This is a genomic window from Kitasatospora sp. NPDC057936 (assembly GCF_042887525.1).
Classification (GTDB): Bacteria; Actinomycetota; Actinomycetes; order Streptomycetales; family Streptomycetaceae; genus Kitasatospora.
In genome coordinates this window covers 1-55847 of sequence record NZ_JBHVPD010000071.1, presented here as the reverse complement: position 1 = coordinate 55847, position 55847 = coordinate 1, and the positions used below count along the sequence as shown (strand labels likewise).

The following is a 55847-nucleotide window of genomic DNA, read 5'->3' as shown; positions in this document are numbered from 1 at the left end:
CGTCGGCGGCGCCGAGCTGGCGCTGCTTGGTGTCGATCACGGCGGACATCGCCAGGTCGATCTTCTTGGTCTGGACGGCCGGGATCAGCTGCTCGAACGGCAGGTCGGTGAACTCCACGCGCAGGCCGAGGTAGTCGCCGACGGCGGTGGCGATCTCCGGGTCGAGGCCGGCCGGCTTGCCGTCGGTGTCCCGGAAGTCGACGGGCGGGTAGTGGAGGTAGGAGCCGATCCGCAGGACGCCGGCGGCCTTGACCGCCTTCGGGAGGCTCGCGCGCAGGTCGGCCTGGGCGCCGGGATCGGCGGTGCCGCTGCCGCAGCCGGTCAGCAGGAGGCCGCCGGTGCCGAGGACGGCGGCGGCGCGCAGCGGGAGGGCGTGGACGGAGGGGCCCTGGGCAGGGCCGGGGGTGCGGTGCATCGCGATGCGTCTTCTTCGCAGGAGGGGTGCGGGCAGGGAGACGCCGCGCCGGAGTGCCTGCCGGGGTACGCAGTGCGGACCTCGTCGCCGTGTGCCCGGTTCGTCGGGCCGCCCTGGGGTGCGGGGGCGGCCGCTCGGCGGAGGTCCGCCGTCGGGGGCGGTCGGGAGCCATCCTCGCACTTCACGCCGGGGACGCGTGCGGCGGGCCGCATCGCGGGACGGACACGGCTTCACCACAACCCGGTGATCCGATCGTTGCGACGGACTAGTCGGAAGTTCGTGTCGATATCGGACAAGTGACGCAAACGCTCCTTGCGTCCGGATTCCGGGTGAGGGAGCTTTTGCGCACCTACCGTCGTACATTTTCGGCCAGCTGGCCGAAACACGCCGTGGGCTCCCTCCCCACCGTGCAGGCTCGTCCCGGCCTGCCACACCCGATGGAACGCCATGCACATCCGCTCCACCGCCGCACGCTCGCTCGTGGCCGTCCCGACCGCCGCCGCGCTCCTGCTGCTCTCCCCCGCCGCCCACGCCGCCCCCGGTGGCAAGAACGCCCCCGGCAACAACGGCACCGTCAAGATCCACGACGCCTCCACCGGCCAGGAGGACACCCGCAACGAGCCCAAGGTCTGCACCTTCTACCTGGACTCGTTCGGCTTCGACGCCAACCAGGACATCGTCTGGATGATCGCCTCGGTGCACGGCGACGACGAGCAGATGGTCGCGTACGGCGACCTGCCGGTCGACGCCAACGGTGACGTCCGCACCGACGACATCAACCTGCCGGACGGCCAGTACAAGCTCTACTGGGCCGCCGTGACCCTCGTCAACGGCGAGATCCCGGAGGACGACCCGGCGCTGGACAACCCGAAGCACAAGGTCTTCAAGGTCGACTGCGGCGGCAAGGCCCCGTCGAAGGGCCCGACCGCGGTGCCGAGCACCCCGGCCACCGGCAAGCCCTCGGACAAGCCGAGCGACAAGCCGAGCGACAAGCCCTCCGAGAAGCCCAGCGGGAAGCCCTCCGAGAAGCCGTCGGAGAAGCCCAGCGACAAGCCGACCGAGAAGCCTTCCGAGAAGCCCTCGGACAAGCCGAGCGACAAGCCGACCACCCCGGCCACCAAGCCGGCCGAGTCGGCGTCGCCCACCGCCGCGCCGACCACCCCCGCCGCCGGCGGCCCGGCCACCGGTGCCCCGTCGACCGCCCCCTCCACCGCCCCGAGCGGCTCGCCGTCGGCCCCGGCGCCGACCGCCACCGTGCCGGTGCAGACCCCGTCGACCCCCACCGCGGTCAACCCGGCCAAGCCGCTGGTCGTCCCGGCCAAGGTCAGCGTCCCGACGCCGATCAAGGGCGCCCCGGCCGCCAACGGCCCGAAGCTGGCCCAGACCGGTAGCGACGGCACCCTGCTGTACGCGGGCGCCGGCACCGCGCTGGTCGTGGGCGGCGCCGCCCTCGTCTACGCCCGCCGCCGCCGCACCGCCTGAGCGGTCGCGCGGAGACGGTGAGTCCCTGGCGCCTCCCGCCCACACCGGGCGGCGCCGGGGACTTCCCAACGGGATCTACGAACGGCGGCCCGTCACGGGTTCACCGCGAGGACGACGTAGGCGGCCAGGATCGCCATGTGCACCGCGCCCTGGAGGGGAGTCGCGCGGCGCGGGATGACGGTCAGGGTGCCGACCACGACGGTCAGGGTGAGCAGCACCATGTGGGCCGGGTCGAGGCCGAGGTGGAGCGGGCCGCTGAGCCAGGTCGACGCGATGGCGACGGCCGGGATGGTCAGGCCGATGCTGGCCAGCGCGGAGCCGAGGGCGAGGTTGAGGCTCGTCTGCACGCGGTTGCGCAGCGCGGCCCGCAGCGCGGCGATCGTCTCCGGCAGGAGGACGAGCAGCGCGATGACGACGCCGACCACCGAGTGCGGCAGCCCGGCGGAGGACACCGCCGACTCGATGGTCGGCGAGACGCCCTTGGCGAGGCCGACCACCGCCACCAGCCCGACGGCGAGCAGCAGCAGGCTGACGGCGGCGCCGCTGACGGTCGGCGGGGCGGCGTGGTCCTCCTCGTCCTCCTTGGCGAGGACCCGGCCCTCGGCGGTCACCGGCAGGAAATAGTCCCGGTGACGGACGGTGAGCGTGGCCACGAACAGCCCGTAGACGACGATCGACGCGGTGGCCGCGAACGTGAGCTGGGTGGTGGAGAACTGCGGGCCCGGGGAGCTCGTGGTGAAGGTCGGCAGCACGAGGCTCAGGGTGGCCAGGGTGGCGACGCAGCCGAGGGCCGCGCCGGTGCCCTCGGCGTTGAAGACGGCGGTGCGGTACTTGAGCGCGGCGACCAGGATCGACAGCCCCAGGATGCCGTTGCAAGTGATCATCACGGCGGCGAAGACGGTGTCCCGGGCCAGGGTGGCGGACTTGTCGCCGCCGTCGGCCATCAGCGTGACGATGAGCGCGACCTCGATGACCGTGACGGCCACCGCGAGGACGAGTGATCCGAGCGGCTCCCCGACCCAGTGCGCGATGACCTCGGCGTGGTGGACGGCGGACAGCACCGCACCGGCGAGGAAGCAGGCGACGACGCCCACCACCCAGCCGGGCAGGTCGCGGTGCCAGGTCAGGGCCAGGACGACGAAGGCCAGCACCGGAACGACGACGGTCCATTGCGCGGCGCCCGCGCGCAGCTTCGTGATCATTCCGCGAGGATCCCAGACGGAGCGTCACCGGGCCGGGTGCCCGCGCCGGTCCGGCGGGGAATGTGACCCGGTTCATCCCGAATTGCCCGGCTACCCGCCGTAGTCGTGGAGGTATTCCAGCACCCGGTCGACGTGCGCCCGGACCCGGTCCGGGACGCCGCCCGCGGCGGCCACGGTCTTGTCGCTGGTCCGGTAGGCCGCGGCGACGAGGGCGGGCAGGTCCCGGGTGAAGCCGTGGTGCTTTATCTGCTGATCCAGCCAGCACACGTAGTTGCCCATGGCGGCGATCGCGTCGCCGGGGTCCATGTAGTCCTTGGGGCCGGGGTGCGCGGCGGCCTTGCTCCACGCGTTGAACACCGAGGGCGTCCACATCGCGATGCCGTACTCGCCGGTCTCGGGGCGGGCGGCGTTCGGGTCGAAGCCGCTCTCGGCCTTGAGCATCGCGGCCAGCAGGGCCGGGGTGACCTCGGGTTCGGGGCAGCGCCGGGCGGCGTCCTCGATCATGCCGCGGTAGGCGGCCGGGACGTCGGACCCGGCCGGGATCGCGCCGGGCAGCGGCGGGGGCGCGGCGGGCGGCGCCGCGCCGCTCGGCTCGGGGCGGCCGGTCAGGGCGAGGACGACGAGGACGCAGGCGGTCAGCCCGGCGAGCGTCGCCCGGCGCAGCCGGCGGGCGCCGGTGCGGGCGGTGGCGGCGGCGACGAGCGCGGCGAGGTCGGCGCGGGCCCGGTCCTCGCGGTCGGCGGCCAGGCACGCGGTGACGGCGGCGCGCCAGCGCCCGGGCAGGGCCTCGTCCAGCCGCAGCGGCGCGGCGCCGCGCGCGTACGCCTGGGCGGCGAGCGAGCGGGCGCGGGCGGTGGCGCCGAGGAACGGGTGCAGGCCGCCGGTGAGCACCTGGTGGGCGAGGACGCCGAAGGCCCAGACGTCGGTGCTGGGGCGCAGGGCGACGCCGCGTGCGCCGGTGCGCTCGGACCACCACTCGGGCGGGACGTGGTCGGGCGAGCCGAGCGGCGGGGCGTAGGCGTGGGTGCCCTCCAGCTCGGCGGTGAGGCCGAAGTCGGCGAGCTTGGCGGTGCCGTCGGGCATGAGGAGGATGTTGGCCGGTTTCAGGTCCCCGTGGACCCACCCGGCGCGGTGCATGTGGGTGAGGCCGGCGCAGACCTGGGTGAGGATGCGGTCGGCGCCGGGGACGGGCCGGCCGGGGCTCGCGGCGGCGAGGACGTCCTGGAGGCTGCGGGCGGCGCGTTCCATGACGAGGGCGAGGGCGCCGTCGAGCGCGGGGTGGGCGGGGTCGTCGACGGTGGCCACGGCGAGGGTGCGGATCAGGTACGGGTGGTCGGCGCGGCTGCTGAAGCGCAGTTCGCTGTGCGCCACCTGGGCCATGGCGCCGCGCTGGCCGGGGCTGAGCCGGGCGGGGCCGAGGAGCTTGACGGCGGCCTGGGCGCCGTCGGGGCCGTGGGCGGCGTAGACGCTGCCCCAGGCGCCGGCGCCGAGGAGTTCGCCGATCCGGTAGCCGGCCACCGGGTAGCCGTCCGGCACGTCGATCGGCCGGTGCTCGGGCCGGGCGGGGCTCACGGCCGGGCGGCCGGGTGCCGGGGCGGGAGCAGGGCCAGGTGTTCCTCCCGGACGAGGTCGAACTTGAGGGCGAGGGCGGCGAGTTCCTCGCGCTTGCCGCCGCCGCGGTCGTCGTCGAAGGGCTCGCGCAGCCGCAGCTTCGTGAACACCAGGTAGTCGATGTGGTAGTTCACCGCCGAGCGGGTGAGCCCGTGGCAGGAGGGCAGGGCGCGCAGCCGCGTGACGACGTCGGTGGCGCCGGGCACGGTGGCGGCGGAGGGCGAGCGCAGGCGGGGTTCGCACAGCGCGAGCAGGACGAGGAAGTACTTGGCGGTGGGGTCGAGGGCGAACGGGCTGACGGTGCGTTCGCCGTCGGTGCCGTCCGACTCGCCCTCCAGGTAGGCGTGTTGCGGGGCGAAGACCTTGAAGGAGGCGGGTTCGCCGAGCGCGGGCAGCAGGACGCGGGAGAACTCGAACGGCACGGGTGCGCCGAGGCGGCCCGGCGCGACCTTGACGTGCTCGCCGGCGCCTTCGAGGTTCTCCACGACGTAGGTGGCGGTGGCGGAGAAGTTGGACAGCCGCCAGTAGTCCTCGGCCGCGGTGATCTCGCCGGCCCGGCGGGAGACGCCCTGGTCGGGCAGCGGGATGGGGACGGCCCGGCCGGGCTCGCCGCGTCCGAACACCGCCGTCTCGCCGGGGCCCATCCGCAGCAGTCCGGGCCGCCCGCCGGGCGCCACCGCCGTTGCCCGGTCGGGCAGTTGCACGATGACCGTGTCCACGCGCCACCTCCGTGGGTCGGGTCGATGGTATCCGTCCGATCAGGCCCCGCGGCACGCCGCCACCCGGACGAGTGAACCGGCACACGACCAGCACGTTTCATCGGTGCTTCATCACATCCGAAGGACACGTCGCCGCATCGCGGGCATGTCCGCACGCCGAACGTTCGGCCACGATATTGCTGCACGTAGTTGAACGGTCACCATGAGTGTGACGTAACACACACGAAACATGACCACGATCCGTGCAAGACTCATCTCGCTCCGTGAGATTCCCTTTGTTTTCAAGGAGGTTGAGATCATGCGCGCTCGGATCGCAGCTGTGCTGGCGACGGTGGCAGGGATAGCGGCGTTGACCGCAGGGCCTGCCACGGCTGCCACGGCCGCCACGGCGACGTCCGAGAACAACCCGGTGGCGTGTGCCGCCGTGCTCAACAGCCCGTGCGTCTGGCAGGAGGCGGACACCGCCGGCATCACCGGTGTCGCCCAGGTCTCCGCCGACCCGGGCCAGCTGACGCTCGTCCAGGTCGAGGTCAGGACGCAGAAGGCGTGGGGCAGCCCGTGGGAGACGGTCGCGAGCGCGACGACCGTCCGCTTCGGCTCCGCCAAGGCGGTCACCCCGCGCGTCGTCACCGCCGACCTGAAGATGGTCTGCGCCACGGCCGGCCCGCCGTCGTCGACCGGGCCCTACCGCCGCGTGCGCAGCCAGTGCGCGAAGGCCTCCAGCGCCGGGCCGGGGTCGCGGCGGCCGACGCCGACGCGGAAGCGGTCGGCCGGGGTCGGTGTCAGCTCCGAGCGGTACATGCTCGCGGGCAGCAGCAGGACGCCGGCCTGTTCGACCAGGCCGGTGCAGAACTCCTCGACGCCGTCCGCCCCGAGGTAGCGGGGGAAGGCGACGCAGCCGCCCTCGGGGGCGCGCCACTCGAAGAGGTCGGCGAACTCGGCGAAGAACGCGTCGAACCGCGGGAGGTTGGCGGCGATGAGGGCGCGGTTGCGGGCCAGGATCGGCTCGCGCGCCTTGATCGCGATCCGGGCCAGGACCTCGCTCGGCGCCGAGTTGCAGATCGTGGTGTAGTGCTTGGCCCGCTCCAGCCGGGAGAGCAGTTCCCGGTCCCGGCAGGCGATCCAGCCGATCCGCAGGCCCGGCAGGCCGAGCGACTTGGACGTGACGTTGAGCGAGAGGGCGCGCGCGGAGAGGTCGGCGGCCTGCGGCAGGATGCGGGCCGGGTCGCGCTCCAGGCCGCGGTAGACCTCGTCGGAGAACAGGCGGATGCCGCGCTCGTCGCAGAGTTCGGCCAGGCGGCGCAGGTCGGCCGCGTCGATCAGCGCACCGGTCGGGTTGTTGGGGAAGTTGACCGAGACGACCCGGGTGTTCGGGCGCAGCGCGGCCTCGACGGCGTCGACGTCGAGCGCCCAGTCCTGCCGCTCGTCGAGGGCGACGCCGGTGACCTCGCAGATCGAGAGCGGGACCGTCTCCGCGGACTGGTAGTTGGGCGTGATCACCACGGCGTGGTCGCCCGGTTCGAGGAGCACCTGCATGGCCAGGTTGAGGCCCTCCTGCGCGCCGCCGAAGCAGACGACGTCGTCGGCGTCGACCTCCTCGTACATGCCGGCGATCGCGCGGCGCAGCCCCGGGTCGCCGAAGGTCTCGGTGTAACCGAGGGCGAGGGTGTCCCAGGCCTTCCGGTCCTCGGGATCGGCGAGGGCGAGGAGTTCGGCCATCGTCATCGTCTCCGCGTCGGAGGCGGTGAGGTGGTGGCGGGCGGTGAACTCCCAGCGGGAGAAGTAGGTTTCGAGGCGGAAGTCGGGGAGCCTGGTCATCGTGCTCAGGCCTCGCTCTCGTGCTTGAGGTCGGTCAGCAGGGTGTAGACGGTCGAGCGGGACACCCGCAGCGCGGTGGCGACGGCGGGGACGGCGCGGCGCACGGCGAGCACGCCGGCGGCGTCGAGCTCGCGCAGGACGGCGAGGCGGTCCTCGCGGCCGAAGCGTTCGAGCGGGCGGCCGTGGGCGCGGACGTAACCGCCGATGACGTCGTTCATGCGCTCGGTCCAGTCCCGCTCGAAGAGGGGCTCGGGGCGCGGGGCGGTGGGGGCGGCGAAGCCGGCCAGCAGCGCGGCGGCCTGTTCGAGCGGGCCGCGGTCGAGGTTGACGCAGAGCACCGCCGAGGGCCGCCCGGCGTCGTCGGGCAGGACGGCACTGACGGAGGAGAGGCGGCGGCCGTCGGGCGGCAGCTTCTCGTAGGGGCCGTAGACGCCGTCGGCGGCCGGTTCGAGTTCGTCGAGCTCGCCGAGGAGGGACGGGTCGCCGGGGGCGCGGGCGGACATCGGGTTCCAGATGCCGAGCACGGTGTCGGTCGCGGCGTCGTGCAGGACCACCTCGGCGTAGGGCCCGAGGAGCAGGGCCACCGCGCGGCAGACCGGTGACCAGGTCCGCAGGCGCGGGTCGGGGGATTCGGCGGGCATGTTTGGACTGTACGTCCAGTCTGGACGTTTCGTCCAGCGCAGGCGAAAGCGCAGGCGAAAGCGCAGGCGAAAGCGCAGGCGAAAGCGCAGGCCCCGCCTCCCTCCGGGTGGCGGGGCCTCTCGTGCTCGTGGATCAGCTGCAGGTGATCAGCAGTGCGAAGACCGCCGTGCAGCTACGGGTGTCCCGGGCGGTGGCGGGCGACGGGTCGGCCGGCGTCCCGGAGGTGCGGGAGGCCGTGACGGCGAAGTTCTGGACGCCGCTGAACAGTCCGAGCCCGACCGAGAAGTGCCGCGTGGTGGTCGCGCCCTTGGCCAGCGGGGCGGCGAGCGTGCAGGTGAGCTGGCCGTTCGCGACCGCGCAGTCGCTGGAGGTCGCGGGCAGACCGGGCGGCAGGGCGGCGCCGACGGTGGCGGCGGTGACCGGGTCGGGACCCTGGCCGGTGAGCGTGATCGTGTAGTCGACCCGGCCGCCGGCCAGGCCGGTCACCGGCGTGGCGGCGAGCGCGACACCCAGGTGAGCGCTGGCGGCGGCGTAGGTGAAGCGGTCGGCGGCCACCGCCGCGCTGGTGCCGCCGGGCGTGGTGACCTGGACGTCCACCGGGCCGGTGGCCGTGGTGGCCGGGGCCGTTGCGGTGCAGCCGGTCTTGGTGCAGCTGAAGGCGGAGGCGTTGCCGGCCGCGCCGAAGCTCACCGCCGTCGCGCCGGCCAGGTCGGTGCCGGTGATCGTGACCGTGGTGCCGCCGACCTGCGAGCCGGTGGCCGGGCTGATCCCGGTGACGACGGGCACGGGCAGCGGGAAGTTCAGCACGCTGACGGCGTTGGCGGTGAAGTCGGCGAGGTAGCCGCGCCGCCCGTCGGCGCTGACGGCGAGGCTGTAGGGCGCCGTGCCGACCGGGACGGTCGCGGTGACGGTGCGGCTCGCGGTGTCCACCGCACTGACCGTGTTGTCGGTGTAGTTGGAGACGTACGCCGTGGCACCGTCCGGGGAGAGGGCGACGGCGTACGGGTTGGTGCCCACGGTGACCGCGGAGACCACGGCGTTGGTGGTGGTGTCGATCACGCTGACCGTCTTGTCGTCACCGTTGGCGGCCCACAGTCTGCTGCCGTCCGGGCTCAGGGCCAGGCCGAAGGCGCCGTGGCCGACCGGGACCGTGGCGCTCACCGTGTTGCTCGCGGTGTCGATCACGTTCACCGCCTGCCCGCTCGACGCGGCGACGTAGACCTTCTTGCCGTCCCGGGAGACGGCGACCCCGTGCGGCTCGGCGCCCACCGGCACGGTCGCGGTGACCGCCTTCGCCGCCGTGTCCAGCACGCTCACGGTGTTGGCCCCGGCGTTGGCGACGTACGCCCGCGAGCCGTCCGCCGACAGGGCGAGGCCCCACGGCTGGGTGCCGACCGGGACGGTCGCGGAGACGGTGTTGGTGGCCGTGTCGACGATGCTGACGGTGTTGTCCAGGTGGTGCGTCAGGTAGGCGCGGCCTCCGTCCGGCGAGAGCGCGACCGCGTAGGACCCGGTGCCGTCGGTGAAGCTGCCCGCCACCGTGCCGCCCGCGGTGTCGAGCACGCTCACCGTGCCGCTGCTCTGGCTGGTCACGTACGCCCGGGCGCCGTCCGGGGTGAGCGCGACCCCGGCCGGGTAGGGCGCCACCGGCACGGTGGCCGTGACGACGGGCGCGGGCGCGGCGGCCTGCGCCGCGCCCGGCTGGGACAGCCCCGCGACCCTGGGCCCGGCGAAAGCGGGCCCCCGCGGGCACGGCACTGGCGCGGGCTCCCGGGTGTGTGCGTCGCCGTCGGGCCGGGGGGGGGGCGGCCGGCCCCGGGCGCGGGTGTTACCGAGGCCCGCGGGTGGCCCGTCTTCCGCGGCCAAGGCCCGGCCAGGTACGGCGCGCTGCACGACGTGTGTTCACGGATTCTCTCCAGGAATGTCGGGTGATGGGGGTGACGCCGCAGGCGCCGATCCGCTCCGCGTCCGGAGCCGCACGAAGCGTAGAAGCCGTTCCGATCACCCGTCAGGAAGTGACCGCTAATGTCGCCAACTGTTCAGATTCGACCGAAAGTTCGGTGCGAGGACGGTAAGAGGCGGCCCAAAACGGGGGCGTCGGGGGGCGCCCGCGCGTAGGGTCCCCCGGCCGCCGGCCCGGATCGGCGCCGGACGGACTCCGGACGGACTCCGGACGGGCTCCGGGCCGGGCTCCGGACCGCGCGTGCAAGAAATTGGAGTTCTGGAGTCGTATTCGCTAGCGTTCCGAACGTGAGGCTGACCAAGAGCACCGACATCGCCCTCCGCATCGCCATGCGGCTGGCCGTCCTCGACGAGGCGGCGAACCCGACCACCCGCGAGGTGGCCGAGGCGGTCGGCGTGCCGTACACCCACGCGGCCAAGGTGGTCAGCCGGCTGCAGCACCTCGGCGTGGTCGAGGCGCGGCGCGGCCGGGGCGGGGGGCTGGTGCTCACCTTCGCCGGGCGGACCGGATCGCTCGGCCTGCTGCTCCGCGAACTGGAGGGGGTCGGCGACGTCGTCGGCTGCGAGGACGACCCGCCCTGCCCGCTGCGGGCCGCGTGCCGGCTGCGCGGGGCGCTGCGCACCGCGCAGGAGGCCTTCTTCGCGGCGCTCGACCCGCTCTGCATCGACGACCTGGTGGCCTCCCCCACCGGACCGGTGCTGCTGAGCCTCTCCGCCAGACCCGCCGACTGACCGACCCGCCCGCCGATCGCCGCCCCCTCGGGGCGCACTCCGGCGCGCCATTTAATATGCATCTCAGATACCAATTTGGAGCGAGCCTGATGCTGTCCGCCAAGAACGCCGAGGTCGTCGAGGCCACCCTGCCCGTCGTGGGCGCCGCCATCGGCGACATCACCCCGCGGTTCTACGACCGGCTGTTCGCCGCGCACCCCGAGCTGCTGCGCGACGTGTTCAACCGGGGCAACCAGGCCAACGGCACCCAGCGCCAGGCCCTCGCCGGGTCGATAGCCGCCTTCGCCGGCGCCCTGATCGCGCACCCCGACCAGCGGCCGGACGCCATGCTGGCCCGCATCGCGCACAAGCACGTGTCGATCGGCATCTCCAGCGACCAGTACAAGGTCGTCCGCGAGCACCTGTTCGCCGCCATCGTCGACGTGCTCGGCGAGGCCGTCACCCCCGAGGTGGCCGCCGCCTGGGACGAGGTCTACTGGCTGATGGCCAACGCCCTCATCGCCATCGAGGACCGGCTGCGCGCCGAGGCCGCCGGCCCCGACGGCGACCCGGCCGACCTCTGGCGCCCGTACACCGTCGTCGCCCGCCATCAGGAGACCGAGGACGTCACCAGCTACCTCGTCCGGCCCGCCGACGGCGGGCCCGTGCCCACCGGCCGACCCGGCCAGTACGTCTCCGTGCGCACCGAACTGCCCGACGGCGCCCACCAGATCCGCCAGTACAGCCTCTCCGGCACCGCCGCCGGCGCCCTGCGCTTCAGCGTCAAGCGCGAGGCCGGCGGCGAGGTCTCCGGCCACCTGCACGATCACCTGCGGGCCGGCGGCACCGTGGAACTCGCACCCCCGATGGGCGACATCGCCCTCGCCGACGGCGACGGCCCGGTGCTGCTGGTCTCCGCCGGGATCGGCAACACCCCGATGATCGCGATGCTCGCCCACCTCGCCGACGCCGGCTCCACCCGCGCCGTCGTCTCGGTGCACGGCGACCGCGACCAGCTCGCCCACGCCTTCCGCGCCGACCTCGCCCGGCTCACCGCCGAACTGCCGGACGCCACCGCCCACGTCTTCTACGAGCGCCCGCTCGGCGAGTGGCCCGCCGACCGCACCGGTCTGGTGGACCTGACCACCGTCGACGTCCCGGCCGGCGCCACCGCCTACCTGTGCGGCCCGCTGCCCTTCCTCCGCGCGGTGCGCGGCCAGCTGCTCGCCGCCGGCGTCCCGGCCGCCGACATCCACTACGAGGTCTTCGGCCCGGACCTCTGGCTCGGCGCCTGAGCCCGCCGACTGACTCCACGCTCACCACCGCCCGTCTCGACGCCGTCGACAGCGTCGTGACGGGCTGTGCGCTCGCGATCGCCGAGACCGGGACGATCGTGCTGGACGCCGTCGACAGCGTCGTGACGGGCCGCTCACCCTCGTCCCGGACCACCACGTGTGCGTGGTGCGCGCGCCGGAGCAGGTCGTGGCCTCCGTCCCGCTCGCGCCGGCCCGGCTCGGCCCGGCGAGCCGCAGGCCGCAGACCTGGATCTCCGGGCCGTCCGCGACCAGCGACATCGAGCCCGACCGGGTCGAGGGCGTGCACGGGCCGCGCGGGCTCGACGTCCTCCTGGTCACGGGCGCTACGCCGGCCTGAGCTCCAGCGTGCAGCACTTCGCCCCGCCGCCGCCCTTGAGCAGCTCCGAGACGTCGACCGGGATCGGCTCGTAGCCCTCGTCCGCGAGCCGCCCGGCCAGGTTCTTCGCCGCCTCCGGCAGGAGCACCCGGCGCCCGTCCGAGACGGCGTTCAGGCCGAAGACCTCGGCGTCGGCGCGGTCGGCCAGGATCGCGTCGGGGTACAGGGCGCGCAGCACCGCCCGGCTGTCGGCGTCGAACGCCTCCGGGTAGTACATGACCTGGTCGTCGTCCAGGACGGCCAGCGCGGTGTCCAGGTGGTAGAAGCGCGGGTCGACGAGGGTGAGGGTGGTCACCGGCACGCCGAACACCTCGCCCGCCTCGGCGTGCGCGGCGCGCGAGGTGCGGAAGCCGGTGCCGGCCAGCACCCGGCGCCCGGCCACCAGGTGGTCGCCCTCGCCCTCGTTGACGTGCCCGGCGCGGCGCACCTCGTGGTAGCCGCGGTCGCGGAACCAGTCCTGGTAGGCGGAGGACTCGGGGGCGCGCTCGGGGTAGCGGAAGGTGGCGACCAGCGCGCGGCCGTCCAGGACGGTCGCGCCGTTGGCGGCGTACACCATGTCGGGCAGGCCGGGCACCGGCTCGATCAGCTCGACGGTGTGGCCGAGGCGGCGGTAGAGCCAGTAGAGGCGCTCCCACTGGCGGATGGCGAGCGCGGTGTCGGTGGGCTGGGCCGGGTCCATCCAGGGGTTGATCGCGTAGTCCACGGTGAAGTACGTCGGCCGGCACATCAGGTAGTGCCGCGGCCGGGCGGTGCGCTCCGGGGTCAGACGTGGCATGTCTCTACCGTCCTTGAACAGCAAGGGTGTTCGGGTCCTGTTGCGGCTGCCCAGGCAGCGCCGTCCGCACACCCGCGCAGCCCTCCCCGCCGGGCGCACTCCCCCGCGCAACCGGCGCGAGCCCCGGCGCACACGCACCGTCCCGGGCCTGGCCGGGCATCCCCGGTCGGGCCGGGTCGGGTCGGGTCGGGTCACCAGCGGACCGCCGCGAAGTCGACCGGGGCCGGGCGCAGCGTCCGGCAGCGCTCGGCGAGGGCACGCAGCCGGCGGGCCGCCTCCTCGGTCGGCATCCGGCGCCGCTCGCCGTGGCCGGGCAGCAGCCACTCGAAGCGCAGCGCGTCCACCGTGCGGTCGAGCGACGCGGAGAGCTCCAGGACCGAGTGCCAGACGATCGTCTCGAACACCGCGATGTCCTCGTCGGTGCGGGACCAGTGCAGGGTGTCGCCGGTGAAGAGGTGGCGTTCGTCGGCGAGGTAGAGCACGCTGCCGCGGGTGTGGCCGGGGAAGGGGTGCGCGACGACGCCCGGGACGACCTCGACCGGGTCGGTGCCGCGCAGCACGCGGTCGGCGGTCGGGGCGGCGTCCAGGTCGCCCTCGTGGATCCAGAGCCGGGCGCCGAGGCGGTCGGCCCAGGCGCGGCCGTGCTCGGCGTGGTCACGGTGCGTCAGGAGGACGTCGGTGACCGGGCCGAGAGCCGCGTAGCGGGCGGCGAGGGACTCGGCGAAGCGGGGCGTGTCGACCATGATCCAGCCGTCCGGGCGGCGCAGGAGGTAGGAGTTGGCGCCGGCGGTGCGCGGGGAGTTGTGGCCGAGCAGCAGCAGCCCGTCGTCGAGGGCCAGCGGGAACGGGTCGGTGCCCGGTTCGAGCCGGCCGCCGGCGGGGCGGATCGAGCGGGTGGGGCAGGCGTGGGCGGCGGAGTACAGCTGCCGGCGTTCGGCGTCGTCCCGCGGCTGGCGCGCCAGTTCGGAGCGGCCGTCGCGCTCGCGGATCAGGCCGGGTGCGAGCTGGCGGGCGGCGTCGCAGTTGAAGCAGCGGTCGTCGACGGTCCAGTCTCCGGGCACGCCGGAGGGAGGGGTCGTGGTCATGGAGGGCTCCCGGGGGGGGTGACGGCGGCCGAGCGGCCGCGCACCTCCACCCTCGTCCGCGCGGGCCGGAAACCGGAAGGGGGCGGGCGTCTTGTGCTTCACGAACGCGCCTGATCACCACGGGGTTTACCAACGTGGCCGATGTCACGTCGGCATAAGGGTCACCTACGGTGGCGTAGGTCACTTGATTAGGTGAACTATCTTCTTCATGCCGAATCTCCAGGAGACCCTTGACATCAGTTCGTATGCCGCCCTCGGCGACAGCTTCACCGAGGGCCTGAACGACCCCGGGCTCGACGGCGCCTTCTTCGGCTGGGCCGACCGCCTGGCCGGGATGCTCGCGGTGAGCAAGCCGAAGGGCGAGTTCCGCTACGCCAACCTCGCGGTCCGCGGGCGGCTGCTGGACCAGATCGCCGCCGAGCAGGTGCCCGAGGTCCGCCGCCTCCAGCCCGACCTCGTCACCTTCTGCGCCGGCGGCAACGACATCCTGCGCCCCGGCAGCGACCCGGACGAGGTGGCCGAGCGCTTCGAGCGGGCCGTCACCCAACTCGCGGACTCCGCGGGCACGGTGCTCATCTGCACCGGCTTCGACACCAAGGACGTCCCGCTGCTCAAGCACCTGCGCGGCAAGATCGCCACCTACAACGGGCACATGCGCGCCGTCGCCGACCGGCACGGCTGCAAGGTCGCCGACCTCTGGTCGCTGCGCTCGGTGCACGACCGCCGCGCCTGGAGCGAGGACCGGCTGCACCTGTCCCCCGAGGGCCACCAGCGGGTCGCCCTGCTGGCCGCCAACTCGCTCGGCCTGCGCACCGACGAGGACCCGCAGGCGCCGTGGCCGACCGCTCCGCACCTGTCCGCCGCCGACCAGCGGCGCGAGAACATCCAGTGGGCCCGCGAGTTCCTGATCCCGTGGGTCGGGCGGCGCCTGCGCGGCGAGTCCTCGGGCGACCACGTCGAGCCCAAGCGCCCGGACCTGATGCCGCTCTGACGACAGGTCACCTGCCGGGTGCCGCGACCTCCCGGGGCCGCAGCACCCGGTGCGCGGCGTACGCCGACGCGGCACCGACCAGGTACCAGAACAGGTCGGGCGGGTTGAACGTGGAGCCGAGGACCAGCCGGGCGAGCGTGCTGCGCCGCCCGAGGTCGTCCGGCACGCCGGTGATCTGGAACAGCTCCACCGCCCAGCTCAGCGCCGCCGCCACGACGGCCGCCCGGGCCGGGCGCACCCGGGGCGCCACGAGCACCACCAGGGCGTACACCAGCACGGTGTAGAGCGCGTCCCCCGCACACTTGGCGAACTCCCCGGCGGCGACGGACCGGACACCCAGCCCTGCCGCCACCGTCAGTCCCGCCGCCACCACTGCCGCCGCCCGCACCCGCAGGCTCCCCCGTCGATCGCTCACGCGACCGATGCTACGTGCTGGAACCACCGCTTCCGTTCGAACGTCACTCCACTCGCAGGCCGTTCGCGCACGTCGCCGGGCGGGGGAGCGACGAAGGGCGGGCGGGAAGCGGTGACACAGGTGACCGATGCGGTGCACGAGGCCACGGCAGACACGGACGGGAAGCCCCAACGGCGCTTCGCCGTCCCCGGGTTCGCCCGGCACCACGACACCCGCGCCCGCGAGCGCGGCAAGGCGCTGCGCGGGCGGGTGCCGCGCGAGGAGCACGCGCTGTTCGCCCCCGCGGCCGACCGGCCGACCGCCGTCGAGGCCCTGGAAGCCTCCAACGCCGGCCGGCTGCCCCGCCTCGTCCCGATCCGGGTCGGCCGGATGGCCGCCACCCCGTTCGCCTTCCTGCGCGGCTCCGCCGGACTGATGGCCGCCGACCTCGCGGGCACGCCCGTCACCGGCGTCCGCGCCCAGCTGTGCGGCGACGCGCACGCCGCCAACTTCGGCCTCTACGGCGACGCCCGCGGCCAACTCGTCATGGACATCAACGACTTCGACGAGACCGTGCCCGGCCCCTGGGAGTGGGACCTCAAGCGCCTCGCCACCAGCCTGGTGCTGGCCGGACGCGAGACCGGGGCGAGCGAGACCACCGCCCGCCAGGCCGCCGCCCACGTGGCCGGGGCCTACCGCCGCACGGTGCGCACGCTCGCCAAGCTGCCCGCCCTCGACGCCTGGAACGCCGTGGCCGACGAGCAGTTGGTCTCCTTCGCCGAGGCGCACGACCTCGCCGACGTGCTGCGCAAGGTCGGTGCCAAGGCGCTGGGCAACACCAGCGCCCGGTTCGCCGCCAAGAGCACCGTCCGCGAGGCGGACGGCGCCTGGCGCTTCACCGCCGCTCCCCCGGTGCTCACCGAGCTGCCGTGCGAGCTCGCCGCGGCGGTCGCCGAATCGCTCGGCCCGTACGTCGACACCGTGCCCGCCGAGGTGCGCACGCTGCTCGCCCGCCACCGGGTCCAGGACGTCGCGTTCCGGGTGGTCGGCACCGGCAGCGTCGGCACCCGCTCGTACGTCGTGCTGCTCACCGACCACCGGGACCAGCCGCTCGTGCTCCAGGTCAAGGAGGCCCGCCCGTCGGTACTCCTGCCCCACCTGGCCCGCGCGGGCTTCGCCGTCACGGACCCGGAGCCGCACGAGGGCCGCCGGGTGGTGCTCGGCCAGAAGCACATGCAGGTGGTCAGCGACACCCTGCTCGGCTGGACCACGGTGAACGGACGGCCCTACCAGGTACGGCAGTTCCGCAACCGCAAGGGCAGCGTCGACCCGGCCGCGCTGCTGCCCGGCCAGCTCGACGACTACGCCCGGATCACCGGCGCGCTGCTCGCCCGGGCCCACGCGCACACCGCCGACCCGGGCGTCCTCGCCGGCTACTGCGGCAAGAGCGAGGCGCTGGACGAGGCGGTCGCCGCCTTCGCGGTCGCCTACGCGGACCGCACGGAGGCCGACCACGCGGACCTGGTCGCGGCGGTGCGCAGCGGGCGGCTGCCGTCGGAGCCGGGGGTCTGAGCGCTTCGATCCGGGGTCGCCGTGGGTGACCGGGACCGCGCCGGGACGAGGGCCTCAGGTGCCCGGGACCGGGGGCGGTCCACCGTGGGGGCATGCCACGTACGCGAACGACGGCCGCCCCGGGCGACTTCCCGGCGGCACGCACGACCCCGCTCGCGAGCTCACCCGGGCGGTCGCCCCCTGGGGGCGGCCCGGGAGCGGGCGGGTTAGGACTGGACCGGACACGCGTTCGGCCGATGCCCGCCCCGGGCACCCTCACCCCCAGGACTCCGCCATGAACGACCACTCCACCCAGTCCCCCGCGGTGGGCGCCACCGTGCACCTCATCGGGCCCGGCGGCACGGCGGGCCCGGCCCTCGCCCACGGCATCCTCGCCGGTCCGCGCAGCGTGCTCGTGCCCGATCCGCCGAGGACCGTCGGCGACCCCTGGCAGCGCTACCTCGTGCGGCTCGGCCCGGCCCCCGACCCCGGCGACGGCGCCGAGGCGCTCCGGGTGGCCGGGGTCAGCCTGGCCGCGGTCGCCGTGGACGGCGTCCGGGCCGCGGTCGCCGTCCTCTCGCTCGCCTCGCCGTCCGCCCAGGCCCCGGCGGCCGCGAGCACCACGGCGGACGGGCTCGTCGACAGCGTCCGGCGCCACGGCGGCGACCTGTGGGCCGTGTTCGCCGAGCTCGGCTACCCGGTCACCCGTCCGCCGTCGGCGCCCGCCCCCGGGTCCGGGGACGACTGGTGGACCGGCTTCGCCGCGAGCGACGTCTCGGTCTTCGCCGCCGGGATCTGCTGCATCAGCGTCAACTGCCCGCCCAGGTGCTGACCGGCACCGGCGGCTGAGGGAAGGAGCCCGACCGGATGGATCCCGAACAGGTCCCGGCCGGAACCCGCCGGTGGATCCGGTCCGCCCGGGTGCAGGACGCCGCCCTCGCCCTCGCGGTCATCGTCCCCGAGGCCTTCTTCTTCGGTGACCCGATCGCCCCCGGCACGAGCTGGCCCGCACGGCTCGTGCTCGCCGCCTTCGCCCTGCCGGAGGCCGTCGCCCTGCTGTTCCGGCGGCGGTGGCCGACGGCGGTGTACCTCGTCGTCTGGGCGCTCGCGGCCGGCGCGAGCGTGCTCACCATCCTCACCGACTTCCACTTCACGCCGTACTTCGGCATTCTCGTCGCGCTGTACACCGTCGCCCGGCTGTGCCGCCGCCCGGCCGCCCTCACCGCCCTCGCCCTCACGGCCGTGCCGATCGGCCTCGACACCGCGGACATCCTGACCAGCCTCGGCACACCCGGCTACCGGACGGCCGCGCTCGTCACCGCCCTCGCGTTCTACCTGCCGCTCACCATCGCCGCCTGGGGCGTCGGCCGGTGGAGCCGGGCCACCGCCGCCGCGGCCGAGCACGACCGCCTCGCGCTCGCCCGCGCCCGCCTGGCCGTCACCCACGAACGCGTCCGGATCGCGCGCGAGCTGCACGACATCGTCGCCAACGCGGTGGCCGTCATCGTCATGCAGGCCGAGACCGCCCGCGCCACGGCCGCCGCCGACCCGCCCCGCGCCGAGGAGACCCTCACCCGGATCGAGGACCTCGGCCGCGGCGCCATGGCCGAACTCCGCCGCCTGCTGCGCCTCCTGCGCACCGCCGACGCGCCCGTCGAGGACGGCGTCCGGCGCAGGGGACTCGCGGACCTCGCCCCGCTGCTGGAGGACGTCCGCCGGGCCGGGGTGCTGATCGACCTGGAGGTGCAGGGGACGCCGGCGCACCTCGACGAGAGCGTCGACCTGACCGCCTACCGGCTCGTGCAGGAGGCCGTCACCAACATCACCAAGCACGCGGGGCCGGGCAGTCACGCCGCGGTCCGGATCACCTGGACCGACGTGCTGCACCTGGACGTGGTCGACGACGGGGCCGGCCACTGCACCGCCACCCGGCGCGAGCTGTCCACCGGCCACGGGCTGATCGGACTCGCCGAACGCATCGCCCTGTTCGGCGGCGAGCTCTCCGCGACGCCGTACCGGTCGGGCTTCCGGGTCACCGCGACCCTGCCGCTCACCCCGGCGTCGGTCGCGCCGGAGCCGGCGGGGTAGGGCGCCGGCTTGGGAGAGAGCCGGAGGGCGCCGCCGTCAGACCGTTCAGGCCACTCGGACCACTCAAACCGCCAGGCCGCTCAGACCGCTCAGACCGCCAGGAACGGCGCCACGGCGGCGACGTACTCGGCCGGGCGGGCGGCGTGCACCAGGTGGCCGGCGTCGATGGTGACCGTGCGGCAGTCCGGGATGAGGGCGGCCAGGTCGGCGATCCGCTCCTGCGAGACGTGGCTCGTCGGACCGCCCGCCACCACGAGGGTCGGCGCGGTGATCCGCCGCAGGCCCTCGCGCCAGGCCGGGTCGGGGGTGTCCACCTGGGCCTTGAGCGGGCGGACGACCGCCCAGTCGAAGTCCACCGGCTCCTGCGGCGCGTCCGGCACGGCGCTCGCCGGGCGCGGGAACGGCGGCGGGATCTCCTCCAGCACCAGGCGGCCGATCCGCTCCGGACGCGCCTGGGCGAGCAGGTAGGCGACCGCGCCGCCCATCGAGTGGCCGACCAGGTCGACCCGGTCGAGCCCGAGCGCGTCGAGCACGGCGAGGACGTCGTCGCGCATGGCCTCCAGGCTGTAGACGGCGGCGCGTCCGCTGTCGCCGTGCCCGCGCAGGTCGAGCGCGTACGCGCGGTGCCCCGGCGCGAGCGCGGGCAGGACGCCGTCCCAGTCCGAGGCCCGCTCGCCGAGAGCGTGCAGCAGCACCAGCGGCGGCCCGTCGGGCGGGCCGCTCTCACGGCAGGCGATCGCCACGTCGGGCAGGTCCACGATCCGAACGTCCGTCATGCCGATCACCGTACGTCGGGGCGGAGCGTCAGCCGACGGATGTTCGCCCAGGGCTCAGGGCGGGCCGCTGCTCACCGGGCCGGCGCTTCCCCACGGCTCACGGCCCCGGCCCCGACCTCTACCGACACCCCGCCCGCGCCCGCCGCCTCGCGGGCCGTCGCGCGGCCCGCCAGCACCGAGGCCAGCACCGCCAGCCCGGCGAGGGCCGCGCACACCAGGCTCGCGTACAGGTACGCCGAACGGTGGCCGCCGCCCGCGTCCGTGGCCCGCAGGTAGACGCCGGACAGTGCCGAGACGCCGACGGCCGCCGCGATCCGCTGGGCCATCTGCAGGATCGCACCGCTCACCCCGGCCGCCTCGGCGGGGGCGTGGCGCAGCACGTACGACTGGTTGGTGGCGCCCATCAGCCCGACCGAGGCCCCGCCGAGGAACTGGAGCAGCGCGAGCAGCCACGGCAGGACGGCGGCGGGGGCCCAGTGCGCGACCAGGCCGCTGAGCAGCATCGCGAGCGCGGAGCCGGTCATGCCCGCGGTGACGGTCCGCCGGCCGAAGCGCTGCACGACCCGCCACGCGAGTGCGGAGGCGACCCCCATCGCGACCGCCGACGGCAGCGCCACCAGGGCCGCGCCCATCGGGGAGAGCCCGAGGCCGTCCTGGAGGAACATCGTGAGCACGAGGCCGGCCGCGAGCGAGGAGCCGAACTGGGCCATCGCCGTGGCCGTCCCGAGCGCGTACGGCGCGGAGCGGGTGAGCGCGGGGTGGATCAGCGGGTGGCCGCCGGAGCGGGCGTAGCGGCGCTGCCACCACACGAGCGTGCCGAGCAGGAGCCCGGCGACGGCGGCGAACGCGAGCCACCCCGTCCAGGCGGGCGGCTGGACGAACGGCAGCATCAGCGCGAGCGTGAGCGCACCGACGAGCAGGAGGCCGACGAGGTCGAGGTTCGCGTTGCGGGCGCTCGGCCGCGGCCGGGGCAGGTGGCGCGCCGCGAGCAGGACGGTGGCGAGGCCGAACGGCACGTTGAGCAGGAAGGTCAGCCGCCAGCCGTGCTCGGGGCCGACGGCCGCCAGCACCGCGCCGCCGACCGGCGGTCCGAGCGCGAAGGCGAGCCCGCCGGTGACGGCGTACATGCCGAGGGCGCGGGCGCGCAGCTGGCCCTCGAAGACGTCCTGGAGGGTGCCGATCATCTGGGAGTTGACGAGTCCGGCACCCGCGCCCTGCACCAGCCGGGCGGCGATCAGCACACCGGGGTCGGCGGCCGTCGCGGAGACCACGCTGACCAGGGTGAACAGGGCGAGGCCGGTCACGAAGAACCACTTGCGGCCGAGGACGTCGCCGAGCCGCCCGCCGGGGATGAGGGCGAGACCGAAGGCCAGCGAGTACCCGGCGACGATCCACTGCAGGTGGGCGGGCTGGGCGTGCAGGCTCTCGCGCAGCGCGGGGATGGAGGTGTTGAGGACGGACTGGTCGATCAGGGTGGTGAACCCGCCCGCGACGCAGACCAGCAGGACGCGGCGCCCGGCGGCGTCGAAGCGCTCGCGGGGCGCCTTCGCTATCGCGGGGTTCGCGCCGTTCACGCTTCCACCACCACGAGCGCGTACCGGGCCTCGCCGGGCCCGAGGCTGCGGAAGCGGCTGGAGGAGGTGGTGTAGCGCAGACAGTCGCCGGCGCCGAGCCGGTGCGGCTCGCCGTCGACGGTCAGCTCCAACTCCCCCTCCAGCACCCACAGGTGGTGCTCCATGCCGGGCACGCACGGGCGGTCGTAGACGATGTCGGCCCCCGCCGGGAGCCGGCCCTCGATGATCTCGGCGCGCAGCGAGTTGTGCGGCGGGGAGACGGACCGGCGGACGAAGCCGCTCGTGCCGTCCCGCCAGACCCGCTGCTCCCCGGCCCGCACCAGACGCGCGGGCGCGGACTCGACCTCGGCGAGCAGCCGGGACATGGTCCGCCCGTAGACGGCGCACAGCCGCCCGAGCAGCGCGGCCGTCGGGCTGACCTCGGCCCGCTCGACGCGCGACAGCGTGGACCGGCTGACGTCCGCCCGCCGTGCCAACTCCTCCAGCGTCCAGCCGCGTTCGACCCGCAGCTCGGCGAGCCTGGTGGCGAGCCGCTCGTCGGCGGCCGTCTCGATTCCCATATTCGCGATGCTATCCCGGATCCGGGACGCGGTTCCCGGTCGCGCGGGCCCTTGTCCGAAGAACGGCCGGCCGGGAGGTGTCGGGGGCCGCCGCGACCCGGCCCCGGCGTGTGCGGATCTCGTGCGACCCCTCGGCCCGGCAGGGCGGCTGATCATATGATGTCGGCCGGATCGGGGCTGGTCAGAGGCCCGAACGGCGAGGGGGAATCATGTTCGGCATCATCAGACCGTGCAAGCACCGGCTGTCCGAGCGGCTCCAGAGCTCGTGGATGGCGCACCTGTGCGGGCTGTGCCTCGCGCTGCGCGACGACCACGGGCAGCTCGCCCGCACCGCCACCAACTACGACGGCCTGATCATCTCGGTGCTGGTCGAGGCGCAGAGCGCCCGCGACGACTCCTCCTGGCGCCGTACCGCCGGGCCGTGCCCGCTGCGCGGCATGCGCACCGCCTCCGTCGCCAAGGGCGAGGGCGCCCGGCTCGCGGCCGCCGTCTCGCTCGCGCTCGCCTCGGTCAAGATCCGCGACCACGTCGAGGACCGCGACGGCGTCTTCGCCCGCCGGCCGGTCGCGGCGGGGGCGCGGGCCGTCACCCGGCGCTGGGACCGGCAGAGCGCGGGCAGCGCCTCGGCGGTCGGCTTCGACACCGCCGTCCTGCTCGACGCCGCCTCCCGGCAGGGCGAGTTGGAGCGCGCGCTGCGCCCGGGCGGGTCCGTCCTGCTGGTCACCGAGCCGACCGAGAGCGCGACGTCGGCCGCTTTCGCACACACCGCCGTCCTCGCCGGGCGCCCCGGCAACGCGGCCCCGCTCGCCGAGGCCGGACGGCTCTTCGGCCGGCTCGCCCACCTCCTCGACGCCGCCGAGGACCAGGACGCCGACGCGGCGAGCGGCGCCTGGAACCCGCTGACGGCCACCGGCACCGACCGCGCCGAGGCCGAACGGCTGTGCCGCGACGCCGTCCACGGCATCCGACTGGCGCTGCGCGAGGTCGAACTGACGGACCGGGCGCTGGTGCACGTCCTGCTCGCGCACGAGACGGAGACCGCCGTCGACCGGGTCTTCGGCTCCGCCCGTCACACCGCCGCGTGCCGCACCCGGACGCCCGGCAGCGGCGGAGACGGGGGCCACCCGTCCGCCGAGCACCCGTCCGCCGAGCACCCCCAGGACGCCCCGCCGCGCCGGGAGTCCGAGAAGGCGCCCGCCCCGCCGTGGATCCCGCAGGGCCCCGGCTTCACCCCGGTCGGCCCCAAGCCGCCGCAGCCGCGCAACCTGCTGGCCGGCTGCGCGGTGTGGGCGCTCATGGCCTGCACGTGCCAGCTGATGTGCTGCGAGCACAACGACCCGTTCAGCCGCGAGCCGCGCAAGGGCTTCTGCGAGCGGCACGACTGCTGCGACAACTGCGACTGCAGCGGCTGCGACGGGTGCGGTGACTGCTGCCAGTGCTGCCAGTGCTGCGGCGACGGCTGCGACTGCGGCTGTGACGGGTGCGACTGCGGCTGCAACTGACGGTCATCCGTCCCGCCGCACCGCCGCCTCCCGGTCCGCCGCGAGCGAGTTCTCCAGTCCCGTCAGCAACTGCCGGAACCGGTCCGCGTCCTGTTCGGTCATCCGCCCCTCGGGCAGCCGCCCGGCGTCCCCCGGCCGCTCGGCCGTGCTCTCGTCCATGCGGCAGACGCTAGGGGCGGGTGATCAACACGCGATAAACGCACCTGCCGACGATGGGCGCGCCCTCCTCGCCGAATCCTCTCGGAAATTTATTAGGAAAGTTTACTTACCTTATGGACCGGGGCGCGCCCGGGCCCCTAGTCTGCTGCCGCGAGCTCGCGCTTCACCTCACCCCCACGGAGAAACGGAGCACAGCCATGCGACTTGCCCGAGTCCCCCGCCTCGCCGTCGTCGCCACCGCGGTCGCCCTGGCCGCCGGCCCCGCCTGCGCCGCAACCGCCTCGCCCGCCTTGCCCGCCGCCCCCACCGCCCCCACGGCGGCCGCCACCACCGCGACCGCCGCCCGCCCGCTGGACGCCGGCGGCATGACCGCCGACCAGCGCCGCCGGGCCGACCAGCTGATCAGCATCTTCGAGAACAGCACCACCGTCATCCAGTACGGCTACGCCGAGAACATCAACGACGGCCGCGGCGTCACCGCCGGGCGCGCCGGCTTCACCACCAACGACGGCGACGCGCTCAAGGTCGTCCGCGCCTACACCGCAACCGTCCCCGACAACCCGCTGGCCCGTTTCGTCCCCGAGCTGGAGCGCCTCGCCGCAGCCGGCAGCGGCGACACCAGCGGGCTGCCCGAGGCCGACTACATCGCGGCGTGGCAGCAGGCCGCCGACGACCCGGCCTTCCGCCAGGTCCAGGACGACCAGGTCGACCAGCGCTACTTCTCCCCCGCGATGAGCCAGGCCGACCAGCTCGGACTCACCACCGCGCTCGCCCGCGCCGAGCTGTACGACGCCTCGATCCAGCACGGCAACGGCGGCGAGTACGACGCGCTGCCCGCGCTGATCGCCCGCACCAACGCCAAGGCCGGCCCGCCGTCGAGCGCCGGGGAGAACGCCTGGCTCGCGGCGTTCTTCGACGTCCGCGTCGACGACCTCACCAACCCGGCCAACGGCTCGACGGCCGACGAGTGGCGCAAGTCCGTCGACCGCGTCGAGTGCCTGCGCCGCATAGCCGCGACGGGCAACTACAACCTCGACGGCCCGCTGGACGTCACCGCCTTCGGGGCGGGCTACACGATCAGCTGACGCGGCCGCAACGGCCCGTCACCCCACCGGTGGTGGCGCGGAACGGCCGGTCCCGCCACCACCGGCCCCGGCCTCCCGATCGTGCCCCGCCCGGGCTCGTTCGCCGCCGGACGGTGCCATACCATCGGCCGAATGAACGCAGCAGGACGGAGAACGGCCGACCAGGCCCCCCGGGACCCCGCCCCGCCCACCCCGGTGCCGCTGCCCGGTCGGCAGACCTGGAACCGGCAGCGGTTGCGCAGCAACAACGAATGGCTGCTCCTGGAGCGGCTGCGCGTGCACGGACCGCTCTCCCGGGCCCAGCTCGCCCGCGACACGGGCCTGTCCAAGCCCACCGTCTCCGCCGCCCTGGCCGCCCTCGAACTCGCCGGCCTGGCCCGCGAGGCCGGCCGCTTCTCCCCCGACCGGGGCCGCACGGCCGTCCTGTACGAGGCCGACCCGGCCGCCGGGCACGTCCTCGGCCTCGACATCGGCCGGGCCCGGCTGCGGGTGGCCGTCGCCGACCTGTCCGGCCGGATCGTCGCCCGCCGCGACCTGCCCAACCGGGGCCGCTCGGCGAACGCGGTGGCCGACGCCGCCGTCGCCGCCGCGCAGGAGGCCATCGCCGAGGCCGGCCTCACCCCGGCCGACATCGCCCACACCGTGGCCGGCTCCCCCGGCGTGTGGGACGAGCGGCGGCGCAGCGTCCAGCTCGCCGCCAACCTGCCGGGCTGGGGCCGCCCCGGCCTCTTCGACCGCATCGCGGAGGGCCTCGGCAGCGGCCGGGCCGTCACCGTCGCCAACGACGCCAACCTGGCCGCCGTCGGCGAGTACACCTACGGCGCGGGCGAGGGCAGCCGCCTCTTCGTCTACCTCCTCGTCGGCACCGGCCTCGGCGTCGGCGTCGTCAAGGACGGCGAACTGCTCACCGGCGCCCACGGCGCGGCCGGCGAACTCGGCCTCCTGCGCCTGCCCGGCTGCGACGTCCCACCCGGCGTCGAGGGCGACCCGACGCTCGAACAGACCGTCTCCGCCGACGCGGTGGTGCGCACCGCCCTCGGGCTCGGCATGCGCCGGCCGCTGACGGCGGAGAAGGTGTTCGACAGGGCCCGCTCCGGCGACCCGGCCGCGGCGGAGGCCGTCCGGCTGGAGGCCGACCGGCTCGGCCACGCGCTCGCCGTCGTGGCGGCGCTGCTCGACCCGGACGTCGTGGTCCTCGGCGGCGGCATCGGCCGCAGCGCCGACCTGCTGCTGCGCCCGCTGGAGGAGGCGCTGCACGAGCGTTCGCCGATGCGCCCGCGCCTGGAGGCGACCCGTCTGGGCCAGGACGCGGTCCTGCTCGGCGCCGTCGCGACCGCGCTGGAGACGGCCCGCCCGGAGGTCTTCGAGCGGCGGACGGCCGCCGTCTCCTGACGGCACGGACGGGGGCCCCGGCCGTTCTCCGGATGCTGTTGGCGAATCCGTGGCCCCGTCAACTCCCTTGCGGGAGCGGCCTCAGGCGTGGAGCGCCAGGCCGAAGGCGGTGACGAGCACCTTCAGCGAGTACCGGTTCTCGGCACCGTCCAGTCCGGTCGGGTTGACCGAGTAGACCACGGTGCGGCCCAGGTCCCGGGTGGCGAACACTCCGCTGGTGTAGCCGGGGCGCGAGCCCGTCTTGCCCCAGATCACGACCCCGTTCTGCTTCAGGCGTTCCAGGCCCATGCTCATGCAGGCCTTGTTGCCCGGGCAGTGGGTGCTGTCCGCGGCGACCGGCACGTCCGGGACGGTGAACAGCTTCTCCTGCTGCGCCGGGGGCAGCAGCCGGCCGCGGAAGAGGGCGGTCATGAAGCGCTCGAGGTCCGGGGCGCTGGAGATCATGCCGCCCTCCGCCCAGGGCCAGGGGCTCTGCTCGGTGACGTCCGCCCGGTACGTGCCGCCGTCCGGGTCCGGGACGGTCAGGTACGGGTGGCTGGCGGGGTGGTGCAGGCGCGGGTCGTCCGCGTCCGGCAGCGAGGTGTCGTGCAGGCCGAGCGGACGGATGATGCGCTCGCGCAGCTCGTGGGCGTAGCTGTGCCCGGTGACCCGCTCGACGAGCAGACCGGCGACGAAGCTGTTCATCCCGTTGTACTGCTGCTGGGTGCCCGGGTCGAAGGCCATCTTCTGGCCGGCCATGGTGGCGACGATCTCCTCCGGGGTGTACCCGTCGCTCCCGTGGTCGGCGAACCACGCGGTGGTGCCGTCGCCCCAGAACGCGTTGGACCCGCCCGGCAGGCCGCTGGTGTGATCGAGCAACTGGCCGACCTTGACCGGCGGGAACCCCTCGGGCAGGACGTCCGGGAGGTACTGCTGGACGGTGCCGTCCAGGTCGATCCGCCCCTCGGCGGCGAGCTGGAGGACGACGGTGGCGGTGAAGACCTTCGAGATCGAGCCGATCCGGAACCGGCCCCCGGTGTCCACGTCATCCCCCGACGTGGCGTCCAGGCTGCCGCCGGAGCCGGTGACGCGGACGAAGGCCGCCGACACGTCGGCCGCCGGGCGCGCGTCGAGCGCCTTGCGGACGGCCGCCGCGTCCAGCGGCGCCAGCGGCGCGGCGCTCGCCGGGGCACCGCTGGGGACGGCGGCCGGCTGCGCCGCCAGCGCGGGGGTGCCCGCGCCGACCGTCAGGGCGGCCGTGAGCGCACCGGCGGCGGCGAGGACGGCCCAACGGGTGCGGTTGGCGTAGGGGTTCACGGGTGATGCAACTCCAGACTGATCGTCAGTAGAGCCGACCGTTCTTCGGCTCGGCGACGAGTCTGCCGACTCCGGCCCCTCAAGATCAATAAGGGTCCCGACCCGCCACCCCTGATCTTTCGTCGGGGTCGACCCCGAGGAGCGGCCGACCGGGCGTACGAACAGCCCTTCCTCCGCCGGTGTCCGAGGCCACTGCTACGCTCCCGCGCAGTTCGGAAGCGAAGATCGAAAAGGCGGGCACGCATGCAGGACGGCAGAGAAGCGGACGACCTCGGGACCGAGCGGGAGAACCCGGGTACGGACACCGAAACGGGCGTGAACGCTGTAATAGGTGTGAACCCGGCACGGCGGCGCAAGGTCGCCCTCGGGATGGCGGCCGGCATCTGCGCGCTCGCGGCGCTGGGCGGCGGCGCACTGCTCCTGACCGGACCGGACTCCGCCGCCTCGACACCGGCCTCCGAGGCGTCACCCACTGCCTCCCCGAGTCCGTCCGCCTCCCCGACCACGACCGAATCCCCGGCCACCGACGCGGCAACCGGGACACCGGCCGCGCCGAGCGCTACGGCCACCCAGGAGACGCCGGACGCGCCGGACACTCCGGAGCCGTCCGCGAAGAAGCCCGCCCCGCCCGCTCCCGCAGCTCCGCCCGCCCCCGCAGCCCCGACGTCGGCCCCACGCCCGAAGAGCAGCGCACCCAAGCCCCCCGCCGCAGAGCCGCCCGCCGACCACCCGGCGCCCGGCGCCCCGCCCGGATGGACGATCCCGCCGCGCCCGGAGCCGACCCTGCCGACGCCGCCCAAGTCCTGCCCGCCCGGCTACCTCGCATCCTGGGACGGCTGCCACAAGCTCGCGCCCGCGATCGTGATCCCCCCGGCGACCATCCCGCCCGGCGCGCCGTTCACCCCCTCGGCCTCCTGAGCCGAGCCCCAGGTCAAGGAATCGTCAACCGATCACCAAGAAAAGACAGTTGGCCGTCAACCCCGGTCACCCTGACGGACGTCTCTGGTTTACTGTCCGGTAACCTGCGGCCGGGAACCGCGTTCATCTGTTCCCTTTAGCGTCTTGGCCGCCGCCGGAGAGCGACTGCTCGCCCCGCGCGACCCCACTCGTTGACGACATGTTCGAGGATCACAGCATGCACGCAGTCCCCACCCGCAACCGGTGGCTCCGGTACGGCGCCGGCCTCGTCGGGGCCATGTCCCTCACCGCCCTCGGCGGCACCCCGGCGGCCTTCGCCGCGGAGGACCCGCAGACGGCCACGCCGATCAAGCACGTCGTGGTGATATTCCAGGAGAACGTCTCCTTCGACCACTACTTCGGCACCTACCCGAACGCGGCCAACACCGCCGACGACAAGGTGAAGTTCACCGCCAAGCCGGACACCCCGAAGGTGGACGGCCTCGGGGACGACCTGCTGCACCACAACCCGAACGCGATGAACCCGAAGCGCCTGGCCCCCACGCAGGCCGTCACCTGCGACCAGGACCACACGTACAAGGACGAGCAGCTCGCCGTCGACGGCGGCAAGATGGACAAGTTCGTCGAGCACACGAACGTCGAGAGCTGCAAGGCCCCGATGTTCACCCAGCCCGGCCTGGTCATGGACTACTACGACGGCAACACCGTCACCGGGTACTGGAACTACGCCCAGCGCTTCGCGATGAGCGACAACTCCTTCGGTACCAACTACGGCCCGTCCACCCCCGGCGCGATCAACCTGGTCTCGGGCCAGACGCACGGCGGCTACGCGGTCGACCCGAAGACCGGCCAGAAGACGACCGACGCCTACGCGGTCGCCTCCCCGGACGCGAACGGCGTCGGCACCGTCATCAACGACCCCGACCCGGGCTACGACGAGTGCTCCAGCACCGCGCACAACCAGCTGGTCATGACCGGCAAGAACATCGGCGACCTCCTCAACGACAAGGGCGTCAGCTGGGGCTGGTTCCAGGGCGGCTTCAAGCCGACCGCCTCCAAGGACGGCAAGGCCGTCTGCGGCGCCTCCCACAACAACATCGTGGGCGCGTCGCAGACCGACTACAACCCGCACCACGAGCCGTTCCAGTACTACAAGTCCACCGCGAACCCGAGCCACCTGGCTCCCAAGACCGTGGACGAGATCGGCCACAACGGCCAGGCCAACCACCAGTACGACCTGACCGACTTCGACGCGGCCCTCCAGCACGGCAACCTGCCCGCCGTCTCCTACCTCAAGGCCGCCAACTACCAGGACGGCCACGCCGGCTACTCCGACCCGCTGGACGAGCAGCAGTTCGTCGTCGACACGGTCAACAAGCTGCAGAAGTCCAAGGACTGGGCCTCCACCGCCGTCGTCATCGCCTACGACGACTCGGACGGCTGGTACGACCACAAGTTCGTCGAGCCCGTGAACGGCTCGCGCGACGCCGTCAACGACAGCCTGAGCGGCACCGGCCAGTGCGGCAAGGACGCCGGCGCGGGCGGCTACGCCGACCGCTGCGGCTACGGCCCGCGCCTGCCGCTGCTGGTGCTGTCCCCGTACTCGAAGTCCAACTTCGTGGACCACACCCAGACCGACCAGACCTCGGTCCTGCGCTTCGTCGAGGACAACTGGAAGACCGGCCGCGTCGGCGACTCCTCCTTCGACGAGCGCGCCGGCTCCATCGAGGGCATGTTCGACTTCAAGAACGCCCAGTCGGCGACCCTGATCCTCGACCCGGCCACCGGCCAGCCCGCCGGCGCCACCACCCCGACCGGCCAGCCGACCGACGGCTCCTCCACCGCCGCCGGCACGCCGTCCACCGGCACGGGCGGCACCACGGCCGCGGGCACCTCCGCCGCGACCCCGACCGCCGGGGCCACGACGAGCGGCCCGGCCCTCGCCGCCACCGGCTCCTCCAACACCATGCCGATCGCGGCCGCCGCCGCGGCCCTTGTGGCACTCGGCGCCGGCGCGGTGGTCTTCGCCCGCCGCAAGCGCGGTCGCCGCGCCTGATCCCCGCACCGTCCTGACACCGCCGGGCCCTCCCTGGGCCCGGCGGTGTCGTGCGTCCGGGGCCGGATAGGGCCCCGGTCTCAGGCCCCGGCCCCTCGGTCCCCGGAACCGTCAGACCCCGGAACCGTCAGACTCCGGAACCGTCAGACCCCGGCCGCCCGCAGCAGCACGCGGGCGGCCTCCTTCGCCTCGGCGGCGGGGGTGGCGTCACCGCGGATGGCGGCGGCGGTGATGGCGCCCTCGGCGAGGAGGGCCAGGTGGGCGGCGGTGGCGGGCGGCGCGCCGGCGGCCGCGGCGAGGCCGGCGAGGTAGGCGGCGAACTCGTCCTTGTGGTGCCGCGCGGCGGCGGCCACCACCGGTGCCGTGGCGCCCAGTTCGCCGAAGGCGTTGACGAACGCGCAGCCCCGGAAGGCGGGTTGGGCGAACCAGTCGGCCAACCAGTCGAAGACCGCCAGGACTTGCCCGCCCGGATCGGCGGTGGCCGCGGCCACCTGGGCGGCGAGCTCGTCGCGCCAGCGCTCGTCGCGGCGCAGCAGGTAGGCCTCGACCAGGTCCCCCTTGGACGGGAAGTACTGGTAGAGGCGGCGCAGGGTGACGCCGGAGGCGGTCCGCACGGCGTCCATGCCGACGGCCTGGATGCCCTGGCCGTAGAACAGTTCCTCGGCCGCGTCGAGGATGCCGGTGCGCGTGGCGTCGTGGTCCATCTGCCGTGCCCTTTGCGTGAGAACGTTGGTTCTCCTAGAGTAGCCGAGGAGGCGAGAACGGTCGTTCTCGCCGCGCCGGAACCGCGCCCACGAGCGCCCCAGGAGGTCACGCATGTCCGCACAGCGCCCGCCCCTGCCCCCGTTCACCACGGAGACCGCCCACGAGAAGGTCCGCGCCGCCGAGGACGGCTGGAACACCCGCGACCCGCAGCGCGTCGCCCTCGCCTACACGCCCGGCAGCCGCTGGCGCAACCGCGCCGAGTTCGTCACCGGCCGCGAGGAGATCACCGCCTTCCTCACCCGCAAGTGGGCGCACGAGCACGAGTACCGCCTGATCAAGGAGCTGTGGGCGCACGACGGCCACCGCATCGCCGTCCGCTTCGCCTACGAGTGGCGCGACGACTCCGGCCAGTGGCACCGCTCGTACGGCAACGAGAACTGGGAGTTCGACGACGACGGCCTCATGGCCCACCGCCACGCCTCCATCAACGACCTGCCGATCGCCGCGGACGAGCGCCTGTTCCACTGGCCCCTGGGCCGCCGGCCCGACGGCCACCCGGGCCTGACCGACCTCGGCCTCTGACACCCCGACGGCACGGGGGGGCGGCGGGACGCGGCCGTAGCCTGGGCGCATGGAGAAGATCGTCACGTACCTGGAGATGACCGACCCCGCCGAGCTGCGCCCGTCCCCGCCGGTCGCCGGGCTGGCCCTCACCCCCGCCGACGGCGCGTCACCCACGGTGCAGGCCGTCCAGGCGCGCGTCGGGGCGCCGCACGGCTGGCGCAGCACCGCCCGCACCGCCGAGGACTGGGCGGCCCACCTCGCCGAGCACCCGCGCCGCCAGTACTGGCTGCTCACCCACGACGGCGAGCCCGCCGGCGTCGCCAACCTGGAGCCGCACCCGGGCGGCGACGTCGAGGTCACCACCTTCGGCCTCGTCCCCGAGCACGTCGGCCGCGGCCTCGGCGGCTACGCGCTGACGCTCGCCCTGCGCCAGGCCTGGGCCACCGAGCCCCTCGGCGCGCAGAGCGTCCGCCGGGTCTGGCTGCACACCGACAGCAACGACCACCCGAACGCCCTGCGCAACTACGAGAAGCGCGGGCTGCGCCCGTACGAGGTCAGGACCGAGGAGGTCAGGACCGAGCGCGCATGAACCGCAGGGCCCGGATCAGTCGAACAGGTCCGGGTCCGAGACGGTGATCTGGTCCCACAGCGGGCGGGCCTGGAACCAGCCGGCCAGCGAGCTGCCGATCTGCTCGCGGGTGCGCAGCGCGGTCTCGCGGTCGATCAGCCTGGGCGTGCCGGCGGCCATCGCGAGCAGCTGCGCCTGGCAGGAGCGCTCCATGGTGACGAACCACCAGACCGCCTCGGCGACGGACTGCCCGACCGTCAGCAGGCCGTGGTTCTGCAGGATGACGGCCTTGTGCGGGCCGAGGGCCGCGCCGATCCGCTTGCCCTCCTCCACCTCGTTGACCACGCCCCGGTAGTCGCTGTAGACGGCGTGGTCCTCGAAGAAGGCGCAGGCGTCCTGGGTGATGGGGTCGAGCGGGATGCCGAGGCTGGAGAAGGCCTTGCCGTGCAGCGAGTGGGAGTGCGCGGCAGCGATCGCATCGGGCCGGGCGGCGTGCACCTGGGAGTGGATGACGAACGCGGCCTTGTTGACCGGGCGGCTGCCGTGCAGCAGGTTGCCCTCGTGGTCGACCAGGATCAGGTCGGAGGCCTTGATCTGGCCGAAGGCCATGCCGAACGGGTTGACCCAGAACCACTGCGGGTTCTCCGGGTCGCGCACGGTGATGTGGCCCGCGACGCCCTCGGAGAACCCGAACCGGCCGAACAGCCGGAAGCCGGCCGCGAGTTGCTCCTTGCGGTACTGGCGCTCGGCCTCGACGGAGTCGAAGGTCGGCGGCAGCGGGAAGGTGACGCCCTGCGGCATCGGGCCGACGACGGCGGCGAGGGAGTCGGGGAGCGGGGTGGTCATGGCGTCCTCCCGGAGTGGGGGTGCGAGTGCCTTCCTCCGGGATGATACGAGCATGTATCCGATACGTCGATGCATCGGATGCCTCGACTTGCGGAGGCTCCCTCAGCCGGCCGCCTCCGTCACGGCACCCAGGATCGTCCCGAGGAACCGGCGCTCCAGCTCGCCGGGCGGCAGCACGTCGGGCTCGACGTAGCTCTGCGCCAGGCCGCCCTCGCGGATCGCGATCAGCAGCCGGGCCAGCTCCTCGGCGTCCACGGTGAGCCGCAGGCCGACCCGCTCCAGCTGGGCGGTCAGGCCCCGGGCGAGCTCCGCCCGCAGCCGCGCGTCGTGCCGGGCGAGCACCCAGCCGGCCTGCGGGTCGCGGATCGCGAGGAGGGTGAACTCGGTGCTCACGAGGTACCAGTCCCGCTCGGCCGGGTCGATCCGGGCGATCCGCCCGGCGAACTCGGCGAGGGTGGACTCCCCGGCGGGCAGCGCGTCCGCCAGGTCGGCCAGGCGGTCGAGGATCTCCTGGCTGTGCTGGTCGAACAGGGCGAGGAAGAGCTCCTCCTTGCTGCCGAAGTTCGAGTAGAACGCGCCCCGGGTGTAGCCGGCCCGGGTGCAGACCTGCTCGATCGTCGCGGCCTGGAACCCGTGCTCGGCGAAGACCGCGAGCGCCGCCTCCAGCAGCGCGGCTCGGGTCACGGGGCGGCGCTTGGTGGTGCCCTTGGGCATCGAACCTCCGGGGGTGGATCGGATGCACGAGTGTATCGATCACGGTGCCGCCTCGGTCGGCGTCGCCCACGGTGCCCGACCCGGCCGGCGTCGCCCGGCCCCGCCGAGGGCCGGTGCGGGAGGAGTCCCGCACCGGCCCGGGAGGGTCAGGCAGCGGTGCCGGTGGAGCGGCGGCGGCCCAGCAGGAGGCCCGCGGCCACGCCGAGGGCCCCCAGGACGACGCCCGCGATGCCGATCGCGCGGGCGGTGGAGTCGCTGGTGCTCGCCTTCGCCGCCACCGGGGCCGCCGGAGCCGCCGGAGCCGCCGGGGCGGCGGCCGGAGCCGGTGCGGCCGTGGCATCCCCGGCGGTCGTCGCGCTCGCCGCGCTCGCCGCGGTCAGCTTGAGGACCGGCGCCGGGTTCTTCGGCTCGGGCTGCCCCTCCTGCGGCTCCTCGATCCAGCGGACGATGTTCCCGTCGCTGTACGTCTGGAGCGCCTTGAAGACGACCTTGTCCGTGCCCTCGGGCAGCGCGCCGAGGTCGACGGTGAAGTCCTGGTAGTGGCCGGGGGCGATCTGGCCGCCGGTCCAGACGATCTGCGACACCACGTCGGTGATGTCGCCGTCGTCGGTGTGGATCGGCGTCGCGAGCTTGGTGGTCTGGATCCGGTCGGTCCAGCCCGCCACCGGCGCGACCAGGGCGGACGGGATCGGGTGGTCGACCGGGAAGTCGATCTCGACCTTCACCGTGCTGTTCTTGTCGTCCTCGTTCGGCACGCGGAACGCGAAGGTCTGGTCGGTCGCGTTCTTCGGCACGCTGGACGGCTGCACGGTGACGTGCGCGGACGCGGCGGTGGCGCCGGCCAGCACGGCCGTGGCGGCCAGGGCGGAGGCGGCGGCGAGGCGGATCGCGGAGGAGGCTCTCATGGGTGGTGTCTTCTCCAGGGAAGGCATGGGTGTGGTCAGGGGCGGGCGGACGGCCGCAACGGGACGGTCCCGTCAGGCGGCCGCGCCCAGCGGCGGACCGCGCCTGATCACCACGTGCCGGAGCGGCGCCGACCGCACCGGACCCCACCAGTCGTACGCCGGCACCCGACGCACGGCGCCCGCCCGCGACCGGCCGCCGAGCCCGTCGCTCAGGGCCTCGAACAGGGCCAGCACGCCGCGGAGTTGATCCGCGCAGGCCCGCACGGCGGCCGAGGCGGTGCCGGCCGCGAGCCGGACCAGCGACCAGACGGCCGCCTCGCCGCGCCGCAGCCACCAGCCGGCGGCGACGGTCGCGGCCAGGTGCGCCGCGAGCATGGCCGGGCTGAGGCCGAGGAGCGTCGCGTGGCACCAGAAGGCGACGTGCGTCGCCGCGACGGCGGTGTGCGGGAGCGCCCCGCCGCCGCCCGTCACGGCGTGGGCCATCGCCACGCCGGGGCGCCCGCCCATCCCTGACATCCCAGGCATGCCAGGCATATCGGCCATGGTGTCCGCTTCGCCCCTCGCCGGGACCGCGCGCGAGGCCTGGGCAGCGTGGAAGAGGACGTGCAAGCCCCCTTGTGCGCCTGCCAGGCTCCCGATGATCGCCCGCGCCGAGCGTTCCCGTCGCGCGCCGAAAGCCGCCGCGGTGCCGGACAGCACCCACCCGAGGAACAGCGCGCCCGGCGGGACCGGGCTCCCGGAGGCGAAAACGTGCCCGGCCGCGGCCAGCACGACGCAGACCGTCGCGAAGGGCAGGGCCCTCAGTACGCGAAGGTCGAGCGCGGCGGCGCGAACCGGTGTCGGCAGCGCCTCGGGTCGGGAGGCAGCCATGGCCGGGACATCATGCCACCCCCGACCGAGCGCCGGGCCGGTTCCCCCGAACCCCGCACATCACCGCGAGAACGTACGGGTTCCGGCGGCCTCCGCAGCGGGCCGCGGGCCCCGGCGGATGCGGCGGATGCGGTTGGCGTGCACCGTGGATACGTACAGCCCGCCCGAGCGGCGACCGTCCGTGCACCCGCGGATCCCCATCGGTCACCGGGCGTGCCGTCGACGATCGAAGGAGGCGCCATGCCCAGCAGGAGGATCCCCCGCAGAGGTCCGGTCCTGACCGCCGTCGCCCTCGCCGCCCTCCCGGCCATCGCGCTGGTCGCCCCCGGGCAGGCGGTGGCGTCCGCTCCCCCGCCGGCGGCGACGGCCGCCGCGGCACCGGTCGGGTTCGTGAACCTGCCGAGCAGCCCGCTGCCGGCCGACCGCACGCCGCACCGGATCACCGTGACCTACCGCAACCCCTCCTCCGCGGACCGCACCGTGGCCCCGCAGGTCCTCGTCGAGTCGCCCGACAAGGGCCCCTTCCTCGTCACGTCCGACGTCAGGCTCGAACTGCTCGGTTCCGACGGGCGGTGGCGGACCGTGCAGCTCGGGAGCCAGACCGGCACGCTGTTCACCGGCCTCACCACCGCGAAGATCGTCCTGCACGGCCACCACACGCTCACCGAGCACTACCGGCTCACGGTGCTCGCGCCCGCCCACGGCACGGTCGAGCCGCGGATCGCGCTGTACTCCTGAGCCCACGACGCCCGAGCCCACAGCGCCTGAGCCCACGACGCCTGAGCCCACGGCTCCTGCGCCCACGCCCGCACGGTCAGGCGTGCTCCCTGAGGAAGGCCCCCGCGTGGGCCGCGGCCACCTCCGCGCTCACGTGGTGCACCCCGTCCTCCGCGGCACCGAAGACACCGTCGGCCCCCGTCGCCGTCCAGCCCCAGCCGCCGCCCGGCGCCTGGACCAACCTCGCCGTCCCACCGAAGAGTTCGAGCGTGCCCGCCTCCTGCGCCGGGCGCTGGACGGCGTCCGGCCACTTCTTCCGCGCGCCCTGCCGGGTGATGCCCCACACGGCACCGAGCTGCTCGTAACTCGCCCCGTACGAACCGGCGGTGCCGGCCGCCGTCGCCGTCAGCTGCTTCACCGCGCCGTCCACCACCTTCCAGGCGGCGAGGACGGACAGCGCCACCTCCGCCGGGTCCGCGTCCCACATGCGCTCCTGCGCGAGCCCGCTCTGCCGGGCGCGGATGGCCGCGGCCAGCGGGTCCAGGGCCTCGCAGAGAGCCTTGTCGAGTGCCGCCTGTTCTTCCCGGGTGATCTCAGGCATCATCATGTGACAACCATAGTTTACGAAGTCGGTTCGCGGTAACAAAAGTTACCGAGATGAGGGGGGTTCGTTCATGGGTGTCGCCTTCGACCCGGAACTGCACGCCGCGCTGGCGGCCGTCGGCACGCCGGAGCCGCTCACGCCGGCCGGGCTCGCGGCCTGGCAGGCCCGGGACACCGCCTCCCGGCCCCGGCCGACGGCCGAACGGCTGCGGGACGGCGGCCGGTTCGAGGTCGCGGAGCTGCGGGCGCCGGTCGCGTGGGACGGCAGCGAGGTCCGGCTGGTGACGGCCCGGCCCGCCGGGCTCGACGGGCCGCTGCCCGTCCTGTACTACCTGCACGGCGGCGGGATGATCTCCGGCAACGCGTGGTCCGTCCTGCCCCGCCTGCTGCGCGAGACGGCCGAACCGCTCGGGCTCGCCGTCGTCTCCGTCGACTATCGGCTGGCACCCGGCGCGCGGTACCCGGCGGCCGTCGAGGACTGCTACGCCGGGCTCCTCCACACCACCGAACTCGCCGATGAGCTGGGCCTCGACGCGAAGCGCGTCGTCCTCGGCGGCAAGAGCGCGGGCGGCGGGCTCGCCGCGGCCCTCGCCCTGCTGACGCGCGACCGCGGCGGGCCGGCCCCGATCGGCCAACTGCTCCTCAGCCCGATGCTCGACGACCGCGGCGACACGCACTCCAGCCACCAGCTGGCCGGCCGTGACACCTGGGACCGCACCTCCAACGCCACCGCCTGGCAGGCCGTGCTCGGCGAGCGGTACGGCTCCGCCGACCTGCCGCCCTACGCCGCCCCCGCCCGCGCGACCGACCTCGCCGGGCTGCCCCCGGCCTACGTCGAGGTCGGGTCGGCCGAGACCTTCCGGGACGAGGCCGTGGCCTACGCCGACGCGATCTGGCGGGCCGGCGGCGCGGCCGAACTCCACGTCTGGCCGGGGGCGTTCCACGGCTTCGACACCCTCGCGCCGCACGCGGCCCTCAGCCGGGACGCCCTCGACGCCCGCACCCGCTGGCTGCGGCGGATCCTCGGGCGGTGAACGCGGGCCGACCGGGTCCCGGGTCAGGGGTGGGCGCCGTCGCCGTACACGCCGCCGGCGGCGTCCGTCAGGCTCGCCATCAACTCCGCGTGCCAGAGGTTCATGTAGTCCAGCCGGCGCCACCGCGGATTGTGGTCCGGGTGGTCGCGGAAGCGGTCGGCCGTCCGGCACAGCCGCGCCCACCAGATCGACACGTCCTGGCGCAGCCGCTGGGTCTCGCCCGGCTCCTCCGTCCGCTCCTCCTCCAGGACGACCTCCCAGGCGACCAGGAGGTCCGCGAGCTGGATGCAGTCGGCCGAGGTGATCTGCTCCAGGCGCTCGGCGGCGAAATGGGCGTCGCTGCCGTCGGGCTGCGCGGCGACGATCTCGCGCAGTCTGGCGGCCAGGAACGTCCGCAGCGGGTCGATGTCCTCGACGTGCAGGTCGTCGGAGAACTCCAGCAGTTCGGCGGGCTTGCGGGCGGCGGTCATCGCGGTCTCCCCTCCCGGTCCGGACAGACGGGCGGACGTGGCGGGCCGTCACGCTCCGCCGCGTTCCGACAAGGACGATAGCGCGGAGTTCCCCGCCGGTGGGGCTGTTCCACGGCTGTGACACGTCGTCGACGCGGCGCGGACCTGCGGCTGCGAGGCTCCTACCTGTAAGCGAGCAACGCACGAGGGGGACCTGGAAGATGTCCGTTCGCACCACAGTCCGCAACCGGTTCGGCACCGTCGCCGCGATAGCCCTGATGACCACCGCCGGCACCGTCCTGGTCTCCGCCTGCGGTCCCAACGACACGGGCAACGGCCCCGAGCCGACCGCCGCCCCCGGCACGGCCGCGCCGGGCAAGAGCGGCGGCGCGGGCGGTTCGACGGGCGGTTCCGGCGGCACGGGCAGCACCGGCAGCACGGGCGGCGCCAAGGAGGTCAACGGCACCAGCGCGGCCAACCACCTCACCATCAGCACGGGCACCCAGACCGTCGTGATGAACGGCACCACCGTCGACTTCGGCACCGTCGTCCGCGACCTCGCGTGGTCCCCCGACGGCAAGCACGCCGCGTTCGTCAACGGCAACGGCGACCTCGTCACCGCCAACCCGGACGGCAGCAACAAGGTCGTCCTCGCCAAGAACCCGGGCGGCGAGACCTGGTCCCACCCGAGCTGGCAGCACGCCGAGAAGAGCGACGCCGTCTCGGACAGCCCGGGGTTCCTGGAGCGCTTCGCCAACATCGTGTTCTCCTCGGCCAAGGGCGGCGTCCTGACCCTGGAGACGGTCCCCGTCAAGGGCGGCACCGCCCCCAAGGCGGTCACGCCCGCCATCTCCGACGGCGGCGGCCCCGGCGTCACGCAGCCGCCCGCGACCGGCAACACCTGGTCGAACGCCGGCGGCAAGCGCGGCGAGGTCGCGTACGCCAACACGCCCAACGGCGAGGTCTACATCTACGACGACTACATCCGGGCCAACACCCGCGACATGGGCAAGGGCTCGCAGCCGGCGCTCTCCCCCGACGGCGAGCAGGTCGTCTTCGTCCGCTCCGTGAACGGGCACGACCACCTGTTCTCGAAGAACACCGAGAACCAGGGCAAGGAGAAGGACCTCACCCCGTCCGCCACCACGGACTACACCGAGCCCGCGTGGTCCCCGGACGGGAAGACCATCGCCGTCCGCACCCCGGACGGGATCAGCACCCTCCCGGCCGACGGCTCGGCCGCCCCGGCCCCCGTCTCGACGTTCAAGGGCCTGCCGGCCTTCCGGCCGTGATCTCCCGCCTCAACCCCGAGAGCTGCGCGCCAACTCGGCGCGCAGCTCGGCCAGGTGCTCCTCCGCGTTCTCGTGCGGGAGGTACTCGACCACGTCGAGGAAGCGGAACAGCACCCGGGACGCGGTGACGCCGTACTCGTAGTCCCCGTACCCGACCACCGCACCCGTACCACCGCGCACGGCGCCCCGGACGACGGCCGACGTCAGCCCGTCCGGGGCGCCGTCCGCCGTGGTGCGCCGACGGGCGTTGGGCCGGGCCAGGTACGGGCAGACCATCGAGGCGTACAGCATGCACGCCCGGTGTCCCGGCCCCTCCATCGTCGGCGCGAGGTTCCGGTACGGCCGCCCGTCCGCCAGTGCCTCGGCGATCGCCGCGCTCTCCGCAGCGCCGACCACCCGCCACACCGGCCCCTGCGGCATCAGCTCGTCGCACACCGAACACCGCCGCTCCAGCGCACAGTTCGCACTCCGCCCGTAGTCGGTCAGCGCGAACTGCGGCTCACCCCCCTCCCAGGGAGTGATCGCCGGCACGGGATACCCACGCACATCACGGGGCCGGCCCTCGACGGCCGGCGGCATCGGAACGGAATCGAAGCGCACGCGCCATGCTTACCACGGCCCTCACTTCACGGCGAAGCCCGGACGGTGACCGGGACGGGTCCGGCACCGCGTGGTGCCGGACCCCGTCGTCGGGCGGCGTGCGGGGTGGGTCAGTTCCAGATGCCGGAGATGTCGGTGCCGTTGGCCGCGTTGCCCGCGTGGGTGGTCAGGCCGGCGAGGTCCTCCAGGGTGCGCAGGACGTCGTAGTGGTTGTAGGTGGTGGCGGTGGTGCTGCCGGGGGCCACGTGGGCGCCGGAGACGACGGTGGGGATGCGGTTGCCGGCCAGGCGGTTGTCCTCGTCGAAGGTGACGAGGAGCAGGCTGTTGTGGCTCGCGGCCCAGGTGGCGTAGGCGCCGAGGTTGGTCTTGAGCCAGGTGTCGCCGGTCTTGACCGAGCAGTCGTGCATGTCGCTGCACAGGTTCGGCACGACGAAGGACACCTTCGGCAGGGTGGTGTAGTCGGTCGGGAACTGGCTGAAGGTCCGGGCCGAGTTCAGCGCGACGTTGCCGAAGCCGAACCACGGGTTGTGCTTCTGCGCGTAGTTGCCGCTGCTGCACACCGTGCTGCCCTGGGCGGGCAGGGACTCGTTGTAGCTGCCCCAGGTCTTCCCCGCGGCGGTGAGCTCGGAGGCGAGGTTCGGAGCCTGCAGGCCGCCGACGTTCACGCAGCTGTCGTCGGTGATGCCCTGCGTCGAGCCGGAGAACAGCGCGTAGTAGTTCGGCTGGCTCGGGTGCGTGATCGCGTACGACTGGGTGAGCGTCGCGCCGCCCTTGGCCAGGGAGTTGATGTACGGCGCGCTGCTGCTGCCGATGACCTGGCTGTAGGCGTGGTTCTCCATGACGACCACGATCACGTGGTCGGGGGCGGGCAGCGCGGCGGCCTGCGCGGCGGGGGCGGTGGCGGCCCACAGGCCGGCGGAGGCGGCCACGAGGGCGGTCGCCGAGGCTACGGCGGTCGCGGTGCGGCGGGAACGCAGGCGGGTGCGCGGGCGGGTGCGCAGGCGGAGCTGGGCGGGCTCAGGCATGACGAGTCCTCACGGGGGATGGGAACGGTCCGGTGGGAGGCCGCCCGGCGGCGGTGCGCCGGGCGGCTCTCCCGGGTGTTCTGCGTGGGGCAGGCGGTACCTGGTGCGGATTCCGCCGGATGCGGCGGTCCGACGTGGCTGGTGCCGGGCGTGGCTGGTGCCGGACGTGCCTAGTAGGGCTGGCCGTTGGCGAAGTCGGTGGCGAAGGTCGACTCGATCGTGCTCAGCACGCCGGAGTCGGTGGTGATCAGACCGAGCTCGCGGTTGTTGTTCAGCGAGTTGTCGGAGAAGTTCTCCGAGCCGGCGAACACCTTGGCCGTCGACGTGCCGTAGTCGGCGACGATCGCCTTCGCGTGGATGTACAGGCCCGTGGTGGACGAGTACGTGACGATCCTGCCGCCGGCCGTCGTCACCTCGTCGAAGTAGCTGCCGTAGGAGTCGGGGTTCATGCCGACCACGCGCACGGTGACGCCGCGGCTCGCGGCGGCGGCGACCGCGTCCACCAGGGCCTGGTCGCCGAACTCCAGCTCCTGGACGTCGAGGGAGGTCTGCGCGCCGTTGATCAGCGCGAGCAGGCGGTCCTGCGAGTCGGTGGGCGACCAGACCAGGTTGTCGCCGTCCGAGGGGGTGATCGAGGTCTTCGCGTAGTCCGCGGCGAAGACCTGCTCGATCGCGGCGACGTCGTTCGCGTCCGAGTCGAAGACGCCGTAGTCACGGCTGGACGAGTAGTAGGTGGCGTCCAGGTTGCCGGTCAGGATCAGGGACTTGGCGCCGTCCACGGTGACGGTCTTCTGGTGGGTGTAGACGTACGCCGAGGAGGAGTACGTCACGCCGACGCCCGCGGCCTTGAGCGCGGAGTACGCGGCGCCGTTGACCGAGGTGTGCTTGGCGTCCAGGATCACCCGCACCTTGACGCCCGCCTGCTTGCGGCCGATCAGGGCGTTCACCGCGGCGGTGTCGCGCAGCTCGTACATCGTCACGTCGACGGACTTGGTCGCCGAGTTGATGAAGTCGTCGACCAGGCTGTGGTTCTGGTCCGGGAACACCACGGCCGAGTAGGTGCCGGCCACGGCGTCGGCCTGGGCGGCGCCGGCCATCGGCACCACGGCGGCGGCGGACAGCAGGACGGCGCAGGCGCGGCGGGCGATGCGGGACAGGGGCATGCTGACTCCACGTCGGTGAGGTGGGGGCTGTGGGGACACACGGGCGTGCCGGAGGTGCGCACAGGCGTGCTGAAGGCGCGCACGGGCGTGCTCGACGTGCGCACGGGGGTGCTTGAGGTGTGCCGAACAAGCATGCGGCTCATCGGTTTACGCGGGTAGATCCCAGCAGGTAAAGCCTTGGCCGCCGTTCGGGAAACGGATTGTGGAGTCGATCGCGTTCACCGATCGCTCACATTGCGGCGATGGCCCCGGACGGAGATAGTGGATCTTCGAACCGCGCGGACCGACGCCGCGTCAGCCGAACGAGAAACCGAGGAACATGGCGAAGATCAGGCTCCTGCGTCCCCTGGCCGTGGCCGCCGCCGGTGTCGTCCTGATGGCGACCGGCGCCACCCACGCCGCCGCCGACCAGGGCACCCCGAGCGCGCCCGCACCCGACACCGCCGCGGTGCTCGCCGCCCTGCAGACCACGATGAAGGCCGGCGCGCCCGGCGCCTTCGCCGTCGTCCACGACCACGACGACCCGTCGCTCGACCAGACGCTGACGGTCGGCAAGGCCGATCTCGACGGCACCCCGATGAAGGCCGACTGGCGCTTCCGGGTCGGCAGCAACAGCAAGATGTTCGCGTCCGTCCTGGTCATGCAGCTCGCCGAGCAGGGCCTCATCGACCTCGACAAGCCCCTGCGCGACTACCTCCCGGCCGGCACCCTGCCCGACGGCTGGACCATGACGGGCCGCCAGGTCATGGAGCACCGCGCCGGGATCTACGACCACACCAACGACCTCCTCGAACAGTCCGGCGAGGAGACCACCGCCGCGTTCGAGGCCCGCATCCGCACCAACGTCTACGCCCCGCGCGACCTCGTCGCGATGTCCGTCAAGCACGGCGTCCAGTACGCGCCGGGCACCAAGTACTCGTACTCCAACACCGACTTCGTGCTCATGGGCCTCGCCGTCGAGAACCTCACCGGCCGCCCCTACGCCGACGTCCTCCAGGAGCGCATCCTCGACCCGCTGGAGCTGCGCGACACCTCCTTCGTCGTCCCGGACCCGAAGATCCGCGGCGCCCACGTCACCGGCTACCTCACCAACGACGACCGCACCAAGCCGCTGCTCGACTCCACCGAGCAGACCGGCTCCTGGGTCTGGGCCGCGGGCGCGGTCACCTCCTCCGCCCGGGACCTCGACACCTTCCTCACCGCCCTCATGGCCGGCAGCTCCGGCGGACTCGTCTCCGACGACTCGCTCAAGCAGATGGAGGCCGCGATCCCGACCCCGACCGCGAAGATCTCCTACGGCCTCGGACTGCGCCGCATCTCGCTCAGCTGCGGCGACGTGTACGGGCACGGCGGGATCGTCCAGGGCTACCAGACCCAGTCGTTCACCACGCCGGACGGCCACCGCACGGTCGTCGTGTTCGCCAACGCCTCCAACAACGGCTCGGTGACGCAGGGCCTGATGGGCGCGCTGGAGCCGGCGTTCTGCGGGAAGAAGCCGGCCGCCGCCGCGCCGCGGGCCAACGTCCGCTCGGCGGTGCCGAACGGCGCCGCCGTCCGGGACTACACCATTCCGGCGGTCGAGGACAGCCGGATCTGACGCCGGCCGTGCGCTGACGGCGCGGCGCCTCAGCCCAAGCCGGTCGGTGACGGGCTCCGCGCCTCAGCCCCCGGCGGCCGCCGTGCCCGTCCGGCGGCGGCCCTGGCGGCCGTCCGCGCTGAGGTCCGTGAGCGCCTCGGTGAGGAGTTCGCGGGCCTCGTCGGCACGGCCCTGCTCGATCAGGGCCGTGCCGAGCTCGGTCAGCGTCTTCGTCATGCTGTCCGGGCGGCCGATCGCCTCGTAGTGGGTGAGCGCCTGGCGGTAGGCCTTCTCGGCGGCCGGCCACTGCTTCAGCGCCGCGCGGTCGAGGCCCAGTTCGTACGCCGTCATCGCCGACAGGAAGTGCATCAGCGGCGACTCCCAGCGCTCCACCAGTTCCAGCGCGCCCGCCAGCGCCAGCCGGCGGGACTCCACCGCCTCCTCCGCGCGGCCCGACTCGCGCAGGCAGGTGGCGGCGCCGCGCAGCGTGACCAGCCGTCCGATCCGGGCCGCCCGGTTGTCCACGGACGCGAAGGCCTCGGCCGCCCGGTGGTAGCTGTCGGTGGCCTCCTGGTGCCGGTGCAGCCTGCGCAGGCCGCTGCCGAGGTAGGTCAGCGCCCAGCCCTCCTGCTCGCGGTCGCCGAGCTCACGGGCCAGCTCCAGGCCCTCGCCGGCCAGTTCGACGCCGCGCTGGTAGCGGTGCAGGCAGGTGACGTTCGTCCAGGCCAGGTAGTTCACGTGGACGGTCTCGGCGTGCCGGTCGCCGAGGGCGCGCGCGGAGTCGACGGACAGCTGGAAGACCTCGCCCCAGATGTCCCAGCTCAGCAGCCGGTCCGAGAACCAGTGCATCGCCTCGGCGGTGTCCACCACCGCACGGTGCCGGCCCGCCCCGGCCGCCCGGTACATGGCCGCCAGCCACTCCGGGGACTCCTCCTCGAGCCAGCGCGTCGCGTCCGCGGTCGTCACCGGCGCCGTCGCCGGATCGGGGTCGCCGAGCGCCTCCTCGCCGGTGCTGTCCGGGACGAACCGCAGGCCCGCCGCCGAGGCGCGCGCCAGCAGCAGCCCGGCCGCGGCCAGTTCGGCGGCCCGTACCTCTTCGGGGCTCTCGTCGGTCGTCAGCCGCTCCCCCGCGTAGAGCCGGACGAGGTCGTGCAGGCGGTACCGCTCCGGGGTGGCGAGCTGGACCAGCCCGGCGTCCGTCAGCTCCTCCAGACAGCGCTCGGTGCGCACCGCGGACAGCCCGGCGTACATCGCGGCGACCGGCGCGGTGAAGTCCGGTCCTGCGGTCAACGCGCAGCGGCGCAGCACCAGTTGGGCCTCGGCCGGCAGCCGGCGGTAGGACAGGGCGAAGGCCGGGCGGACGGCGAGGTCCCCCGTCTCCAGCAGGTCCAGCCGGTTCTCCTCCGCGGCGAGCTGCCGCACCAGGCGGCTCACCGGCAGCTGCTCGCGCGCCACCAGGCGCTGGCCGGCGATCCGCAGGGCGAGCGGCAGGTAGCCGCACAGGCGGGCGAGTTCGGCCACCGCGTCCGGTTCGGCGGCGATCCGCTCCCGGCCGGCGATCCTGGCGAGCAGCGCGGCCGCCTCGGTGGGCGCGAGGGCGTCCAGGCGCAGGCGGTGCACCGACTCCAGGCCGGGCAGGGCGTTGCGGCTGGTGACGATCGTCACGGCCGGGCCCGAGCCGGGCAGCAGCGGGCGGACCTGTGCCTCGTCGGCGGCGTTGTCCAGGACGAGGACGAGCCGGCGCTCGCGCACCAGGGCCCGGAACAGTCCGGCCCGCTCCTCCGTGCCGGCCGGGACGGCGCCGTCCTCGACGCCCAGCGCGCGCAGGACCTGGCCGAGCGCGTCGCGGGCGGGCAGCGGGGTGGGGGCCATGCCGGCGAGGTCGAGCGAGAGCTGGCCGTCGGGGAACCGGTCGGCCAGGGCGTGGGCGGCGTGCAGGGCGAAGGCGGTCTTGCCCAGGCCCGGCTGGCCGCTGACCAGGAGCACCCGGGGGTGGGCCGGGTCGTCCTCCCGAACCAACTCGTCCAGGCGGGCGAGGACGTCCTCGCGGGCGGTGAAGTCGGCGATGTCCCGGGGGAGGGCGAGGGCGCCGGGGAGCACGGGGACGGCAGGGACGGCGGGGGTGGCGGGCGCGGCCGGGGCGGCGGGGGCGTTCTCGGGGGTCGCTGACGCCTGATCGGCCGCGGCGGCCTTCGGCGCCTTGGGGCCGGCCTGCGCGGGGACGGTCGCGCGGGTGCCGCGCGGGCGTCCCGACTGGGCGGCCCGCTCCAGGGTCAGCGTGTCCGCCGCGTCGAGGCCCAGCGTCGAGGCCAGGGCCCGCACGGTGCGGCGCTGCGGCCCGCGCGTACGGCCGCGTTCCATGTCGCCGAGGGCCCGCAGGCTCACGCCGGAACGTTCCGCCAGTTCCTCCTGCGTCAGCCCCGCCCGCACCCGGTACCCGGCCAGCAGTCCGGAGAACTCCACGCCCCCGGCGACCGCGTCGCCCATCGACCCCACCCCTGACCCTGCCGGTACTTCTGCCACTGTTTGTGCCTCAACCACTACACGCAGGCAGAAGTATGCACGGTTTCACGCGGGCCCGGTGCCACGGCACTGCTGGTCAGTGCGTGTGCCAAGGGCTGCGGCGGCCGGACGGGCCAACGGGCGACCGGCCGGGCGGGCACGCGGCGCCGGTGGCAGAACTGCCGGTAGTTCTGCCTGTTCGCACACGGGCGGAACTGTGGAGGGGCGGAATTGGGATGGGCGGAACCGGGCGGAGAGGGCGGAACCGGGGACGTGTGCCGGCCCGGGTCGGGCGGCGGAGGCTCAGACGGCGCCCGACAGGAGCGAGTCCGCGCGGCGGCGGGCGGCGGCCGCGTCGCCGGTGCGGCCCACCGTTCCCAGCAGGTCGGCGAGCAGCGCGTGGGAGTCGGCCTGGAGCACGGTGTCGGCGAGTGTCCGGCCGAGGACGACGGCCAGTTCGGCGCAGTCGAGGGCCGGTCCGACGCGGCCCAGGGCGTGCAGGGCGCGGGCCCGTCCGTGGGTGGCGCGGACGGCGTCGGCGGTGTGGGCGGCGGCCAGCCGGACGGCCTCGTCGGCGTGGGCGAGGGCCTGGGCCGGGGAGCCGGCGAGGACGAGGGCGTCGGCCAGGTCGACGAGGGCGGCGGCGAGGAGGTGCGCGGCCTCGGGGGTGCGGGCGGCCGCGACGACGTCGGTGAACAGCGGGACGGCCCGGTCGTGCCGTCCGGCCCGGCCGAGCGCACGGGCGACACGGGCCCGGGAGCGCAGGCGCAGGAGCGGGTCCCCTGTGGTGGTGACGGCCCGGTCGAGGTGTTCGCCCGCGGTGCGGTGGGCGCCGCGGTCGACGAGGAGGACGGCGAGGTCGGTGGAGAGCCGGGCCACGGCCTCCGGGTCGCCGGCCGAACGGGCCGCGCGCAGACCGGCCTCCGTCGTGGCCCGCCAGCGGGCGCGGTCGTGCTCGACGCCTTCTCCGTCCTCTCCGCCTGCGCCGCCCAGGAAGCCGTGGCCGGTGTACCCGCGACCGGCGTGCCCGTGGGCGGTGCGCCCGTGGGGGGCGTGCCCGCGACCGACGTGCCCGTGGGGGGCGTGCCCGTGGGCAGCACGTTCGTAGAACGTGGCGGCGCGGTGGGCGAGCTGCCAGGCCCCGGCGGTACGGCCGTGCTGTTCGGCGCAGAGCACGACCGCGCGGATGGCGCTCTCCTCCCGCCGGAACCAGGCCGCGCCCTCCCCGCCCTCGGCGGACCTCGCCCCGGTCGCGTCGAGGTAGTGGTCGATCAACCGGTCGAGCGCGGCGAGCCGTTCGTCGCACCCGAGGTCGGCGGCCTGCCGCGCGGCGTAGCGGCCGACCAGCGCGCGCCGGGCGTAGCGGCCGGGGGCCTGCTCCTCCAGGAGGTGCACGGCGTCGAGGCGGGCCAGGTGGGCGCGGGCCTCCGCGGCGGGCAGGTCGCCGAGGGCGGCGGCGGTGGCGGTGCCGATCTCGCTGCCGGGGTGGAGCCCGAGGAGCGCGAACAGCCGGGCGGTGGCCGGGTCGAGCGCGCGGCGGGTCCGGTCGAGGGCGGCGGCGATGCCGAGCGGGCCGCGACCGGTGCCGGTGAGGGTGGCCAGGGCGGCCTGGTCGTCGGCGAGTTCGGCGGCGAGGTCGTCCAGGCCCCAGCCGGGGCGGGCAGCCAGCCGGGCGGCGGCGAGGCGCAGGGCGAGCGGCAGGCGGTCGCAGCGCCCGGCGAGTTCGGCGGCGGCCGCGGGTTCGGCGGCGAGCCGGGCGGGGTCGAGGGTGCGGGCCAGCAGGGCGGCCGCGTCGTCGGGGGTGAGCGCGCCGACCGGCAGGGGGACGGCGCCCTCGCGGACGAGCAGGTCGCGCAGGCGGTGCCGGCTGGTGACGACGGTGACGGGCGCGGCGTCGGACGGCTCGGCGGGCGGGGCCGGCAGGAGGGGAGCCACCTGCTCCGCGGAGCGGGCGTCGTCGAGGAGCACCAGCACCCGACGGCCCGTCAGCAGCGCCCGGTAGCGCTGGACGCGTGCGCCGAGCCCGGCGGGTACGGCCGACTCGCCGAGCGCGGTGAGGAACTCGCCGAGCACGTCGGCCGGGTCCCGGGGCCCGGCCTCGCCGAAGCCGTCCAGGTCGACGTGGAGGACACCCTCGGGAAACCGCTCGGCGGCCCGGTTGGCCCAGTGCTGCACGAGGGCCGTCTTGCCGGCCCCGGCCGGGCCGGTGACCAGGACGGGCCGTCCGGCGCGGGCGGGCGCGAGGGCCTCGTCCAGCCGGCGCAGGTCGTCCGACCGGCCGACGAACCGGCGGTCGGCGGGAGGGAGTTGGGACGGTACGGCCTTCGGGCGGGGCGCGGCCACGGTGGCGGCGGGGCGGGTCAGGCGCTCGCCCGCGCGGCGCAGCTCGGGGCCCGGCGGGCCGTCGAGGCGGGCGACCAGCCGCCCGTACCAGGCCGCGGCCTCGTCGCGCCGACCGGCCTGGTCGAGGCAGGTGACGAGCCGGGCGGCCGGGCCCTGCCGGGCGGGGTGCGCCGTCACGGCCTCGGTGAGCTCGGCGACGAGCTCGCCGCCGCGGCCCTGCCGGCACAGGCCGTCGGCGAGCCGGTCGAGGGCGCGCAGGCGCAGGTCGGTGACGTACGGGGAGGTCCGGTCGCGCAGCAGGGCCGAGCCGCAGTCGGTGAGGGCCGGGCCCTGGAACAGGTCGAGGGCGGCGCGCAGCAGCGGGAGCGCCGGGTCGGCGGACGGGCCGTCGGGGGACGGGCCGTCGGCGGCTCGCTCGTCGTCCAGGACGTGCGGGTGGTACGGCGCTTGCGGGTGGTACGGCGCTTGCGGGTGGTACGGGCCGAACGAGCCGTGCCGGCCGTCCGGGTGCAGGACTCCGGCGCGTTCGCAGAGGCCGGCGAAGCGCACCAGGTCCACCCGGGCGGGCTCCCCGGTGAGCACGTAGCCGGCGTCGCGGGTGCCGAGCGCGAGGTGCCCGCCGCCGTGGTCCGCCGCGGGCTCCTCGCCCAACGCCTGGCGCAGCACGGCGACATGGCCCTGCAGCGCGGCCCGGGCGGTGGGCGGCGCGGCGCCGTCCCAGACCAGTTCGATCAGTTCCTCGGTGGCCACGACCCGGTTCAGCCGGACGGCGAGCGCGCTGAGCAGGGCGCGCCGCTTGGGCGCCGAGGGCGTGACGAGCGTCCCGTCGTCGCGCCGGACGGCGACCGGTCCGAGCAGGTCGATGCGCATGCGGCCCCTCGTCTGGCTGATCGGCTCGTTCGCCGGCGGGTGGATCGTCTGCGGGTGGATCGAGTCGTCCGAGGATAGGCCCGATCGCCCGGCCTGCGCACCGGTGCGGGTTCCGCCGATTCATGCCATCATGATCGCTTCTCGCCCGGTTCGGCCTTGATCCGTTCGGTTCCGTTCGGTTCCGTTCGATCACCCGCCGGGACCGGACGAATTCGGGCAGTACACTGCTCCACCCCGGGACCGACCGGCCCGGGAGTCGTGGGGCGAGGTGGGGCGGCGCGTGGGGATTCGACTCCTCGGTCCGGTGGAGCTGGGGACCGGGGGCGGCGGGTTCGTCGCGGTCCAGGGCGCGCAGCGGCGGGCCGTGCTCGCGCTGCTCGCACTGCACCTCGGGCGGGTCGTCGGCGTGGACGCCTTCTGCGAACTCCTGTGGGACGACTGGCCGCCGGCCAGCGCGCGGGCGGCGCTCCAGGGGCACGTCGCCGCGCTGCGCAAGCTGCTCGCCGCCGGGCCCTTCGTGCTGCACACCCGTGCGCCCGGCTACCTGCTGACCGGGCCGGCCGGCCTCGTGGACGCCCTGCGCTTCGACGAGTTGGTGGCCCGCGCGGGCGCGCTGGCGGAAGCGGCCGACGGCGCGGCCCTCACCACGGGCGGCGCCGCGCTCGCCGAGGCGATCGCACTGCTGGAGCAGGCGCTGCGGCTGTGGCGCGGTCCGGCGCTCGCCGACCTGCCGGACACGGCACTGCGCGGCACCGTCGCGGGCCGGCTGGAGCAGGCGCGGACCGCGGCCCTCGTCTCCTGGGCGGCACTGCGGCTGCGCCAGGGCACCGGCGCCGCGGCCGTGCCGTCGCTGGAGCAGAACGTGCGCACGAACGGGCTGCGCGAGGAGGTGGCGGCGCTCCTGGTGCGCTGCCTCCACCAGGCCGGACGGTCCGCCGACGCGCTGCGGGCCTACCACGAGGCGCGCACCCGGCTCGACGGCGAACTCGGCATCCGGCCCGGCCCCGCACTCCAGGCGGCACTCGCCGAGGTCCTGGCCGAGGACGACGCCGCCGAGGCCGGCCGGCGGGTGGACGAACCGCCGGCTTCCGCCTCGACCACCGATGACGGCACCCCCGTGCCCCGCCGACTCCCCCGCCGCCCGCTCGACTTCGTCGCCCGCGAACCCGAACTGCGCTGGCTGGACCGCGAATGCGGCCCCGACCGCACCGGCGACGGCCTCGCCCTCGTCGTCGGCCCGGCCGGCGCCGGCAAGAGCGCGCTGGCCCTCACCTGGGCGCACACCGCCGCCGCCGGCTACCCCGACGGCCAGCTGCACGCCGACCTGCGCGGTCTCGACCCGGCCGGACCGGCCGACCCCGGCGAGACGCTCGGCGCCTTCCTCCGCGCGCTGGGCGTCGACGAACCCGCCCTCCCCACCGACCGGGCCGGGCGCGCCGCGCTCTACCGCACCCTGACCCGGGACAAGCGCCTGCTCGTCGTCCTCGACGACGCGGCCGACGCCGACCAGGTCGCCGACCTCCTCCCGCACGGCCCCGGCTGCGCCGCCGTCGTCACCGGCCGAAACCCCCTGGAGGGCCTGGTCGCCGCCGAGGGGGCGGCCCTGCTGCGCCTGGCCCCGCTGCCCGGGTCCGACGCGCTGCGCCTGCTGGAACAGGTGCTGACGCCCAGTCGCCTGCGGGCCGAACCGGAGGCCGCCGCCCGGCTCGCCGCGCTCTGCGACCACCTGCCGCTCGCCCTGCGGATCGCCTCCGCCCGGCTGGCCGCCCGACCGGACTGGACGATCGCCGCACTCGTCGCCGACCTCGCGGACGAGCCCACCCGGCTGGCCGTCCTGGAGGGAGACGGCACGCTCGGCGTCTCCGGCGAACTGCTCCGCACCCACCGTCGGCTGTCACCGGACGCGGCCGAGTTGCTGACCGTCCTGGCCGCCCACCCGTCCCCCGAGGTGGACGTCCTCGCGAGCGCGGCCCTGCTCGGCGCCGACCCGGCCACCGCCCGCCGGGCGCTCGGCGAACTCACCGCCCACCACCTGCTGACCGGCACCCCGCACGGGCGGTACGGCCGGTCCGGCCTCGTGCGGCTGTTCAGCGCGCACCTGCTCGGGCGACGGCCGGAGGCGGACCGACAGCTCGCCGCGGAACGGCTGCTGGACTACTACCTGGAGGCCTCCCGCGCCTGCGCCGAGCACCTGGAGCCCGGCCAGGAGACGTACGGCGGGAGCGTCCACCACCCGCCGGCCCTGCCCGCGCCCGCCGGGCCCCGGGCCGCGATCGACTGGTTCCGGGCCGAGGAGCCGACCGTCCGCGCGCTGGTCGCCTCCGCCGGCCGCACCGACCCGGCGCGCGCCTGGCGGCTGGCCGCCGCCAGCGAACCGCAGTACTACGCCGCCGGGCTCTTCACCGAGTGGCTGAGCTGCATGACGGCGGGCCGGGAGGCCGCCGAGCGGTGCGGCGACCGGGTGGGCACCGCACGGTCCGGCGTCGCGCAGGCGAGCGCCCTGCTCGGCCTGCGCCGCTACCAGGAGGCGGTCGACCGCGGCCGCAGGGCCCTCGCCGACACCCGCCCCGAGGACGGCGCCGTCCACCTGCGGGCGCTCAACGCCCTCGCGGTGTCCAGCGCCCTCGTCGGCCGCGCGGACGAGGCCACCGCGCTCGGCGCCGCCGCGCTCGCCCACGCGACCGGCAGCGGCGAACCCCACCGCCTGTCCGCCACCCTCGCCCACGGCTCCCAGGTCAGCCTGCTGGTCGGCGACCGGGAGGGCGCCCTCCGGCAGGCCCGCGAGGCCCGCAACCTGCTGCCCGGATCGACGGTGACGATCTGCCACCTCTGGTCGATGCTCACCGAGGCCCACGCCCTCCAGCCGGTCGCCGACGAGGAGGCCTGCGAGATCGCCTGGCGCCGCGCGCTCGCCGCCTGCGAGGAGGCCGGGCTGCTGCACCTGCTCGCCCTCGCGGAGCAGTCCTACGCCGCCTTCCTCGCCGGCCGCGGCCGGTCGCCGGAGGCCGTCGAGCGGCTCCGGGTGGCGCTCGACCGCTACCGGGCGGACGGCCGGCTCCCGTCGTCCATGGGCGGTTTCGTCAGTGCGATCGAGGAACAGCTGGACGCGCTGACGCACCGCCGTTCCTGATGCATCGTCAGTTCAGGACCGTCAGTTCAGCGCGGCCTTGGCGACGCGCCCGCGGTCGACCGCCTTCGGGGCGTACCCGTGCTCGGCCGCGAGGACCGGGCGCATGGCGCGGATCGCGTAGAAGTTGCGGGACTTGACCGTCCCCGGCGGCACCCCGAGCTTCGCCGCCGCCTCCACCACCGACCGGTCCTTGAGGTGCAGTTCGACCAGCACCTCGCGGTGGTGCTTCTGCACCCGTCGCAGCGCAAGGGCGATGTCCCGGGAGGCCACCACCCGCTCGTACGGGTCCTCGGCGACCGGCCGGTCGTCCACCGACTCGCCGAGCGCCTCGGGCGCCCGGGAGGCCGCCATCCGGTAGTGGTCGATGGCGATCCGCCGGGCCACCGTGAACAGCCACGGGCGGCTGTGCTCGGGCCCGGCCTTCAGCGCCTCCGGGTTCTGCCAGGCACGCAGCAGGGTCTCCTGGAGGATGTCCTCGGCCTTGCCGCGGTCGCCGCGCGTGGTGCGCAGCAGGACGTTCAGCAGGTAGCCGCCGTGCAGCCGGTGGATCTCGGCGAGGTCCTGGGGGTCGAGGGTCGGTCGGCCCGCCCCCTTCGCGGTGGTCTCCGTGGCGGGCTGCACGGTGGCCTCCGCGGCGGGAGCGGGCCGGGCGGCGGACTCTGCGGGCTGCTGGACGCCGGGGGCGTTCGGGGCGACAGGCTGCTGGGACACGCACTACCTCACAGAGCGGTCGGGGTCAGGGGACAGTCCGACCGGATCCCCCCGGCGGCTGTGACCACAGGCTGTCAACGGCCGCCAAGGATGCGCCAACTCCGCGCCAACGTCGGCCCCCGTCCCCTTCCCCCACGAGGGCGGTCCGCCCTCAGGCCGCGTCCCGCTCCTCGTTGAGCGCCCGGACCAGGTCCTGCACGCCGTCCTCGCCGCGGTGCTCGATCAGCACGGCGACCCACGTGGTGAACCGCTCCCGCTCCTCGGCCGACCAGCCCGGCGCCGAAGGGTGCTCGTCCACGACCATCGCCGCCGCGAGCTCCAACAGCCCCGGCGACGACACCGGCCGCCAGCGCCCCGACGGCAGCCCGTTCAGCGCCACCCGCCGGGCGACGGCGATCACGTCCTCCGCCGCGCCCGGCGGCACCGCCAGCGCCGGCGGCCCCGGCACGGCCCGCGCACCCTCGGCCAGCAGTGCGGCGATCAGTTCACGCGGTTCCGCGCGCTCGGTTCCCATGTTTCGTCGTCCTCCCCCGTCCCGCGTCCGGGACTCGCTCCGTCGTTCCTTCGGGGCCGCCCGGAACCGGCCGGACGTGCCCCGGAGACGGTACCGATTGGTAGCCCGGTCCGGTCGGGGGTTTGCGGACAGCGGAACCCGCCCGGCCGGGCCTGGTCGCCGCCCGGCCGGCGGCTGGGCTCCGCGTCCTAGAAGGTGGTCCAGTCGTCGGCGTCCGGGGTGCCGAGCGTGCGGATCCGCTCGCCGTCGCGGTCGTCGAAGGTGTCCTTGGCGATCGTGAACGACCTGCCGTCGGGCCGCAGGCCGTACAGCACGACCTGCTCCTTGCCGATGCCGGTCAGCGACAGCCGCTCGCACTGGTGCGGTGCGACGACGTGCGTCGAGAAGCCGCCCCGCTTCGGGAACACCGCGTACGACGGGTAGGTGCCACCCGAGCACAGGACGAAGTTGTCGCCCGGCTGGGCCGGGATGCCCGGAGTGACGGGGACGCCCGGCTGGGCCGGAATCCTCGGCACCGCGGGGACGGTGGCCGCCTGCGCGGCGGTGACTCCGGTGAGGCCGACCAGGCCGACGGCCGCGAACAGCAGGCCGGCGGCACGGGTGGTGGTGCGCATGGGGTTCCTCCAAGCGTGGTCGGGACGCACGGTGCGCCCTGACCAGCTCAACGGGCCTCCCACTGAACGGGGTTCAGTACCGGACCGGCGGGCACGGCCCGCACGCCCGGAGGAACCCGTTGCCGTACCTGCCGCGCACCCGCCGCGCACCGGCCGCTGAACCCGCCGCGCACCGGCCGCCGTAGTTCCGGCTGGGCGGGCCGGCCCGGGGCGGGCGGAGGGGCGGCCCCTGCGGCGCACCGACGAACCGGGAGGGACACCCGATGGCCTACTCCGACGGCACACATCCGGGCTTCCAAATCCCTTGGACCGAGCTGCTGTCGGGCCCTGGAGCGGACGCCGGCCCGGACTACACCCCGGCCGAGTGGCCGGAGCCGGTACAGGTGCAGGTGCAGCTGCCGGAGCCGGTGCAGGTGCCGGAGCCGGCACCTGTCCCGATACACCGCCCTCCGGCCGCCCCCGCGCCCCGACCGCACGTTCGCCGAACACTGTTCCGCGAGTCGGCCGACCCCCGGCAGCAGATCGAGCGGGTCCGCGCCCCGCTGCTCGCCTGCCACCGCGTCGCGTTCCTCGGCACGCCCGCCGCCCCCGGCGACGCCTCCGCCGGACTCCCGGTCGCACTCGGCGCCCAACTGGCCGAGCACCGGTGCCACCAGGTGGCCGTCCTCGACCTCGCGCCGCCCCGGCCGGACGCCGCCGCGCCGACATCACCGCACGCGCTCAGCGCCCTGCTCACCGCCGCTCCCCTGCCGGACGCGTTCCGGCACGTGGGCGGCCGGCTGGCACTGCTGACGGCCCGCCCGGAGCACCCGTACGCCGACCACCGGCAGTCCCTCGCCGACCTCGGCACCCACTACCCCCTCGTGCTCGCCGACGCCACCGGCGCCGGCGACGATGCCCGGCAGGCGGCAATGGCGGCGGCCGACCAGGTGGTGATCCGCGCCGACGCCTCCGTCGCCGGGGCCCGCACCGCCTCCGCCCAGCTGGACCGGCTCGCCGCCGAGGGCCGCGGCGACCTGGCCCGGGGCGCGGTCGTGGCCTTCACCCCGGCGCCGGTCGGGGCTCCGAGCCCCGAC

At 74.8% G+C, this 55847-nt stretch carries 50 protein-coding genes and 2 pseudogenes (1 of these 52 running past the window's edge); 21 read left to right on the top strand and 31 right to left on the bottom strand.

The features are described 5' to 3' along the window. Window positions 1-415, bottom strand: the beginning of a protein-coding gene (locus ACFVU9_RS30830; protein ID WP_380448418.1) for an ABC transporter substrate-binding protein. The gene continues 527 nt to the left of window position 1, outside the view; only the first 415 of its 942 coding nucleotides appear in the window; its start codon is at window positions 413-415; its stop codon lies off the left edge, out of view. Between the two features lie 447 nt (window positions 416-862). On the opposite strand from ACFVU9_RS30830, the gene ACFVU9_RS30825 reads away from it, so the two are divergent. After that, window positions 863-1897, top strand: a complete 1035-nt coding sequence (locus ACFVU9_RS30825; protein ID WP_387598997.1) for an LPXTG cell wall anchor domain-containing protein — start codon at window positions 863-865, stop codon at window positions 1895-1897. A gap of 92 nt (window positions 1898-1989) precedes the next feature. Here the strand turns inward: ACFVU9_RS30825 and ACFVU9_RS30820 are convergent, their stop codons facing one another. The 7 genes from ACFVU9_RS30820 to ACFVU9_RS30790 form a co-directional block, all read right to left on the bottom strand. Next, the gene (locus ACFVU9_RS30820; protein WP_380448422.1) at window positions 1990-3099 is read right to left on the bottom strand and encodes a calcium:proton antiporter; all 1110 of its coding nucleotides are present in this window, start codon (window positions 3097-3099) and stop codon (window positions 1990-1992) included. A 90-nt stretch (window positions 3100-3189) separates the two neighbouring features. Then, complete coding sequence (locus ACFVU9_RS30815) at window positions 3190-4671, bottom strand: serine/threonine-protein kinase (RefSeq protein ID WP_387598994.1); 1482 nt, start codon at window positions 4669-4671, stop codon at window positions 3190-3192. Further along, window positions 4668-5429 carry a serine/threonine protein kinase gene (locus tag ACFVU9_RS30810; RefSeq protein ID WP_380448425.1) on the bottom strand — a complete coding sequence of 254 codons (762 nt, stop codon included), beginning with the start codon at window positions 5427-5429 and terminating at the stop codon, window positions 4668-4670. The genes ACFVU9_RS30815 and ACFVU9_RS30810 overlap by 4 nt, the downstream gene beginning before the upstream one ends. Window positions 5430-5540: 111 nt before the next feature. Continuing rightward, window positions 5541-6086 carry a hypothetical protein gene (locus tag ACFVU9_RS30805; RefSeq protein ID WP_387598991.1) on the bottom strand — a complete coding sequence of 182 codons (546 nt, stop codon included), beginning with the start codon at window positions 6084-6086 and terminating at the stop codon, window positions 5541-5543. Between the two features lie 27 nt (window positions 6087-6113). Beyond that, window positions 6114-7247, bottom strand: a complete 1134-nt coding sequence (locus ACFVU9_RS30800) for an aminotransferase class I/II-fold pyridoxal phosphate-dependent enzyme (protein WP_380448429.1) — start codon at window positions 7245-7247, stop codon at window positions 6114-6116. Between the two features lie 5 nt (window positions 7248-7252). Then, window positions 7253-7888 (bottom strand): transcriptional regulator, encoded by a 636-nt coding sequence (locus tag ACFVU9_RS30795; RefSeq protein WP_387598988.1) that lies wholly within the window; start codon window positions 7886-7888, stop codon window positions 7253-7255. Window positions 7889-8021: 133 nt separating this feature from the next. After that, complete coding sequence (locus tag ACFVU9_RS30790; protein WP_387598985.1) at window positions 8022-9647, bottom strand: beta-propeller fold lactonase family protein; 1626 nt, start codon at window positions 9645-9647, stop codon at window positions 8022-8024. Window positions 9648-10139: 492 nt separating this feature from the next. Here ACFVU9_RS30790 and ACFVU9_RS30785 point away from each other — a divergent pair, with 492 nt between their 5' ends. The 3 genes and pseudogenes from ACFVU9_RS30785 to ACFVU9_RS30775 all read left to right on the top strand — a co-directional run. Beyond that, window positions 10140-10583 (top strand): RrF2 family transcriptional regulator, encoded by a 444-nt coding sequence (locus ACFVU9_RS30785; RefSeq protein WP_380444933.1) that lies wholly within the window; start codon window positions 10140-10142, stop codon window positions 10581-10583. An 89-nt stretch (window positions 10584-10672) separates the two neighbouring features. Next, the gene (locus ACFVU9_RS30780; RefSeq protein ID WP_387598981.1) at window positions 10673-11857 is read left to right on the top strand and encodes a globin domain-containing protein; all 1185 of its coding nucleotides are present in this window, start codon (window positions 10673-10675) and stop codon (window positions 11855-11857) included. Window positions 11858-11880: 23 nt separating this feature from the next. Continuing rightward, window positions 11881-12215, top strand: a pseudogene (locus ACFVU9_RS30775) (lactate utilization protein C); the annotation flags it as partial. Here ACFVU9_RS30775 and ddaH read toward each other — a convergent pair. After that, the gene (gene ddaH, locus ACFVU9_RS30770) at window positions 12202-13029 is read right to left on the bottom strand and encodes a dimethylargininase (protein WP_387598978.1); all 828 of its coding nucleotides are present in this window, start codon (window positions 13027-13029) and stop codon (window positions 12202-12204) included. The pseudogene ACFVU9_RS30775 and the gene ddaH overlap by 14 nt on opposite strands. Window positions 13030-13220: 191 nt before the next feature. Continuing rightward, on the bottom strand, window positions 13221-14114 hold the full coding sequence (locus tag ACFVU9_RS30765; protein WP_387598975.1) for an MBL fold metallo-hydrolase: 894 nt from the start codon (window positions 14112-14114) through the stop codon (window positions 13221-13223). Between the two features lie 208 nt (window positions 14115-14322). Here ACFVU9_RS30765 and ACFVU9_RS30760 point away from each other — a divergent pair, with 208 nt between their 5' ends. Further along, window positions 14323-15105, top strand: a complete 783-nt coding sequence (locus ACFVU9_RS30760; RefSeq protein ID WP_380444937.1) for an SGNH/GDSL hydrolase family protein — start codon at window positions 14323-14325, stop codon at window positions 15103-15105. A 7-nt stretch (window positions 15106-15112) separates the two neighbouring features. Here the strand turns inward: ACFVU9_RS30760 and ACFVU9_RS30755 are convergent, their stop codons facing one another. Beyond that, complete coding sequence (locus tag ACFVU9_RS30755; RefSeq protein ID WP_380444938.1) at window positions 15113-15520, bottom strand: DUF2809 domain-containing protein; 408 nt, start codon at window positions 15518-15520, stop codon at window positions 15113-15115. A gap of 120 nt (window positions 15521-15640) precedes the next feature. Between ACFVU9_RS30755 and ACFVU9_RS30750 the strand changes: the two genes are divergently transcribed. The 3 genes from ACFVU9_RS30750 to ACFVU9_RS30740 all read left to right on the top strand — a co-directional run bounded on the left by ACFVU9_RS30750 (window position 15641) and on the right by ACFVU9_RS30740 (window position 19138). Further along, window positions 15641-17071 (top strand): DUF2252 domain-containing protein, encoded by a 1431-nt coding sequence (locus tag ACFVU9_RS30750; protein WP_380444939.1) that lies wholly within the window; start codon window positions 15641-15643, stop codon window positions 17069-17071. 274 nt (window positions 17072-17345) lie between these two features. Next, window positions 17346-17882 carry a hypothetical protein gene (locus ACFVU9_RS30745; protein WP_380444940.1) on the top strand — a complete coding sequence of 179 codons (537 nt, stop codon included), beginning with the start codon at window positions 17346-17348 and terminating at the stop codon, window positions 17880-17882. Window positions 17883-17917: 35 nt separating this feature from the next. Continuing rightward, complete coding sequence (locus tag ACFVU9_RS30740; RefSeq protein WP_380444941.1) at window positions 17918-19138, top strand: sensor histidine kinase; 1221 nt, start codon at window positions 17918-17920, stop codon at window positions 19136-19138. 89 nt (window positions 19139-19227) lie between these two features. Here the strand turns inward: ACFVU9_RS30740 and ACFVU9_RS30735 are convergent, their stop codons facing one another. The 3 genes from ACFVU9_RS30735 to ACFVU9_RS30725 form a co-directional block, all read right to left on the bottom strand. After that, window positions 19228-19914: an alpha/beta fold hydrolase gene (locus tag ACFVU9_RS30735; RefSeq protein ID WP_380499440.1), complete on the bottom strand. Its 687-nt coding sequence runs from the start codon at window positions 19912-19914 to the stop codon at window positions 19228-19230. A gap of 71 nt (window positions 19915-19985) precedes the next feature. Next, window positions 19986-21488 carry an MFS transporter gene (locus ACFVU9_RS30730; RefSeq protein WP_380444943.1) on the bottom strand — a complete coding sequence of 501 codons (1503 nt, stop codon included), beginning with the start codon at window positions 21486-21488 and terminating at the stop codon, window positions 19986-19988. Further along, on the bottom strand, window positions 21485-22048 hold the full coding sequence (locus ACFVU9_RS30725; protein ID WP_380444944.1) for a helix-turn-helix domain-containing protein: 564 nt from the start codon (window positions 22046-22048) through the stop codon (window positions 21485-21487). The genes ACFVU9_RS30730 and ACFVU9_RS30725 overlap by 4 nt, the downstream gene beginning before the upstream one ends. A gap of 209 nt (window positions 22049-22257) precedes the next feature. On the opposite strand from ACFVU9_RS30725, the gene ACFVU9_RS30720 reads away from it, so the two are divergent. Then, complete coding sequence (locus tag ACFVU9_RS30720; protein WP_380509239.1) at window positions 22258-23550, top strand: DUF5685 family protein; 1293 nt, start codon at window positions 22258-22260, stop codon at window positions 23548-23550. 3 nt (window positions 23551-23553) lie between these two features. Here ACFVU9_RS30720 and ACFVU9_RS30715 read toward each other — a convergent pair whose 3' ends face one another. Continuing rightward, the gene (locus ACFVU9_RS30715) at window positions 23554-23709 is read right to left on the bottom strand and encodes a hypothetical protein (RefSeq protein WP_359958721.1); all 156 of its coding nucleotides are present in this window, start codon (window positions 23707-23709) and stop codon (window positions 23554-23556) included. A 197-nt stretch (window positions 23710-23906) separates the two neighbouring features. Here ACFVU9_RS30715 and ACFVU9_RS30710 point away from each other — a divergent pair, with 197 nt between their 5' ends. Both ACFVU9_RS30710 and ACFVU9_RS30705 read left to right on the top strand, forming a co-directional pair. Beyond that, the gene (locus ACFVU9_RS30710) at window positions 23907-24794 is read left to right on the top strand and encodes a chitosanase (RefSeq protein ID WP_380509236.1); all 888 of its coding nucleotides are present in this window, start codon (window positions 23907-23909) and stop codon (window positions 24792-24794) included. A 132-nt stretch (window positions 24795-24926) separates the two neighbouring features. After that, window positions 24927-26186, top strand: a complete 1260-nt coding sequence (locus tag ACFVU9_RS30705) for an ROK family protein (protein WP_387598967.1) — start codon at window positions 24927-24929, stop codon at window positions 26184-26186. 81 nt (window positions 26187-26267) lie between these two features. Here the strand turns inward: ACFVU9_RS30705 and ACFVU9_RS30700 are convergent, their stop codons facing one another. Next, window positions 26268-27482, bottom strand: a complete 1215-nt coding sequence (locus ACFVU9_RS30700) for a serine hydrolase domain-containing protein (protein ID WP_387598965.1) — start codon at window positions 27480-27482, stop codon at window positions 26268-26270. A 243-nt stretch (window positions 27483-27725) separates the two neighbouring features. On the opposite strand from ACFVU9_RS30700, the gene ACFVU9_RS30695 reads away from it, so the two are divergent. Together ACFVU9_RS30695 and ACFVU9_RS30690 are read left to right on the top strand one after the other, a co-directional pair. Beyond that, the gene (locus ACFVU9_RS30695) at window positions 27726-28400 is read left to right on the top strand and encodes a hypothetical protein (RefSeq protein ID WP_387598962.1); all 675 of its coding nucleotides are present in this window, start codon (window positions 27726-27728) and stop codon (window positions 28398-28400) included. Window positions 28401-28617: 217 nt separating this feature from the next. Continuing rightward, window positions 28618-30456 (top strand): phospholipase C, encoded by a 1839-nt coding sequence (locus tag ACFVU9_RS30690; RefSeq protein WP_380444949.1) that lies wholly within the window; start codon window positions 28618-28620, stop codon window positions 30454-30456. Window positions 30457-30599: 143 nt separating this feature from the next. On the opposite strand, the gene ACFVU9_RS30685 is transcribed toward ACFVU9_RS30690, so the two are convergent. Then, window positions 30600-31160, bottom strand: a complete 561-nt coding sequence (locus tag ACFVU9_RS30685; protein WP_380444950.1) for a TetR/AcrR family transcriptional regulator — start codon at window positions 31158-31160, stop codon at window positions 30600-30602. Window positions 31161-31272: 112 nt separating this feature from the next. Here ACFVU9_RS30685 and ACFVU9_RS30680 point away from each other — a divergent pair, with 112 nt between their 5' ends. Together ACFVU9_RS30680 and ACFVU9_RS30675 are read left to right on the top strand one after the other, a co-directional pair. After that, window positions 31273-31743 (top strand): DUF1348 family protein, encoded by a 471-nt coding sequence (locus ACFVU9_RS30680; RefSeq protein WP_380444951.1) that lies wholly within the window; start codon window positions 31273-31275, stop codon window positions 31741-31743. Window positions 31744-31792: 49 nt separating this feature from the next. Next, window positions 31793-32314: a GNAT family N-acetyltransferase gene (locus tag ACFVU9_RS30675; protein WP_380498933.1), complete on the top strand. Its 522-nt coding sequence runs from the start codon at window positions 31793-31795 to the stop codon at window positions 32312-32314. 15 nt (window positions 32315-32329) lie between these two features. Here ACFVU9_RS30675 and ACFVU9_RS30670 read toward each other — a convergent pair whose 3' ends face one another. The 4 genes from ACFVU9_RS30670 to ACFVU9_RS30655 form a co-directional block, all read right to left on the bottom strand. Continuing rightward, window positions 32330-33139 (bottom strand): class II aldolase/adducin family protein, encoded by an 810-nt coding sequence (locus tag ACFVU9_RS30670; protein ID WP_380509222.1) that lies wholly within the window; start codon window positions 33137-33139, stop codon window positions 32330-32332. A gap of 102 nt (window positions 33140-33241) precedes the next feature. Next, entirely contained in the window at window positions 33242-33853 is a 612-nt protein-coding gene (locus tag ACFVU9_RS30665; RefSeq protein ID WP_380444954.1) for a TetR/AcrR family transcriptional regulator, read from the bottom strand. 146 nt (window positions 33854-33999) lie between these two features. Continuing rightward, entirely contained in the window at window positions 34000-34758 is a 759-nt protein-coding gene (locus ACFVU9_RS30660) for a YcnI family protein (protein ID WP_387598957.1), read from the bottom strand. 72 nt (window positions 34759-34830) lie between these two features. After that, window positions 34831-35628 (bottom strand): hypothetical protein, encoded by a 798-nt coding sequence (locus ACFVU9_RS30655; protein WP_387598954.1) that lies wholly within the window; start codon window positions 35626-35628, stop codon window positions 34831-34833. 240 nt (window positions 35629-35868) lie between these two features. Here ACFVU9_RS30655 and ACFVU9_RS30650 point away from each other — a divergent pair, with 240 nt between their 5' ends. Then, complete coding sequence (locus tag ACFVU9_RS30650; protein ID WP_380444957.1) at window positions 35869-36366, top strand: signal peptide protein; 498 nt, start codon at window positions 35869-35871, stop codon at window positions 36364-36366. A gap of 76 nt (window positions 36367-36442) precedes the next feature. Here the strand turns inward: ACFVU9_RS30650 and ACFVU9_RS30645 are convergent, their stop codons facing one another. Then, window positions 36443-36952: a hypothetical protein gene (locus ACFVU9_RS30645; RefSeq protein ID WP_380444958.1), complete on the bottom strand. Its 510-nt coding sequence runs from the start codon at window positions 36950-36952 to the stop codon at window positions 36443-36445. Between the two features lie 67 nt (window positions 36953-37019). Here ACFVU9_RS30645 and ACFVU9_RS30640 point away from each other — a divergent pair, with 67 nt between their 5' ends. After that, window positions 37020-37982 (top strand): alpha/beta hydrolase, encoded by a 963-nt coding sequence (locus tag ACFVU9_RS30640; RefSeq protein WP_380511032.1) that lies wholly within the window; start codon window positions 37020-37022, stop codon window positions 37980-37982. A gap of 23 nt (window positions 37983-38005) precedes the next feature. Here ACFVU9_RS30640 and ACFVU9_RS30635 read toward each other — a convergent pair whose 3' ends face one another. Continuing rightward, window positions 38006-38452 carry a hypothetical protein gene (locus ACFVU9_RS30635; protein ID WP_380498941.1) on the bottom strand — a complete coding sequence of 149 codons (447 nt, stop codon included), beginning with the start codon at window positions 38450-38452 and terminating at the stop codon, window positions 38006-38008. A gap of 200 nt (window positions 38453-38652) precedes the next feature. On the opposite strand from ACFVU9_RS30635, the gene ACFVU9_RS30630 reads away from it, so the two are divergent. After that, window positions 38653-39723 carry a TolB family protein gene (locus tag ACFVU9_RS30630; protein ID WP_380498942.1) on the top strand — a complete coding sequence of 357 codons (1071 nt, stop codon included), beginning with the start codon at window positions 38653-38655 and terminating at the stop codon, window positions 39721-39723. A gap of 9 nt (window positions 39724-39732) precedes the next feature. Here the strand turns inward: ACFVU9_RS30630 and ACFVU9_RS30625 are convergent, their stop codons facing one another. The 3 genes from ACFVU9_RS30625 to ACFVU9_RS30615 form a co-directional block, all read right to left on the bottom strand. Beyond that, window positions 39733-40254: a hypothetical protein gene (locus ACFVU9_RS30625; protein WP_380498943.1), complete on the bottom strand. Its 522-nt coding sequence runs from the start codon at window positions 40252-40254 to the stop codon at window positions 39733-39735. Window positions 40255-40433: 179 nt separating this feature from the next. Continuing rightward, window positions 40434-41348 carry an alkaline phosphatase family protein gene (locus tag ACFVU9_RS30620; protein WP_387598949.1) on the bottom strand — a complete coding sequence of 305 codons (915 nt, stop codon included), beginning with the start codon at window positions 41346-41348 and terminating at the stop codon, window positions 40434-40436. 170 nt (window positions 41349-41518) lie between these two features. After that, window positions 41519-42511, bottom strand: a complete 993-nt coding sequence (locus ACFVU9_RS30615; protein WP_380444964.1) for a phosphatidylserine/phosphatidylglycerophosphate/cardiolipin synthase family protein — start codon at window positions 42509-42511, stop codon at window positions 41519-41521. Between the two features lie 319 nt (window positions 42512-42830). Here ACFVU9_RS30615 and ACFVU9_RS30610 point away from each other — a divergent pair, with 319 nt between their 5' ends. Next, a complete protein-coding gene (locus ACFVU9_RS30610) occupies window positions 42831-44108 on the top strand; it encodes a serine hydrolase domain-containing protein (RefSeq protein ID WP_380444965.1) in 1278 nt (425 codons plus the stop codon). Between the two features lie 63 nt (window positions 44109-44171). Here the strand turns inward: ACFVU9_RS30610 and ACFVU9_RS30605 are convergent, their stop codons facing one another. Further along, on the bottom strand, window positions 44172-46574 hold the full coding sequence (locus ACFVU9_RS30605; protein WP_387598946.1) for an ATP-binding protein: 2403 nt from the start codon (window positions 46572-46574) through the stop codon (window positions 44172-44174). 318 nt (window positions 46575-46892) lie between these two features. Beyond that, complete coding sequence (locus tag ACFVU9_RS30600) at window positions 46893-49802, bottom strand: BTAD domain-containing putative transcriptional regulator (RefSeq protein WP_387598943.1); 2910 nt, start codon at window positions 49800-49802, stop codon at window positions 46893-46895. A 280-nt stretch (window positions 49803-50082) separates the two neighbouring features. Between ACFVU9_RS30600 and ACFVU9_RS30595 the strand changes: the two genes are divergently transcribed. Continuing rightward, entirely contained in the window at window positions 50083-52932 is a 2850-nt protein-coding gene (locus ACFVU9_RS30595; RefSeq protein WP_387598940.1) for a BTAD domain-containing putative transcriptional regulator, read from the top strand. A 21-nt stretch (window positions 52933-52953) separates the two neighbouring features. Here the strand turns inward: ACFVU9_RS30595 and ACFVU9_RS30590 are convergent, their stop codons facing one another. The 3 genes from ACFVU9_RS30590 to ACFVU9_RS30580 all read right to left on the bottom strand — a co-directional run bounded on the left by ACFVU9_RS30590 (window position 52954) and on the right by ACFVU9_RS30580 (window position 54771). Beyond that, the gene (locus ACFVU9_RS30590; protein WP_380444970.1) at window positions 52954-53643 is read right to left on the bottom strand and encodes a sigma-70 family RNA polymerase sigma factor; all 690 of its coding nucleotides are present in this window, start codon (window positions 53641-53643) and stop codon (window positions 52954-52956) included. 151 nt (window positions 53644-53794) lie between these two features. Next, a complete protein-coding gene (locus ACFVU9_RS30585) occupies window positions 53795-54157 on the bottom strand; it encodes a hypothetical protein (protein WP_380444971.1) in 363 nt (120 codons plus the stop codon). Between the two features lie 188 nt (window positions 54158-54345). Next, window positions 54346-54771 (bottom strand): hypothetical protein, encoded by a 426-nt coding sequence (locus ACFVU9_RS30580; protein WP_387598936.1) that lies wholly within the window; start codon window positions 54769-54771, stop codon window positions 54346-54348. A gap of 263 nt (window positions 54772-55034) precedes the next feature. Between ACFVU9_RS30580 and ACFVU9_RS30575 the strand changes: the two are divergent. After that, a pseudogene (locus tag ACFVU9_RS30575) lies at window positions 55035-55847 on the top strand (hypothetical protein); the annotation flags it as partial.

Coding starts and splice junctions, on each gene's coding strand:
- ACFVU9_RS30645 (WP_380444958.1), bottom strand. CDS start 36,952: ATGATGATGCCTGAGATCACCCGGGAAGAACAGGCGGCACTCGACAAG.
- ACFVU9_RS30640 (WP_380511032.1), top strand. CDS start 37,020: ATGGGTGTCGCCTTCGACCCGGAACTGCACGCCGCGCTGGCGGCCGTC.
- ACFVU9_RS30820 (WP_380448422.1), bottom strand. CDS start 3,099: ATGATCACGAAGCTGCGCGCGGGCGCCGCGCAATGGACCGTCGTCGTT.
- ACFVU9_RS30675 (WP_380498933.1), top strand. CDS start 31,793: ATGGAGAAGATCGTCACGTACCTGGAGATGACCGACCCCGCCGAGCTG.
- ACFVU9_RS30795 (WP_387598988.1), bottom strand. CDS start 7,888: ATGCCCGCCGAATCCCCCGACCCGCGCCTGCGGACCTGGTCACCGGTC.
- ACFVU9_RS30745 (WP_380444940.1), top strand. CDS start 17,346: ATGAACGACCACTCCACCCAGTCCCCCGCGGTGGGCGCCACCGTGCAC.
- ACFVU9_RS30635 (WP_380498941.1), bottom strand. CDS start 38,452: ATGACCGCCGCCCGCAAGCCCGCCGAACTGCTGGAGTTCTCCGACGAC.
- ACFVU9_RS30740 (WP_380444941.1), top strand. CDS start 17,918: ATGGATCCCGAACAGGTCCCGGCCGGAACCCGCCGGTGGATCCGGTCC.
- ACFVU9_RS30680 (WP_380444951.1), top strand. CDS start 31,273: ATGTCCGCACAGCGCCCGCCCCTGCCCCCGTTCACCACGGAGACCGCC.
- ACFVU9_RS30670 (WP_380509222.1), bottom strand. CDS start 33,139: ATGACCACCCCGCTCCCCGACTCCCTCGCCGCCGTCGTCGGCCCGATG.
- ACFVU9_RS30690 (WP_380444949.1), top strand. CDS start 28,618: ATGCACGCAGTCCCCACCCGCAACCGGTGGCTCCGGTACGGCGCCGGC.
- ACFVU9_RS30800 (WP_380448429.1), bottom strand. CDS start 7,247: ATGACCAGGCTCCCCGACTTCCGCCTCGAAACCTACTTCTCCCGCTGG.
- ACFVU9_RS30825 (WP_387598997.1), top strand. CDS start 863: ATGCACATCCGCTCCACCGCCGCACGCTCGCTCGTGGCCGTCCCGACC.
- ACFVU9_RS30620 (WP_387598949.1), bottom strand. CDS start 41,348: ATGCCTGAGCCCGCCCAGCTCCGCCTGCGCACCCGCCCGCGCACCCGC.
- ACFVU9_RS30650 (WP_380444957.1), top strand. CDS start 35,869: ATGCCCAGCAGGAGGATCCCCCGCAGAGGTCCGGTCCTGACCGCCGTC.
- ACFVU9_RS30665 (WP_380444954.1), bottom strand. CDS start 33,853: ATGCCCAAGGGCACCACCAAGCGCCGCCCCGTGACCCGAGCCGCGCTG.
- ACFVU9_RS30660 (WP_387598957.1), bottom strand. CDS start 34,758: ATGAGAGCCTCCTCCGCGATCCGCCTCGCCGCCGCCTCCGCCCTGGCC.
- ACFVU9_RS30715 (WP_359958721.1), bottom strand. CDS start 23,709: ATGGACGAGAGCACGGCCGAGCGGCCGGGGGACGCCGGGCGGCTGCCC.
- ACFVU9_RS30705 (WP_387598967.1), top strand. CDS start 24,927: ATGAACGCAGCAGGACGGAGAACGGCCGACCAGGCCCCCCGGGACCCC.
- ACFVU9_RS30725 (WP_380444944.1), bottom strand. CDS start 22,048: ATGGGAATCGAGACGGCCGCCGACGAGCGGCTCGCCACCAGGCTCGCC.
- ACFVU9_RS30605 (WP_387598946.1), bottom strand. CDS start 46,574: ATGGGCGACGCGGTCGCCGGGGGCGTGGAGTTCTCCGGACTGCTGGCC.
- ACFVU9_RS30685 (WP_380444950.1), bottom strand. CDS start 31,160: ATGGACCACGACGCCACGCGCACCGGCATCCTCGACGCGGCCGAGGAA.
- ACFVU9_RS30655 (WP_387598954.1), bottom strand. CDS start 35,628: ATGGCTGCCTCCCGACCCGAGGCGCTGCCGACACCGGTTCGCGCCGCC.
- ACFVU9_RS30760 (WP_380444937.1), top strand. CDS start 14,323: ATGCCGAATCTCCAGGAGACCCTTGACATCAGTTCGTATGCCGCCCTC.
- ACFVU9_RS30695 (WP_387598962.1), top strand. CDS start 27,726: ATGCAGGACGGCAGAGAAGCGGACGACCTCGGGACCGAGCGGGAGAAC.
- ACFVU9_RS30585 (WP_380444971.1), bottom strand. CDS start 54,157: ATGGGAACCGAGCGCGCGGAACCGCGTGAACTGATCGCCGCACTGCTG.
- ACFVU9_RS30765 (WP_387598975.1), bottom strand. CDS start 14,114: ATGACCACGACCCCTCCCTCCGGCGTGCCCGGAGACTGGACCGTCGAC.
- ACFVU9_RS30720 (WP_380509239.1), top strand. CDS start 22,258: ATGTTCGGCATCATCAGACCGTGCAAGCACCGGCTGTCCGAGCGGCTC.
- ACFVU9_RS30710 (WP_380509236.1), top strand. CDS start 23,907: ATGCGACTTGCCCGAGTCCCCCGCCTCGCCGTCGTCGCCACCGCGGTC.
- ACFVU9_RS30780 (WP_387598981.1), top strand. CDS start 10,673: ATGCTGTCCGCCAAGAACGCCGAGGTCGTCGAGGCCACCCTGCCCGTC.
- ACFVU9_RS30630 (WP_380498942.1), top strand. CDS start 38,653: ATGTCCGTTCGCACCACAGTCCGCAACCGGTTCGGCACCGTCGCCGCG.
- ACFVU9_RS30735 (WP_380499440.1), bottom strand. CDS start 19,914: ATGACGGACGTTCGGATCGTGGACCTGCCCGACGTGGCGATCGCCTGC.
- ACFVU9_RS30600 (WP_387598943.1), bottom strand. CDS start 49,802: ATGCGCATCGACCTGCTCGGACCGGTCGCCGTCCGGCGCGACGACGGG.
- ACFVU9_RS30610 (WP_380444965.1), top strand. CDS start 42,831: ATGGCGAAGATCAGGCTCCTGCGTCCCCTGGCCGTGGCCGCCGCCGGT.
- ddaH (WP_387598978.1), bottom strand. CDS start 13,029: ATGCCACGTCTGACCCCGGAGCGCACCGCCCGGCCGCGGCACTACCTG.
- ACFVU9_RS30615 (WP_380444964.1), bottom strand. CDS start 42,511: ATGCCCCTGTCCCGCATCGCCCGCCGCGCCTGCGCCGTCCTGCTGTCC.
- ACFVU9_RS30580 (WP_387598936.1), bottom strand. CDS start 54,771: ATGCGCACCACCACCCGTGCCGCCGGCCTGCTGTTCGCGGCCGTCGGC.